General features: G+C 71.1%; 54 protein-coding genes, 1 tRNA gene and 2 pseudogenes (1 of these 57 running past the window's edge). 35 read left to right on the top strand and 22 right to left on the bottom strand.

What is annotated here, in order from left to right; genetic code table 11:
- Together G6038_RS08455 and G6038_RS08450 are read left to right on the top strand one after the other, a co-directional pair.
- On the top strand, positions 1–625 hold the 3' portion of the coding sequence (locus G6038_RS08455; protein WP_165037244.1) for a thiolase family protein. Its footprint begins 554 nt before the window's first position; only the last 625 of its 1,179 coding nucleotides appear in the window; its start codon lies off the left edge, out of view; the stop codon is at positions 623–625.
- 100 nt (positions 626–725) lie between these two features.
- A complete protein-coding gene (locus tag G6038_RS08450; RefSeq protein ID WP_165037243.1) occupies positions 726–1,574 on the top strand; it encodes a 3-hydroxyacyl-CoA dehydrogenase family protein in 849 nt (282 codons plus the stop codon).
- A gap of 76 nt (positions 1,575–1,650) precedes the next feature.
- Here G6038_RS08450 and G6038_RS08445 read toward each other — a convergent pair whose 3' ends face one another.
- Together G6038_RS08445 and G6038_RS08440 are read right to left on the bottom strand one after the other, a co-directional pair.
- Complete coding sequence (locus G6038_RS08445; RefSeq protein WP_165037242.1) at positions 1,651–3,015, bottom strand: aromatic acid/H+ symport family MFS transporter; 1,365 nt, start codon at positions 3,013–3,015, stop codon at positions 1,651–1,653.
- A 320-nt stretch (positions 3,016–3,335) separates the two neighbouring features.
- Positions 3,336–4,487: an acyl-CoA dehydrogenase family protein gene (locus G6038_RS08440; RefSeq protein WP_165037241.1), complete on the bottom strand. Its 1,152-nt coding sequence runs from the start codon at positions 4,485–4,487 to the stop codon at positions 3,336–3,338.
- Between the two features lie 193 nt (positions 4,488–4,680).
- On the opposite strand from G6038_RS08440, the gene G6038_RS08435 reads away from it, so the two are divergent.
- From G6038_RS08435 to G6038_RS08370, 14 genes and pseudogenes are all read left to right on the top strand, one after another.
- Positions 4,681–6,318 (top strand): Na+/H+ antiporter, encoded by a 1,638-nt coding sequence (locus G6038_RS08435; RefSeq protein ID WP_165037240.1) that lies wholly within the window; start codon positions 4,681–4,683, stop codon positions 6,316–6,318.
- Between the two features lie 68 nt (positions 6,319–6,386).
- Positions 6,387–8,714, top strand: a complete 2,328-nt coding sequence (locus G6038_RS08430) for a carbon starvation CstA family protein (RefSeq protein ID WP_165037239.1) — start codon at positions 6,387–6,389, stop codon at positions 8,712–8,714.
- A 1-nt stretch (position 8,715) separates the two neighbouring features.
- Complete coding sequence (locus G6038_RS08425; protein WP_165037291.1) at positions 8,716–8,910, top strand: YbdD/YjiX family protein; 195 nt, start codon at positions 8,716–8,718, stop codon at positions 8,908–8,910.
- A 110-nt stretch (positions 8,911–9,020) separates the two neighbouring features.
- Positions 9,021–9,119, top strand: a pseudogene (locus tag G6038_RS08420) (MmcQ/YjbR family DNA-binding protein); the annotation flags it as partial.
- A gap of 29 nt (positions 9,120–9,148) precedes the next feature.
- Positions 9,149–10,366: a histidine kinase gene (locus tag G6038_RS08415; protein ID WP_165037238.1), complete on the top strand. Its 1,218-nt coding sequence runs from the start codon at positions 9,149–9,151 to the stop codon at positions 10,364–10,366.
- 88 nt (positions 10,367–10,454) lie between these two features.
- Entirely contained in the window at positions 10,455–11,243 is a 789-nt protein-coding gene (locus tag G6038_RS08410) for a LytTR family DNA-binding domain-containing protein (protein WP_165037237.1), read from the top strand.
- 134 nt (positions 11,244–11,377) lie between these two features.
- On the top strand, positions 11,378–11,683 hold the full coding sequence (locus G6038_RS08405; RefSeq protein WP_206024470.1) for a hypothetical protein: 306 nt from the start codon (positions 11,378–11,380) through the stop codon (positions 11,681–11,683).
- 7 nt (positions 11,684–11,690) lie between these two features.
- Complete coding sequence (locus G6038_RS08400; protein ID WP_165037236.1) at positions 11,691–13,502, top strand: cation acetate symporter; 1,812 nt, start codon at positions 11,691–11,693, stop codon at positions 13,500–13,502.
- A gap of 160 nt (positions 13,503–13,662) precedes the next feature.
- A complete protein-coding gene (locus G6038_RS08395; protein ID WP_006930250.1) occupies positions 13,663–14,025 on the top strand; it encodes a DUF485 domain-containing protein in 363 nt (120 codons plus the stop codon).
- Entirely contained in the window at positions 14,022–15,656 is a 1,635-nt protein-coding gene (locus G6038_RS08390; RefSeq protein WP_165037235.1) for a cation acetate symporter, read from the top strand. The genes G6038_RS08395 and G6038_RS08390 overlap by 4 nt, the downstream gene beginning before the upstream one ends.
- Positions 15,657–15,727: 71 nt before the next feature.
- Positions 15,728–16,159, top strand: coding sequence for an SRPBCC family protein (locus G6038_RS08385; RefSeq protein ID WP_165037234.1), 432 nt, complete (start codon positions 15,728–15,730; stop codon positions 16,157–16,159).
- A 192-nt stretch (positions 16,160–16,351) separates the two neighbouring features.
- Positions 16,352–18,613 carry an ATP-dependent DNA ligase gene (locus G6038_RS08380; protein ID WP_165037233.1) on the top strand — a complete coding sequence of 754 codons (2,262 nt, stop codon included), beginning with the start codon at positions 16,352–16,354 and terminating at the stop codon, positions 18,611–18,613.
- A gap of 134 nt (positions 18,614–18,747) precedes the next feature.
- Positions 18,748–19,515: a methanethiol S-methyltransferase gene (gene mddA, locus G6038_RS08375; protein ID WP_165037232.1), complete on the top strand. Its 768-nt coding sequence runs from the start codon at positions 18,748–18,750 to the stop codon at positions 19,513–19,515.
- A 68-nt stretch (positions 19,516–19,583) separates the two neighbouring features.
- On the top strand, positions 19,584–19,913 hold the full coding sequence (locus G6038_RS08370; RefSeq protein WP_165037231.1) for a YnfA family protein: 330 nt from the start codon (positions 19,584–19,586) through the stop codon (positions 19,911–19,913).
- A gap of 12 nt (positions 19,914–19,925) precedes the next feature.
- Here G6038_RS08370 and G6038_RS08365 read toward each other — a convergent pair whose 3' ends face one another.
- From G6038_RS08365 to G6038_RS08355, 3 genes are all read right to left on the bottom strand, one after another.
- On the bottom strand, positions 19,926–20,384 hold the full coding sequence (locus G6038_RS08365) for a hypothetical protein (RefSeq protein WP_165037230.1): 459 nt from the start codon (positions 20,382–20,384) through the stop codon (positions 19,926–19,928).
- 149 nt (positions 20,385–20,533) lie between these two features.
- Positions 20,534–21,280 (bottom strand): amidohydrolase family protein, encoded by a 747-nt coding sequence (locus tag G6038_RS08360; RefSeq protein WP_165037289.1) that lies wholly within the window; start codon positions 21,278–21,280, stop codon positions 20,534–20,536.
- A 17-nt stretch (positions 21,281–21,297) separates the two neighbouring features.
- Positions 21,298–22,593 carry an alpha-hydroxy-acid oxidizing protein gene (locus tag G6038_RS08355; RefSeq protein WP_165037229.1) on the bottom strand — a complete coding sequence of 432 codons (1,296 nt, stop codon included), beginning with the start codon at positions 22,591–22,593 and terminating at the stop codon, positions 21,298–21,300.
- A 201-nt stretch (positions 22,594–22,794) separates the two neighbouring features.
- Between G6038_RS08355 and G6038_RS08350 the strand changes: the two genes are divergently transcribed.
- The 4 genes from G6038_RS08350 to G6038_RS08335 all read left to right on the top strand — a co-directional run bounded on the left by G6038_RS08350 (position 22,795) and on the right by G6038_RS08335 (position 24,289).
- A complete protein-coding gene (locus G6038_RS08350) occupies positions 22,795–23,109 on the top strand; it encodes a rhodanese-like domain-containing protein (protein ID WP_165037228.1) in 315 nt (104 codons plus the stop codon).
- Positions 23,106–23,465, top strand: a complete 360-nt coding sequence (locus G6038_RS08345; protein ID WP_165037227.1) for a rhodanese-like domain-containing protein — start codon at positions 23,106–23,108, stop codon at positions 23,463–23,465. Before G6038_RS08350 ends, G6038_RS08345 begins: the two co-directional genes overlap by 4 nt.
- Before the next feature lie 115 nt (positions 23,466–23,580).
- A complete protein-coding gene (locus G6038_RS08340; RefSeq protein WP_037201469.1) occupies positions 23,581–23,865 on the top strand; it encodes a metal-sensitive transcriptional regulator in 285 nt (94 codons plus the stop codon).
- Between the two features lie 25 nt (positions 23,866–23,890).
- Entirely contained in the window at positions 23,891–24,289 is a 399-nt protein-coding gene (locus G6038_RS08335; protein ID WP_165037226.1) for a DUF302 domain-containing protein, read from the top strand.
- Between the two features lie 105 nt (positions 24,290–24,394).
- Here G6038_RS08335 and rpe read toward each other — a convergent pair whose 3' ends face one another.
- Positions 24,395–25,126 (bottom strand): ribulose-phosphate 3-epimerase, encoded by a 732-nt coding sequence (gene rpe / locus G6038_RS08330; RefSeq protein WP_206024458.1) that lies wholly within the window; start codon positions 25,124–25,126, stop codon positions 24,395–24,397.
- Positions 25,127–25,224: 98 nt separating this feature from the next.
- On the opposite strand from rpe, the gene G6038_RS08325 reads away from it, so the two are divergent.
- The 3 genes from G6038_RS08325 to G6038_RS08315 all read left to right on the top strand — a co-directional run bounded on the left by G6038_RS08325 (position 25,225) and on the right by G6038_RS08315 (position 27,384).
- Positions 25,225–25,968 carry a Clp protease N-terminal domain-containing protein gene (locus G6038_RS08325; protein WP_165037225.1) on the top strand — a complete coding sequence of 248 codons (744 nt, stop codon included), beginning with the start codon at positions 25,225–25,227 and terminating at the stop codon, positions 25,966–25,968.
- A 137-nt stretch (positions 25,969–26,105) separates the two neighbouring features.
- Entirely contained in the window at positions 26,106–26,861 is a 756-nt protein-coding gene (locus tag G6038_RS08320) for a hypothetical protein (protein WP_165037224.1), read from the top strand.
- A gap of 16 nt (positions 26,862–26,877) precedes the next feature.
- Complete coding sequence (locus G6038_RS08315; RefSeq protein ID WP_346772775.1) at positions 26,878–27,384, top strand: nitroreductase family deazaflavin-dependent oxidoreductase; 507 nt, start codon at positions 26,878–26,880, stop codon at positions 27,382–27,384.
- A gap of 103 nt (positions 27,385–27,487) precedes the next feature.
- Here G6038_RS08315 and G6038_RS08310 read toward each other — a convergent pair.
- Positions 27,488–27,560: transfer RNA gene (locus tag G6038_RS08310), tRNA-Arg, on the bottom strand.
- A 324-nt stretch (positions 27,561–27,884) separates the two neighbouring features.
- Between G6038_RS08310 and G6038_RS08305 the strand changes: the two genes are divergently transcribed.
- From G6038_RS08305 to G6038_RS08295, 3 genes are all read left to right on the top strand, one after another.
- Positions 27,885–28,658: a neutral zinc metallopeptidase gene (locus G6038_RS08305; RefSeq protein ID WP_206024457.1), complete on the top strand. Its 774-nt coding sequence runs from the start codon at positions 27,885–27,887 to the stop codon at positions 28,656–28,658.
- A gap of 326 nt (positions 28,659–28,984) precedes the next feature.
- Entirely contained in the window at positions 28,985–29,809 is an 825-nt protein-coding gene (locus tag G6038_RS08300) for a M23 family metallopeptidase (RefSeq protein WP_165037222.1), read from the top strand.
- Between the two features lie 76 nt (positions 29,810–29,885).
- The gene (locus tag G6038_RS08295) at positions 29,886–31,406 is read left to right on the top strand and encodes a glutamate-cysteine ligase family protein (protein WP_165037221.1); all 1,521 of its coding nucleotides are present in this window, start codon (positions 29,886–29,888) and stop codon (positions 31,404–31,406) included.
- Here the strand turns inward: G6038_RS08295 and G6038_RS08290 are convergent, their stop codons facing one another.
- From G6038_RS08290 to G6038_RS08275, 4 genes are all read right to left on the bottom strand, one after another.
- A complete protein-coding gene (locus G6038_RS08290; RefSeq protein WP_165037220.1) occupies positions 31,407–33,692 on the bottom strand; it encodes a M28 family peptidase in 2,286 nt (761 codons plus the stop codon).
- Between the two features lie 75 nt (positions 33,693–33,767).
- Positions 33,768–34,991, bottom strand: a complete 1,224-nt coding sequence (locus tag G6038_RS08285) for a globin domain-containing protein (protein WP_165037219.1) — start codon at positions 34,989–34,991, stop codon at positions 33,768–33,770.
- A gap of 55 nt (positions 34,992–35,046) precedes the next feature.
- Positions 35,047–35,487 carry an Rrf2 family transcriptional regulator gene (locus G6038_RS08280; RefSeq protein ID WP_165037218.1) on the bottom strand — a complete coding sequence of 147 codons (441 nt, stop codon included), beginning with the start codon at positions 35,485–35,487 and terminating at the stop codon, positions 35,047–35,049.
- A 65-nt stretch (positions 35,488–35,552) separates the two neighbouring features.
- Positions 35,553–36,005, bottom strand: a complete 453-nt coding sequence (locus G6038_RS08275) for a CBS domain-containing protein (RefSeq protein ID WP_165037217.1) — start codon at positions 36,003–36,005, stop codon at positions 35,553–35,555.
- Between the two features lie 147 nt (positions 36,006–36,152).
- On the opposite strand from G6038_RS08275, the gene G6038_RS08270 reads away from it, so the two are divergent.
- Together G6038_RS08270 and G6038_RS08265 are read left to right on the top strand one after the other, a co-directional pair.
- The gene (locus G6038_RS08270) at positions 36,153–37,103 is read left to right on the top strand and encodes a universal stress protein (RefSeq protein WP_165037216.1); all 951 of its coding nucleotides are present in this window, start codon (positions 36,153–36,155) and stop codon (positions 37,101–37,103) included.
- Positions 37,104–37,195: 92 nt separating this feature from the next.
- Positions 37,196–38,236 carry an LLM class F420-dependent oxidoreductase gene (locus G6038_RS08265; protein WP_165037215.1) on the top strand — a complete coding sequence of 347 codons (1,041 nt, stop codon included), beginning with the start codon at positions 37,196–37,198 and terminating at the stop codon, positions 38,234–38,236.
- Between the two features lie 91 nt (positions 38,237–38,327).
- Here G6038_RS08265 and G6038_RS08260 read toward each other — a convergent pair whose 3' ends face one another.
- Complete coding sequence (locus tag G6038_RS08260) at positions 38,328–39,491, bottom strand: RNA-guided endonuclease TnpB family protein (protein ID WP_165037214.1); 1,164 nt, start codon at positions 39,489–39,491, stop codon at positions 38,328–38,330.
- 116 nt (positions 39,492–39,607) lie between these two features.
- Between G6038_RS08260 and G6038_RS08255 the strand changes: the two genes are divergently transcribed.
- Positions 39,608–40,525: a universal stress protein gene (locus tag G6038_RS08255; RefSeq protein ID WP_165037213.1), complete on the top strand. Its 918-nt coding sequence runs from the start codon at positions 39,608–39,610 to the stop codon at positions 40,523–40,525.
- Positions 40,526–40,706: 181 nt separating this feature from the next.
- On the opposite strand, the gene G6038_RS08250 is transcribed toward G6038_RS08255, so the two are convergent.
- From G6038_RS08250 to G6038_RS08240, 3 genes are all read right to left on the bottom strand, one after another.
- Complete coding sequence (locus G6038_RS08250) at positions 40,707–40,970, bottom strand: hypothetical protein (protein ID WP_165037212.1); 264 nt, start codon at positions 40,968–40,970, stop codon at positions 40,707–40,709.
- Positions 40,967–41,920 (bottom strand): acyl-ACP desaturase, encoded by a 954-nt coding sequence (locus G6038_RS08245; RefSeq protein WP_165037211.1) that lies wholly within the window; start codon positions 41,918–41,920, stop codon positions 40,967–40,969. The genes G6038_RS08250 and G6038_RS08245 overlap by 4 nt, the downstream gene beginning before the upstream one ends.
- A gap of 69 nt (positions 41,921–41,989) precedes the next feature.
- Positions 41,990–42,910 carry a nitroreductase family protein gene (locus tag G6038_RS08240; protein WP_165037210.1) on the bottom strand — a complete coding sequence of 307 codons (921 nt, stop codon included), beginning with the start codon at positions 42,908–42,910 and terminating at the stop codon, positions 41,990–41,992.
- 193 nt (positions 42,911–43,103) lie between these two features.
- On the opposite strand from G6038_RS08240, the gene G6038_RS08235 reads away from it, so the two are divergent.
- Complete coding sequence (locus G6038_RS08235; RefSeq protein WP_029541947.1) at positions 43,104–43,742, top strand: response regulator transcription factor; 639 nt, start codon at positions 43,104–43,106, stop codon at positions 43,740–43,742.
- 13 nt (positions 43,743–43,755) lie between these two features.
- On the opposite strand, the gene G6038_RS08230 is transcribed toward G6038_RS08235, so the two are convergent.
- Positions 43,756–45,447 (bottom strand): GAF domain-containing protein, encoded by a 1,692-nt coding sequence (locus G6038_RS08230; RefSeq protein WP_165037209.1) that lies wholly within the window; start codon positions 45,445–45,447, stop codon positions 43,756–43,758.
- Positions 45,448–45,597: 150 nt separating this feature from the next.
- Here G6038_RS08230 and G6038_RS08225 point away from each other — a divergent pair, with 150 nt between their 5' ends.
- Positions 45,598–46,944 carry a nicotinate phosphoribosyltransferase gene (locus G6038_RS08225; protein WP_165037286.1) on the top strand — a complete coding sequence of 449 codons (1,347 nt, stop codon included), beginning with the start codon at positions 45,598–45,600 and terminating at the stop codon, positions 46,942–46,944.
- 49 nt (positions 46,945–46,993) lie between these two features.
- Positions 46,994–47,740 carry a 2OG-Fe dioxygenase family protein gene (locus tag G6038_RS08220; protein ID WP_165037208.1) on the top strand — a complete coding sequence of 249 codons (747 nt, stop codon included), beginning with the start codon at positions 46,994–46,996 and terminating at the stop codon, positions 47,738–47,740.
- On the opposite strand, the gene G6038_RS08215 is transcribed toward G6038_RS08220, so the two are convergent.
- The 4 genes from G6038_RS08215 to G6038_RS08200 form a co-directional block, all read right to left on the bottom strand.
- Positions 47,721–49,253 (bottom strand): MFS transporter, encoded by a 1,533-nt coding sequence (locus G6038_RS08215; RefSeq protein ID WP_165037285.1) that lies wholly within the window; start codon positions 49,251–49,253, stop codon positions 47,721–47,723. The genes G6038_RS08220 and G6038_RS08215 overlap by 20 nt on opposite strands.
- 143 nt (positions 49,254–49,396) lie before the next feature.
- The gene (locus G6038_RS08210) at positions 49,397–50,113 is read right to left on the bottom strand and encodes an alpha/beta family hydrolase (RefSeq protein WP_165037207.1); all 717 of its coding nucleotides are present in this window, start codon (positions 50,111–50,113) and stop codon (positions 49,397–49,399) included.
- Positions 50,068–51,123 (bottom strand): tellurite resistance/C4-dicarboxylate transporter family protein, encoded by a 1,056-nt coding sequence (locus G6038_RS08205; protein ID WP_165037206.1) that lies wholly within the window; start codon positions 51,121–51,123, stop codon positions 50,068–50,070. Before G6038_RS08205 ends, G6038_RS08210 begins: the two co-directional genes overlap by 46 nt.
- 59 nt (positions 51,124–51,182) lie before the next feature.
- On the bottom strand, positions 51,183–52,049 hold the full coding sequence (locus tag G6038_RS08200; RefSeq protein WP_165037205.1) for an Fpg/Nei family DNA glycosylase: 867 nt from the start codon (positions 52,047–52,049) through the stop codon (positions 51,183–51,185).
- 85 nt (positions 52,050–52,134) lie between these two features.
- Between G6038_RS08200 and G6038_RS08195 the strand changes: the two genes are divergently transcribed.
- From G6038_RS08195 to G6038_RS08185, 3 genes are read left to right on the top strand one after another with little or no spacing between them, the layout of a single operon-like run.
- A complete protein-coding gene (locus G6038_RS08195; RefSeq protein WP_100058662.1) occupies positions 52,135–52,929 on the top strand; it encodes a thymidylate synthase in 795 nt (264 codons plus the stop codon).
- The gene (locus G6038_RS08190) at positions 52,926–53,423 is read left to right on the top strand and encodes a dihydrofolate reductase (protein ID WP_165037204.1); all 498 of its coding nucleotides are present in this window, start codon (positions 52,926–52,928) and stop codon (positions 53,421–53,423) included. Before G6038_RS08195 ends, G6038_RS08190 begins: the two co-directional genes overlap by 4 nt.
- Before the next feature lie 59 nt (positions 53,424–53,482).
- A complete protein-coding gene (locus tag G6038_RS08185) occupies positions 53,483–53,809 on the top strand; it encodes a cupin domain-containing protein (protein ID WP_100058886.1) in 327 nt (108 codons plus the stop codon).
- Here G6038_RS08185 and G6038_RS08180 read toward each other — a convergent pair.
- Both G6038_RS08180 and G6038_RS08175 read right to left on the bottom strand, forming a co-directional pair.
- On the bottom strand, positions 53,802–55,340 hold the full coding sequence (locus G6038_RS08180; RefSeq protein ID WP_165037203.1) for a carboxylesterase/lipase family protein: 1,539 nt from the start codon (positions 55,338–55,340) through the stop codon (positions 53,802–53,804). The two genes, G6038_RS08185 and G6038_RS08180, sit on opposite strands and share 8 nt — an antisense overlap.
- Positions 55,341–55,379: 39 nt before the next feature.
- Positions 55,380–56,057: pseudogene (locus tag G6038_RS08175) on the bottom strand (hypothetical protein); the annotation flags it as partial.

Raw genomic sequence — 56,057 nt, 5'->3', positions numbered from 1 at the left:
CAGCCACCGGCGCGCCCTCGCCGCCATCGACGCCGGCCGGTTCGGGAAGGAGATCGTCCCGGTGCCGGTGCGCGACGGCGTCGTCGACGTGGACGAGGGGCCGCGGCGCGGGACCGACGAGGAGAAACTCGCCCGCCTGAAGCCGGTGTTCCGGGCCGGCGGCATCGTCACCGCCGGCTCGTCGTCGTCGCTGTCCGACGGCGCGTCCGCGCTGGTGCTCGCCGGCGCCGACGCCGTGCGCCGGCACGGGCTGACGCCGCGCGCCCGGATCGTCGGCAGCGCCTCGGCGGCGCTCGCCCCGCACCTCATGGGCCTCGGCCCGGTCCCGGCCACCCGCAAGCTGCTCGACCGCACCGGCTGGACCCTCGACGGCATCGGCGCGATCGAGCTCAACGAGGCCTTCGCCACCCAGTCGCTCGGCGTCATCCGCGAACTCGGCCTGGACGAGCACCTCGTCAACGCGGACGGCGGCGCCATCGCGCTCGGTCACCCGCTCGGCTCGTCCGGGGCGCGCATCCTGGTCACCCTGCTCGGCCGCATGGAACGCGAGGGTGCGGCGCGGGGCCTGGCCACCCTGTGCGTCGGCGTCGGCCAGGGCGTGTCGCTGGCGGTGGAGGCGCTGTGAGCGACCACCCCACGTCGACGATCCGGCCCGAGCGGAGCGGTACGAGGCCGCGGACAGGTAGAAAACGCATGACCCGATTCCCGGAGAAGAGGACCAGCAGATGACAGGACTTCCCGACCGTGTCGCCGTGATCGGCGGAGGCCGCATGGGCGTCGGCATCGCCCATGCCTTCGCCGCGCTCGGCGCGACCGTAACCGTGTCCGAGACCGGCGACCTGGGCGCCGCGCGAAAGCGGCTGACGGACAGCCTCTCCCGCGCGGCCGAGCGCGGCAAGCTCGTCGATCCGCTCGACGTGGTGGCCGGCCGGGTCGCGTTCGTCGCGTCGGTGGCCGAGCTGCCCGGCGACACCCGGCTGCTCGTCGAGGCGGTGCCCGAGGATCCCGGCCTGAAGAGGCGCGTGCTCGCGGACGCCGAGCGCGTCGTGCCCGACGACGCGGTGATCGCCACCAACACCAGCTCGCTGTCGCCGACGGAGCTGGGCGCCGCCCTGAGGAACCCGTCCCGGTTCCTGGGCATGCACTTCTTCAACCCGGTGCCCGCGTCGGAGCTGGTGGAGATCGTGCGCGCCGAGACGACCTCCGATGCGCTGGTGCGCGACGTCGCGGGCTGGGTGGAGCTGCTCGGCAAGACGCCCGTGGTGGTGCGCGATTCGCCGGGCTTCGCCACCAGCCGTCTCGGCGTGCTGCTCGGGCTGGAGGCGATCCGGATGCTCGAGGAAGGCGTGGCCGACGCCGAGTCGATCGATCGGGCAATGGAATTGGGGTACAAGCATCCGATGGGCCCGCTGCGCTCCACGGATCTCGTGGGCCTGGACATCCGGCTGGCCGTCGCGGACTACCTGCACGGCACCCTGGGGGAGCGGTTCGCGCCGCCGCAGTTGCTGCGCGACAAGGTGGCCCGCGGCGAGCTCGGCCGCAAGTCCGGCCGCGGCTTCTACGACTGGAGCTGAGCGAGTAAGGAACCGACGTCCACGCACGAACGGGGGCGGGTCCGTATCCACGGACCCGCCCCCGTTCCGGGTGCGGTCAGTCGGCGGTCGCCAGGGCGGGCTCGGCCGCCCGGTGCGTCCCGCTCGGACTCGTCGCGAGGGTCTCGTGACGGGTGGGCACCAGCACGGTGAGGCCCGCGCCGAGCAGTGCAATGCCCGCGAAGATGTAGAAGGCGATGTTGCTGCTCAGGCCGGCGCCGAGGATCAGCCCACCGACGAGCGGCCCGAAGATGCCGCCGAGACGGCCGAATCCGGCGCACCACGCGACGCCGGCGGCGCGTGCCGTGGTCGAGTAGTAGTTGGCGACGAAGCCGTAGATGAGGATCTGGGTGCCGATCCCGCCGATGCCGGCCGCCGCGACCGCGCCGAGCAGCACCGCCAGCGGCAGGTCGAGGGTGAGCACGATGAGCGAGAGCACCGCGAGCAGGAACGTGGCGACGATGACCCGCTGCGGGCCGGTGCGATCCGCCGTCCGGGAGGCGAGCACGACGCCGGCGATCGCGCCGCCGTTGAGCACCAGCAGGAACGCCAGCGAGTTCTTCGCGTCGAACCCGGCGTTCTCCATGATCTTCGGCAACCAGGTGTTGAGCCCGTAGGTGAGCATGATGCCGCCGAAGCTCATCAGGCCGAGCAGTGCGGTGCCGAGCGCGTACCGGCGGGTCGCCAGCGCGGCGAATCCGACCTTCTGGGCGCCCGCCCGCTCGACGACGAGCTCTTCGGCGGTCGGGGAGGGGATGCCGGTGCGTGCGGTGATCGCGTGGGCCTCGTCGAGCCGGCCCCGGGCGACGAGCCAGCGGGGCGACTCGGGAAGCCTCAGCAGCACGAGCGGCAGCAGGACCACGAGGGGCAGCGCTCCGATCCAGAACAGGCCGCGCCAGCCGATGGCGTCACGCAGCAGCAGTGCGAGCAGCGAGGCCATGACACCGCCGAGGGGGACGCCGCAGTAGACGATCGCGTTGTACATGTTCTTCTTGCTGGGCGGCGCGAACTCGGCGACCACCGCACCGGTGGTGGCGATGAGCCCACCCACGCCGATGCCCGTGAGCAGTCGCATGGCGCCGAACATCGTGACGGAGTGGGTCATCGCCGCGGCGGCCATGCCCACGGAGAACCACGTGATGCTGATCAGTGTCAGCTTTCGGCGGCCGACCCGGTCGCCGAAGGCGCCGGCGAGCAGGGCGCCGATCAGGACCCCGATCAGGGCGTACGAGCCCAGCACCCCGGCCTGTTCGGCGGAGACGGCACCCAACTGGGTCGGATCCTTCATGAGGATCGGGAGGATGGTTCCGTACACGACCAGGTCGTATCCGTCGAAGACGAGCGCTGCCGTCGCGAGGGCGACGATCCACGTCACCGAGCGTCGATGCTGCGTACTGGTCCAGTCGGCCGAGACAGGGGGCATGAGAACTCCGTGGGTGTCAGGGGGCGAGTGTTCGCCGGGGCGGGTCGGCCCCGTCGGAGCGACAACGATGAGTGAACAAAAATTCGAAGTGGATGAATGCTCATTCATTGTGTTCGACCAGAACGGTAGTGTGGTGCACGTCACTCTGTCAAGGGTGCGCGTCGAGGCTGTGCCCGGGGCCGCTACGGCCGGTCACGCACAACGCTCGACCGGGAGACCCCAGCCGAGCGTTGTGCGTGATCTCCTGCCGCCTGACTACCCGCCGGTGTGGCGACGACCCCCGCGCCGCCGTCGATGCCGGGCCCGCCGTCGTGGACGGTCTACAGGAAGGCGCTGATGCCGGTCTCGGCGCGGCCGATGAGCAGCTTCTGGATCTGGCTGGTGCCCTCGTACAGGGTCATCACGCGGGCGTCGCGCATGTACTTGGCGACGGGGTACTCGTCGACGTAGCCGTAGCCGCCGAAGAGCTGGATCGCGTTGTTGGCGGCTCGCACCGCGGCCTCGCTGCAGAAGTACTTGGCCTTGGACGCGGCGGTGCCGAACGGTTCCCCGCGCTCGATGAGATCCGCTGCCCGCCAGGTCAGCAGCCGGCCGGCGTCGGCGTCGACGGACATGTCCGCGATCATGTCCTGGATCAGCTGGTACGAGGCGATGGGCCGGTCGAACTGCTTGCGGTTCGTCGCGTAGTCGACGGCGGCCTCGAGGCAGCCCTGGATGATGCCGACGCAGCCGGCGCCGACCGAGACCCGGCCCTTGTCCAGCGAGTGCATGGCGATCGAGAAGCCTTGGCCCTCCTCGCCGAGCAGCACGCTCGCGGGCACCTTCATGTCGGTGAAGTACAGCTCGGCGGTGGCCTGGCCGCGCAGGCCGAGCTTGCCGTGGATCTCCCGGGCTTCGAAGCCGGGGGTGTCGGTGGGAACCAGGAAGGCGGACACGCCCTTCGGGCCGGGACCGCCGGTGCGGGCGAAGACCAGGCACAGGTTGGCCCAGGTTCCGTTGGTGATGAAGATCTTCGACCCGTTGATGATGTAGTGGTCGCCGTCGCGCACCGCGCGGGTCTTCAGGTGTCCGGGGTCGGAGCCGTTGTCCGGTTCGGTGAGGCCGAAGCACGCGAGCGCCTCACCCGAGGCGATGCGTGGCAGCCACTCGTGCTTCTGCTCCTCGGTGCCGTGGGACAGAATCACCTTGCCCACCAAGCCCATCGAGACGGACACGATGCCGCGCACGGCGGAGTCGGCGCGACCGAGTTCCTCCATACCGAGGCAGTAGGTGATGTAGTCGCCGCCGAGGCCGCCGTACTCCTCGGGGATGGTCAGCCCGAAGAACCCGATCTCGGCGAGCTTGGGCACGATCGCGATGTCCACCGATTCGGCGCGGTCCCATGCGGCCCGGTGCGGGACCACCTCCTTGTCGAGGAACTCGCGTGCGAGTTGCCGGAAACTCTGCTGCTCCTCCGTCAACGCCAGATCCATGTCGACTCCTTGCTGGGGCACCCCCGGGGGCTACGGGGCGGGGTGCGTCGGATTTCGGAAAGCACACGAGCAAAATGAATGCTCATTCACTTGAGGTGAATATACGTTCGTTTCTTGAGGGGGTCAAGGGTGCCACCCCCGGCGCCCGGATCGTACGGCGGCACCGGCCGCCCGTCCGGGTCACAATCGACGGGTGAACGGGACCTGGATCCTCCTCGTCGTCATCGCGGCCGTCGCCGTCACCGGCCTCGCGAACCGCGGAAATCTCCAGGCCCCCCTGGTCCTCGTCACCATCGGCTCGATCGCCTCGTTCCTGCCCGGCATGCCGCGGCTCGAGCTGCATCCGGACGTCATCCTCGGGGTGGTGCTGCCGCCGCTGCTGTACTCGGCGGCGCTGCGCTTCTCCGTGGCGACCTTCCGTCGGCACCTCGCCCCGATCCTGCGGCTGGGCATCTTCACCGTCCTGGTCACGGCGTTCGCCGTCGCGTTCTCCGCCTCCTGGCTGGTGCCGGATCTGACCCTCGGCGCCGCACTGGTGCTCGGGGCCGTGGTCGCGCCGACCGACGCGGTCAGCGCCGTCGCCGTCGGGCAGCGACTCGGACTGCCCAAACGCGTCATTGCGGTCCTCACCGGTGAGGGTCTGGTCAACGACGCGACCGCGCTGACGCTGTTCACCGTCGCGGTCTCCGCCGTCGCCGGCACCCGGGTGCTGGTGGACTCGCCCGTGGTGTTCTTCGGGTACGAGGTGGCCGGCGGCGTGGCGATCGGACTGGTGCTCGCTGTCGTGGTGCACCGGGTACGCGGCCGCATGTACGACTCGCCGCTGGAAACGGTGCTGGGGCTGGTGCTCCCGTTCACCGCCTACCTGGCCGCCGAGGAGATCGAGGCGTCCGGTGTGCTGGCCGTCGTCGCGGCCGGCCTGTACATGGGGCACCGGGCCACCGATGCGTCCGTGGCGACGCGCATCCAGGAACGGGCGGTGTGGGAGAGCCTCGACGTGCTGCTCGAGATGTTCGTCTTCGCCTACATGGGCCTGCAGCTGAAGTTCGTGATCGACGAGGTCCGCGAGACCGGTCTCGACGTCCACCTCGCGTTCCTCTACGCGTTCGCGGTGCTCGGTGTGGTGATCGCGGTGCGGCCGCTGTGGGTGCTGCTGCACTGGGCGCGTCGCCGCCTCACACGGGAGGTCGGGCTCGCCCGGCTGGGGCGCGACCAGTTCACCGGCCGCGAGTACCTGGTGATCTCCTGGGCCGGGATGCGCGGTGTGGTGACCCTCGCGGCCGCCGGGGGCGTGCCGCTCGTCGTGGCCTCCGGCGAGCCCTTCCCCGGTCGCGAGACCATCCAGGTGATCGCCTTCGTGGTCGCGGTCGGCACCCTGCTGATCCAGGGGGCGACGATGCCGGCGCTCATCCGGGTGCTGAACGTCGCCGACCCCTACGAACAGCTGTATGCCCAGGAGCAGATGGAACGTGCGCGGACCATCTCCGGCACCGCCGCCGAACAGCACCTCGCGCTGCTCGCGACGAACCCGCCCGACGGTGTCGACGCCGAGGCGCTGCAACGCATCCTCGCCCGGGTGAACCGGTCCATGAAGGCCCGCCTCGAAGCGCAGCAGGCCGAGGAGGCCGGCGAGCGCGAACCGGCCGTGCCCGACTCGGGCACCCTGTTCGAAAAGCTCCGGCGCTCCGTGCTGCGCGCCCAGCGGCAGGCTCTGATCGCGGCACGCGACAACGGCGACCTCGACGACGAGACGCTCCGCACGGTGCTCGAGGGACTCGACGTCGAGGAGGCGGCCGCGGAGGAACGGCTCAACCGGCGCACCCGGTACTGACCCGGCGCCGGACTGCCGGCATCCGCGTTTTCCCACCGGGGCGGGAGCAGACGATTCTAGGATTCCTTATGGCCGTCGAATCGGTTCCCGAGTCCCCGCCCCGGATCGAATACCTGCGCACGGATCCCGACCTCCCGCCGGTCGGCATCGTCGACCGTTCCCCGATGCCTGCGTCGACCCGCGTCGTCTTCGTCGTGCTGGCGTTGCTCGGGGGTGTCGCCTGGACGATGATCGCGGTGGTCCGCGGCGAGAACGTCAACGCGGTCTGGTTCGTGATCGCCGCGGTGTGCACGTATCTGATCGCCTATCGCTTCTACGCCAGGCTGGTCGAGAGCAAGATCGTCCAACCGCGCGACGACCGTGCCACCACCGCGGAGATCCTCGAGAACGGAAAGGACTACATCCCGACGGACCGGCGGGTGCTGTTCGGACACCACTTCGCCGCGATCGCCGGCGCCGGTCCTCTCGTCGGTCCGGTGCTGGCCGCGCAGATGGGGTACCTGCCGGGCACCCTGTGGATCATCCTCGGCGTCGTGTTCGCCGGTGCGGTGCAGGATTTCCTGGTGCTGTCGATCTCGTCGCGGCGCCGCGGGCGCAGCCTCGGTCAGATGGCGCGGGAGGAACTGGGCGTCGTCGGCGGAACCGCCGCCATGGTCGCGGTCTTCGTCATCATGATCATCCTCATCGCGGTTCTCGCTCTGGTCGTCGTCAATGCGCTCGCCGAGAGCCCGTGGGGTCTGTTCTCCATCGCGATGACCATCCCCATCGCCCTCTTCATGGGGGTGTATCTGCGATACCTGCGGCCGGGCCGGGTCTCGGAGGTCTCGCTCATCGGCGTCGCACTGCTCCTGCTGGCCATCGTCGCCGGCGGCTGGGTGGCGGAAACGGAGTGGGGAGCCGAGTGGTTCACCCTGTCCAAGGTCACCATCACGTGGCTGATGATCGCTTACGGATTCGCCGCCTCGGTGCTACCGGTGTGGCTGCTGCTGGCGCCGCGAGACTACCTGTCGACGTTCATGAAGGTCGGGACGATCGCGCTGCTCGCCGTGGGTATCCTCATCGCCCGCCCGACCCTGCAGATGCCGGACGTCACCTCCTTCGCCCTCGAGGGCAACGGCCCGGCGTTCGCCGGATCGCTGTTCCCGTTCCTGTTCATCACCATCGCCTGTGGCGCCCTGTCCGGATTCCATGCGCTCATCGCCTCCGGCACGACCCCGAAGCTGCTCGAGAAGGAGAAGCAGACCCGGCTGATCGGGTACGGGGGCATGCTCACCGAATCCTTCGTGGCGATCATGGCGCTGATCACCGCCTGCGTGATCGATCAGCACCTGTACTTCGTGCTCAACGCCCCGGCCGGCGTGACCGGAGGCACTCCCGCCACGGCGGCGGACTACGTCAACGGCCTCGGACTCGGTGCTCCGGACATCACACCGGAGGCCATCTCCCAGGCCGCCGCCGACGTCGGGGAGGACTCGATCATCTCGCGCACCGGCGGCGCCCCGACCCTCGCGTTCGGGATGTCCGGCGTGCTGAGCGACCTGTTCGGGGGCGACGCGCTGAAGTCGTTCTGGTACCACTTCGCGATCATGTTCGAGGCCCTGTTCATCCTCACGACCGTCGACGCCGGCACCCGCGTCGCCCGCTTCATGCTCTCGGATTCGCTCGGCAACTTCGGGGGACCGGCCCGCCGGTTCAAGGACCCGTCGTGGCGTCCGGGCGCGTGGCTGTGCTCGCTGCTGGTCGTGGCCGCGTGGGGTGCGATCCTGCTGATGGGCGTCACCGATCCGCTCGGGGGCATCAACACCCTCTTCCCGCTGTTCGGCATCGCCAACCAGCTGCTCGCCGCGGTCGCCCTGACGGTCGTGCTCACCGTGGTGATGAAGAGGGGCCTGTTCACATGGGCATGGATCCCGGGTGTGCCGCTCGTGTGGGACCTGATCGTGACGATGACCGCCTCGTGGCAGAAGATCTTCTCGGGGGATCCCGCGATCGGGTACTGGACCCAGCACTTCGACTTCCGGGCCGCCAAGGACGCCGGGGAGACCAGTTTCCGGTCCGCGACGAGCCCCGCCGCGATCGACGCGGTGATCCGCAACACCTTCATCCAGGGCACACTGTCGATCGTGTTCGCGAGTCTCGTGCTGATCGTCGCCGTCGCGGGAGCCATCGTGTGCGTCAAGGCGTTCCGGGCCGGAGGGCTGCCCACCACCGAGGCTCCCGACGTTCCGTCGAAGATCTTCGCCCCGGCCGGGTTCGTACCCACCGCCGCCGAGAAACGCATACAGCACCAGTGGGACGTGCTCATCGCGTCCGGACGCGTGCGCGCCCCGGGCGCCGCGCACATCCGCCCCGTTCGCGTCGACCGCGCGGAGCCGACCGGAGCGAACCGTGAGTAGGGTGCTCGCCGCACTCGCCGCAGGGGGACGAACGGTGCGCTGGTGGATCGGAGCGCTGATGGGCGACCACGACTACGCGCGTTACGTCGCCCACCTGGAACGGATGCACCCCGGAACCGAGATCCCCACCGAACGCGAGTACTGGCGCATCCGTTACGCCGACGCGGACGCCAACCCGGGGGCACGTTGCTGCTGAGACCTGTACGGGCACCGGCCGGCGCCGGGCCGATCCGCGTGCACCCGGCCACCGTGCCCCCGCCACGGTGTACCCCGCAACAGTTCGCCGAGGTGGCTTAGCGTGAACCCATGATGAGTCCGCTCGACCGCCTGCGTGCACTGTGCACCGCGCTTCCGGACGTCACCGAACGCGTCAGCCACGGCGAACCGGCCTGGTTCGTCCGCCGGCTCGACGCCGAGCCGGGACCGGACCCGCGGTGAGCGGAACCCTCGCCGCGCTCCTGGCCGTCGCGTTGCTCGTCGTCGCCGGCGTCACCGTGCTGTGGCTGCGCACCCGGCGCGGCCTGACCACACCGGCCGAACGCGCCGTGCACGCCACCCTGCACACCGCGTCGCTGGCCGCGCGGCCGCTGCGCCGGGGCCTCGACGCGACGTCCGCGCAGGAGGCCGCCCCGCACCTGCGCTCGCTCACCGGCACGTCGTCCGTCGCGCTCGTCGATGCGGACGGCACCCGCCTGGCGTGGAGCGGCCCCTTCGAAGGGCTGTCCGCCCAGTTGCTCGCCGCCGCGAAGCGCGCGATCGCCGACGACCGGCGCGTCCTCGTCGGGCACGGCGACCTCCAGCGCGGTCCGGACGAGCAGGCCGCGCGCGCCGTGATCGTGCAGCCGCTCGTCATCGACAACGTCGGGGTCGTCGGTGCGCTCGGCGTCGTGACCACCACCGAACCCGGACCGGCCCTGCTCGGCGTGCTCACCGAGGTCGCCCGCTACGCCTGCAGCCAGATCGAACTCGCCGAACTCGACGCCTCCCGCGCCCGCCTCGACCGGGCCGAGGTGCTGGCGCTGCGCGCTCAGATCAGCCCGCACTTCATCTACAACGCCCTGGGCACCGTCGCGTCCTTCGTGCGCACCGACCCCGAACGCGCCCGCGAACTGCTCCTCGAATTCGCCGACTTCACCCGGTACTCGTTCCGCGCGGCGGGGGAGTACACGCTGCTCGCCGACGAACTGCGCAACATCGACCGGTATCTCACGCTCGAGCGGGCCCGCTTCGGCAACGCCCTCGAGGTGCGGCTGCAGGTCGCGCCGGAGGTGCTCAACGTGGTGCTGCCGTTCCTCGCCCTGCAGCCCCTCGTCGAGAACGCCGTGCGGCACGGCATCGCCGGCAAGAGCACCCGCACCGGCACCATCAGCATCGTCGCCGCGGACGAGGGCACCGACTGCGTCATCAGCGTCGAGGACGACGGCGTCGGAATGGACCCCGAACTCCTGCGCTCCGGCGACCTCGACGCCGTCGCCGAGGGACAGGGGCTCACCAGCGCCAAGGAGGCGGCCCACGTGGGACTGGCCAACGTCGACGACCGCCTGCGTGCGGCGTTCGGCAACGACTACGGCCTCGTCGTCGAGACGGCGCCGGGTGCCGGAACGAAGGTCAGCATGCGGGTGCCGAAGTTCCGGCCCGGGATACGGGCATGACGCGACCCGTCCGCCACCCGGCCCCGCTCCGCGCGAGTGGCCCGGTCCGCTCCGCTCGGACGGTCCGGCATGGCACGATGGACCGGCTGTGAACGACACCACCGACACCCTCACCGTGCTGGCCGTCGACGACGAACCGCCGGCCCTCGACGAGCTCGCGTACCTGCTGCGGCGACGCGAGGAGATCGGCCACGTCCACACCGCGGGTGAGGCGACCACCGCGCTGCGGCTGCTGCGCGACGGCGGGATCGACGCGGTGTTCCTCGACATCAACATGCCCGGCCTCGACGGCCTCGAGCTCGCCGGCATCCTGCGCAACTTCGCGAACCCGCCCGCCGTCGTGTTCGTGACCGCGCACGACGACCGTGCGGTGGCGGCCTTCGACCTCGGCGCGGTCGACTACCTGCTCAAACCCCTGCGCGAGGAGCGTCTCGCCGAGGCGGTGCGCCGTATCGCCGAGCGCCGCCGCACCCGCGAAACCGAATCCGCCGCCGCAGGCGCGGGCGCGTCGGACGAGGTGATCCCCGTCGAACTCGGCGGCGTGACCACACTGGTGCCGCGGTCGTCGGTGCAGTGGGTGGAGGCCGACGGCGACTACGCGCGCCTGCACACCGGCACCGGCTCCCACCTGGTGCGCATCCCCATCTCCACCCTCGAGGGCCGCTGGGCCGACGCCGGGTTCCTGCGCGTGCACCGCTCCTACCTCGTGTCGCTGCCCCTGGTGACCGGCATCCGCAGCGTCGGCTCCGGCCTCGTCGTGTGCCTGCGGGCCGAGGAGGGCAAGCCGCCCGTCGAACTGCCGGTGAGCCGTCGCCACACCCGCGAGCTCAAGGACCGTCTGATCCGCGGACCGATGCAGACCTGGACGACCAGATGAGTCCGTCCGGCACTCCGCCGCCGCGTGGTTCGGGCGGCCCGCCGCCGCGTGGTTCGGGCGGCCCGCCGCCGCGTGGTTCGGGCGGCTCGCCGCCGCGTGAACGGGTGGTGCTCGCCCAGCGCCGCGGCGCCCGCATGGTGCGCACCCGCGTGGAGGTCCAGGAACAGACCGAGGTCGGGGAGGCCATGGTGCGCGGCCTGGTGCGAGCCCAGCTCGGCCTCGCCGCGCGGCTCTCGCTCGTCGCGGTGTGCCTGCTGTGTGCCCTGCCGCTGCTGTTCCACTTCGTGCCGCGCCTGACGGACGTCACGGTGCTCGGCATCCGGTTGCCGTGGCTGCTGCTCGGATTCGTCGGATATCCGCTGCTGCTCGGCATCGGCGGGCTCTACGTCCGCCTGGCCGAACGCAACGAGCAGGACTTCACCGACCTGGTCGACGACTGAGCGGCTCATGGATACCGGTTCGATCCCCGTCGTCACCGTCCTCGGGCTCGTCGCCGCGGCCGCCGCCACCGTCGCGATCGGCATCTACGGAGTCCGGCTGGCCCGCACCACCTCCGACTTCCTCATCGCCTCGCGCAGCGTCGGGCCCCGCTGGAACGCCGCCGCCATCTCCGGCGAATATCTCTCCGCCGCCTCGTTTCTCGGAGTGGCCGGGCTCATCGCCAAGTACGGCGCCGACGCCCTGTGGTATCCGGTGGGCTTCACGGCGGGCTACCTGGGCCTGCTGCTGTTCGTCGCCGCGCCGCTGCGCCGGTCCGGCGCCTACACGGTGCCGGACTTCGCCGAGTTCCGGCTCGGCGCGCGATGGCTGCGCACCCTGGCGATGGTGATCGTCGCGGTCGTCTGCGTGCTCTACCTCGTCCCCCAGTTCCAGGGCGCGGGACTGACCCTGAACATCCTGCTCGGCGTCCCCGAGTGGGTGGGGGTCGTCGCGGTCGGCCTGATCGTCGTCGGCAACGTCGTCGGCGGCGGCATGCGCTCGATCACCTTCGTTCAGGCGTTCCAGTACTGGCTCAAGCTCACCGCCGTCGCGGTGCCGGCCCTCGTGCTCGCCGTCCACTTCCTCGACGACGACCGCGCCGTCGGGCAGCCGGCACCGCCGACGGTCACCGAGCGCACCACCGTCGATGTCACCACCGACGTCGTCGTCCAGGTCGGCGAGCCCCTCGAGGTCGCCGCCACCGGACGGGTCGACGGACGGACCGTGGACGGCACCGTGCTGCTCGTCCCCGGCGAGCACGAGGTGGCCGCCGGAACGGCGCTGGTTCTCGAGCCCGGCGCAGCCGTGCCGGTGGTGGCAGGGGCACCCGCCACCAACGACGAGTGGGCCGCCCCCGGCGGCGGGATCGGCGGCGCCCACCCGATGTTCCAGGTGTATTCGCTGATCCTCGCCACCTTCCTCGGCACCATGGGGCTGCCGCACGTGCTGGTGCGCTTCTACACCAACCCCGACGGGCGCGCGGCCCGCATGACGTCGCTCGCGGTGATCGCCCTGCTCGGGGTGTTCTATCTGTTCCCGACGCTGCTCGGGGTGTTCGCGCGCCTGTACGTGCCGCAACTGCTCATCACCGGCCGCTCCGACGCGGCCGTGCTGCTGCTGCCGGGGTCGGTGCTGTCCGGCTGGGGCGGCCAGTTGCTCGCCGCGCTGGTCGCCGCCGGCGCGATCGCGGCGTTCCTGTCCACGTCCTCGGGGTTGCTGGTCAGCGTCGCCGGCGTGCTGTCCACCGACGTGCTGCGGGGGCGGGTGCGCGACTTCCGGATCGCGGCCGTCCTCGCCGGCCTGGTGCCGCTCGGCCTCTCGCTGGCGGTGACCTCGCTGGACCTGTCGCGGGCGGTGGGTCTGGTATTCGCGGTCGCCGCCTCCACGCTGTGTCCGCTGCTGATGCTCGGCATCTGGTGGCGCGGGCTCACCGCGGTCGGCGCGGCCGCCGGCATGGTGGTCGGTGCGGTGGTGGCCGGCGGCGCGGCCCTGGTGGTCGTGCTCGTGCGCATCGACCCCGAGACGGGCGGAGGGTGGCTCGCCGCCGTCGTCGGCTACCCGGCCGCCGTGAGCGTGCCGCTCGCGTTCGTCACCATGGTCGTCGTCAGCCTCGCCACCCGCGCCCGTGTCCCGGCGGACATCGGTCGCGTCTTCTCCCGCATGCATGTGCCCGAGCGGCTCGGGATGGGCCGGGACCGGGAACTCGGGGCGTTCGAGGACACCGGCGTCCCCGCCGACCCTCGCGGACCCGGAACCTCACCCCGGCCGCGGGGGCACTGAGCCACCATTCGTCGTGCCCGGGCGACCGTTCGCCGCACCGGTCGACAGCTCGGCGTGTGACCGGTGCCACCATCTTCTTATGTGACTCTCGTCTCATTACGGTCTACTGGTAGTACGCCTCACAGGGGCGATCCCTGAAGCCACGACCAAGGAGTCGGCAGTGACCACAGCTCACCTCGGCAAGGGCGGGGCGCTCGAGCGCCGCACGCCCGATGCGCAGGACTTCGTCGACATGCAGGCGAGTCCGGAGTTCCAGGACTTGCGCCGCCGGCTCCGGCGGTTCGTCTTCCCGATGACGGGGCTCTTCCTCACCTGGTACTTCGTGTACGTCCTGCTGGCCACCTACGCCGCCGACTTCATGGCGACCAAGGTGCTCGGCAACATCAACCTCGGCCTGATCCTCGGACTCGCTCAGTTCGTATCGACCTTTGTCATCACCGCGCTCTACGTGCGGTTCGCCAACCGTGACCTGGATCCGCGGTCCGCCGCGATCCGCGAAGAGCTGGAAGGACCGGCCCAGTGACAGTTCTGGCCCAGGGTGCCACCGACGTCGGCAACCCCCTGTTCAACATCGCGATCTTCGTCGCGTTCGTCGTCGTGACGATGAGCCTGGTCATCCGGGCCAGCCGCTCCACCAAGAAGGCCTCCGACTTCTACACCGGCGGCGGGCAGTTCTCGGGCCCGCAGAACGGCTTCGCGATCGCCGGCGACTATCTGTCGGCCGCGTCATTCCTCGGCATCGCCGGCGCCATCGCCGTCTACGGCTACGACGGATTCCTGTACTCCATCGGCTTCCTCGTCGCCTGGCTCGTCGCCCTGCTGCTCGTCGCCGAACTGCTCCGCAACACCGGCCGGTTCACCATGGCCGACGTGCTGAGCTTCCGGCTCAAGCAGCGTCCCGTGCGCATGGCCGCCGCGCTGTCCACCCTCGCGGTATCGCTGTTCTACCTGCTCGCCCAGATGGCCGGTGCGGGTGGCCTCGTCGCGCTGCTGCTCAACATCGACGGCAAGCTCGGCCAGAGCATCGTCGTCGCCGTGGTCGGCGTCCTGATGATCGTGTACGTGCTCATCGGCGGCATGAAGGGCACCACCTACGTGCAGATGGTCAAGGCCGTGCTGCTCGTCGCCGGTGCCGGCATCATGTTCGTGCTCGTCCTGCTCGCGGTCCGCGGCAACTTCTCGCAGCTGCTGGCCGACGCGCAGGCCATGGTGAACAGCTCCACCAACGAGGCCGTCGCCGGCCGCGACGTGCTCGCCCCCGGCGCCAAGTACGGCATCAGCGACATGACCCGCCTCGACTTCGTCTCGCTCGGCATCGCCCTGGTGCTCGGCACCGCCGGCCTGCCGCACGTGCTGATGCGCTTCTACACCGTGCCCACCGCCAAGGAGGCCCGGCGCTCGGTGACCTGGGCCATCGCCCTGATCGGCGGGTTCTACCTGTTCACCCTGGTGCTCGGCTACGGTGCCGCCAAGATGGTCGGACCGGACGTCATCCTCGGCGCCCCCGGCAAGGAGAACTCGGCCGCGCCGCTGCTCGCCTTCGAACTCGGCGGCACCATCTTCCTCGGCATCATCTCCGCCGTCGCGTTCGCTACGATCCTCGCGGTCGTCGCCGGCCTCGCGATCACCGCGTCCGCGTCCTTCGCCCACGACATCTACGCCAGCGTGATCAAGCGCGGCAACGCCTCCGAAGAGGATCAGGTGCGGGTCTCCCGCATCACCGTCGTGGTGATCGGCGTGGTCTCGATCGTGCTCGGCATCCTCGCGATGGGCCAGAACATCGCCTTCCTGGTGGCCCTGGCCTTCGCGGTCGCCGCGTCCGCCAACCTGCCGACGCTGCTGTACTCGCTGTTCTGGAAGAAGTTCAACACCACCGGCGCCCTGTTCAGCATCTACGGCGGCCTGGTCAGCTGCCTGCTGCTCATCGCCTTCTCCCCGGCGGTGTCCGGCAAGCCGTCCTCGATGTTCCCGAACGCGGACTTCGCCCTCTTCCCGCTCGCCAACCCCGGCATCGTGTCGATCCCGCTGGCCTTCGTCCTCGGCATCGTCGGCACCTACATCGGCCGGCGCAAGCTGGAGGACCCGGTCAAGCAGGCCGAGATGGAGGTCCGCTCCCTCACCGGTGTCGGTGTCGAAAAGGCTGTCGCCCACTAGGCAACACCCACGAGGCGCGGACGCAGGGTCGATCACCCTGCGTCCGCGCTTCGGCGTCTACGCTGCGGGGCATGGCCAAACTCGAGGTATCGACCGACCTTCCGCTCGAACCGCACCTGACCTGGGTGCGGGCGTCGGACCTGCACGGATTCGACGAATGGCTGACCATCCACGACGGGTGGCGCAGCGACCTGCCGAGCGAACTCGTCGTCGGCACCACCGCCGAGTCCGTCGTCTCGGTCAAGGGCATGCGCAACCGGGTCGCATGGACCGTCCGGGAGATCGACTCGCCGCACCACCTCGTGCTCCACGGTTCCGGCAAGGGCGGCACCCGGTTCAAGCTGCGGATGACCGTCCGGGCCACCGGGATCGGCTCCGTGCTCAGCCTGAACATCGACCTCGGCGGGGCGCCGCTGTTCGGGCCGATCGGCTCCGGCGTCGCGCGGGCCCTGCACGGCGACATCGAGGCCTCGCTGCGCCGGTTCGCCGAACTCTACAGCTGAGTCGCGGCGCCGAAGGTGCTCATGAGCGCGGCGCCGAAGGTGCCCCTGAGTCGCGGCGCCGAAGGTGCCCCTGAGTCGCGGCGCCGAAGGTGCCCCTGAGTCGCGGCGCCGAAGGTGCCCTCGCGCGGGCGACACGCCGGGGACCGGCGCGAGAAGTGCGCGCCCGCGGGCCGCGCTCGGCAGAATGGGGCGATGACGACCCGCACGTTCGAAGGCCGTCGTCTGAACCTGACGAACCTCGACAAGGTCCTCTACCCGAGCACGGGCACGACGAAGGCCGACGTGGTCGACTACTACGTCGCCGTCGCCCCGGTGATGCTGCCGCACGTCGCGGGCCGGCCCGGCACCCGCAAACGCTGGCCCGAGGGTGTCGGGGGCGAGTCGTTCTTCGAGAAGAACCTCGCCTCCCACGCACCGAAATGGCTCACCCGCAAGACCGTTCATCACAAGCAGCGGTCGGTGACGTATCCGGTCTTCGACTCCGTCGCGTCGCTGGCCTGGCTCGGGCAGCAGGCGGCACTCGAGCTGCACGTGCCGCAGTGGCGGTTCTCGGGTTCCGTCCCGGGTCCCGCGACGCGGATCGTGTTCGACCTCGACCCGGGGGAGGGGGTCACACTGGCGCAGTGCGCCGAGGTCGCCCGCCTGGTGCGCGACATGGTCGGCGGGCTGGGCTGGCCGGCCTACCCGGTCACCAGCGGCAGCAAGGGAATACACCTGTATGTTCCGCTCGACCGCGAGCTCGCGCCGGGCGGGGCGTCGACCGTGGCGAAGCAGGTGGCGATCAACCTCGAGACGCTGCACCCCGACCTGGTCACCGCCACCATGGCCAAGGCCGTGCGCGGCGGCCGGGTGTTCCTCGACTGGAGCCAGAACAACCAGGCCAAGACGACCATCGCACCGTATTCCCTGCGCGGCCGGGAGCAGCCGTGGGTCGCCGCGCCCCGCACCTGGGACGAACTCGACGATCCGGGGTTGCGTCAGTTGCGGTTCGACGAGGTGCTCGCGCGGCTCGAGGCCGGACCCGATCCGCTCGCCGCGCTCGACCCGCCGCTGCCCGAGTCCGACGCCCTGACCGAGTACCGGCACAAGCGCGACCCGTCCCGCACCCCCGAACCCGTCCCCGCCACCGTGGGATCCGGACCGGGCAACTCCTTCGTCATCCAGGAGCACCACGCCCGCCGACTGCACTACGACCTGAGGCTCGAGCGCGACGGGGTGCTCGCGTCGTGGGCGGTGCCGAAGAATCTGCCGGACGATCCCGGCCGCAACAACCTCGCGGTGCGCACCGAGGACCATCCGCTCGAGTACCTCACCTTCCACGGCATCATCCCCAAGGGGGAGTACGGCGCCGGCGGCATGACGATCTGGGACACCGGCACCTACGACACCGAGAAATGGCGCGACGACGAGGTGATCGTGCGCCTGCACGGCGCGCGGGTGCAGGGCCGGTACGCGCTGATCCGCACGGCCGGTAACCAGTGGCTCGCGCACCGCATGAAGGACCAGGGCGCGCCGCCGGGCCCGTCGCCGGCCTTCCCGCGCGACCTCGAGCCGATGCTCGCGACACCGGGTGAGGTGACCGGTCTCGACGCCGGCGAATGGGCGTTCGAGGGCAAGTGGGACGGTTACCGCGCCGTCGCCGAGATCGAGAACGGTCAGCTGCGGCTGCATTCGCGCTCCGGCCGCGACATCACCGGCGACTACCCCGCCCTCGCCGCCCTCACCCGCATCCTCGACGGGCACGACGTGGTGCTCGACGGGGAGGTGGTCGCGTGCGACGCTCTCGGCGTCACGAGCTTCCGGCGGCTGCGGACCGGTGGCACCCCGCAGTACTTCGTGTTCGACCTCCTCTTCCTCGACGGGGTGACCCTGTACCGCAAGCCGTACGCCGACCGGCGGCGCGTGCTCGACGCGCTCGCCGCCGCGGCCGACGGGCTGGTCGTTCCGGACCTGTTGCACGGCAACGGATCCGAAGCGCTGGAGGAGAGCACCCGGCGGGGCTGGGAGGGTGTGGTGGCCAAGCGGCGGAACTCGGTGTACGTGCCGGGTCGGCGCACCCCCGACTGGGTGAAGTCGAAGAACTGGCTCACCCAGGACGTCGTCATCGGTGGCTGGCGCCTCGGCAAGGGGGCCCGCGCCGGCACCTTCGGCTCGCTGCTGGTCGGCGTGCAGGGCGAGGCCGGACTGGAGTACGTCGGCCGCGTCGGCACCGGCTTCGACGAACCCCAGCTCGCCGAACTGTCGGCCGCCATGGCGGGTCTGCGGCGCCGCACCACCCCCTTCGCCGGCGACGTCCCGCGCGAGGACGCGCGGGACGCGGTGTGGGTGAGCCCGAAGCTGGTGGGGGAGGTGCGGTTCCGGGAGTGGACCGACGCCGGCAAGCTCTGGCATCCGAGCTGGCGCGGCCTGCGCGACGACATCGACCCGCAGGACGTGGCCCGCGGCAGCGGATGACCACCCGCCCCGGGTGCCGAAAACCTCACCCCGGGGTGCCTGTCGTCCGCCGGCGCGGCGGCGCACCGTGGTCACACGGCACATCCGCCGACTGTGGCACGGGCCGGCGCGCCCGGAGGAGGGAAGGTTCGACGATGTTGCAGACGACCGACAGGGGCCGCCTCGGCCGCACCCTGATGACCGCGTACGGCGCGGTCGCCTACGCCGTGTTCTTCGCGGTGTTCCTGTACTCGATCGGGTGGGTCGAAGGTCTCGTGGTGCCCCGCACCATCGACGAGGGGCCGCAGACGCCCGTCGTCGTCGCGGTGATGGTGAACCTGGCCCTGCTGTCCGTGTTCGCCGTTCAGCATTCGGTCATGGCCCGGCCCTGGTTCAAGGAGCGATGGACCCGTATCGTCCCGCAGCCGATCGAACGCTCCACGTTCGTGCTGTTCGCCACCGCCGCCCTGGCGCTGGTGATGTGGCAGTGGCGTCCACTGCCGCAGGAGATCTGGGACGTGGACGCGACACCGGTGCGCGTGGTGCTGTATGCGGTGTCCTTCGCCGGATGGGGCCTCGTGCTCGCATCGACGTTCGCGATCGACCACTTCGACCTGTTCGGCCTGCGGCAGGTGCTGCGGAACTTCGCCGGAAAACCCCCGGCCGAAGTCGTGTTCCGCACGCCGATGCTGTACCGGGTGGTGCGTCACCCGCTGTATCTCGGTTTCCTGATCGCGTTCTGGGTGGCGCCGACGATGAGCGTGGGACACCTGCTGTTCGCCGCGGTCACCACCGGATACATCCTCGTCGCGCTGCGGTTCGAGGAACACGATCTGACCGACACGTTCGGCGACCGGTACCGCGACTACAGTGCCCGCGTGCCCCGGCTGGTGCCCCTCCCGCGCGCGGCGAGCCGAACCTGACCTTGTTCCGGCCGGCTCCGGTGCGGGCACTCCGCACCGGAGCCGTGCAGCGCCGTAGGGTACTTCGCGTGAGCATCGCGAAGTCCCTCGTCCTGTTCGTCGTCGCGGCCCTGTTCGAGATCGGCGGTGCCTGGCTCGTGTGGCAGGGAATCCGGGAACAGCGCGGCTGGATCTGGGTGGGCGCCGGTGTGATTGCGCTCGGCGCGTACGGAATGGTGGCAACGCTGCAGCCGGACGCGAATTTCGGTCGCATCCTCGCCGCCTACGGCGGAGTGTTCGTCGCCGGATCCCTCGGGTGGGCGATGATCGTCGACGGCTTCCGCCCCGACCGGTGGGACGTGGCCGGCGCACTGGTGTGCCTGCTCGGCGTGGCGCTGATCATGTACAGCCCGCGCTGAACTCCGGCACCGTCAGCCGACGGTCACCGTCCCCGCAGCCGGTGTCGAATTGCAGATCGGGCCGCTGCTCAGGTTCACCGAACCGAACACGGTGGTGAGCACGGTGCCCGGGCCGGTGTTCACCACCTTCGCGAGGTTCGGGTACGTCCCCTCGAGGTCGACGATGCCCGCCTGGCCGGTGCTCTGATTGAGCCATGCGACCGACACCTGCCCCGCGGCCGGCATGGGGCCCATTCCCGGTGCGGTGGAGAACAGTACGTGACCGGGTGGGATCCCGGGGTTCGCCTCCGGGCCGGCCTGCGCGGTGACCGCCGTGATCGAGGCCAGGCTGCCCTGATTGAGGCACCCGAAGGTCAGTGCCGTGCCGAGGGATTGGGGCGGTGCGGCGCCGGCGCTGCCGGCGAACAGGACGGCGGCCGCGATCGGTGCGGCGGTGGCGAGGATTGCTCGGGTGGTTCGGGCGGCGCTCATGCTGATGCTCCTGGGCTCGGAATGTCACGTCCGGGTGCCGACCGCCGCGCCCCGCCGGCGGCGCGCCCCGCGCACCGAATGACGTCCCCGAGTGTAGATCGCGAACTGCGGAGCAAAGGACGTTTCGGAGATCTTGCTTGCCGGGGATGTCAACGCACGCGGTAGAACTGCGCGGCATTGTCGTGCAGCGCCCGCGCGGCGAGGTCCGGGCCCAGGGCATCGGTGACCACCGCGACGTCCGCGTCGGTGAACGGCCGCGGCGCCCGGGTGGACGGCAGGTCGGTGCCGAACATCAGGGCGTGCGGGTTCCGGTCGGCGACGGCGCGCAGAACGGAGGCGACGTCGAAGTCGGCGCGGCCGAACCCGGTCGCCTTGACCCGTACCCCGCGGTCGACCAGGTCCAACAGGTGCGGCAGTCCGGCCGCGGACAGACCCAGGTGGTCGATGCTGACCGCGGGCAGGGCGGCGACGGTCCCGGTGAGCGCGGGCAGTTCGCGGGCGTCGACGTACAACTCGGTGTGCCAGCCGGCGACGTCGTGGACCCGCCGCGCGAGCGCGTCGAGGTGGGCGGCGGATTCCGAACCGCCGCGGCGCAGGTTGAACCGGATTCCGCGCACGCCGGCCTCGTCGAGCCGGGTGATCTCGGCGTCGGTCACGGCCACCGGCAGTTGGGTGACGCCCACGAAGCCGGGGCCGAGCAGGGCCAGCGCGTCCAGCAGGTAGGCCTGATCGAAGCCGTGGAAGGAGCCGGACACGACGGCCCCACCGGTGACGCCGAGCCCGCGGACCCGCTCGAGATAGTCGGCGACCGTGAAGTCCGGCGGCACGTATCCCTCGTTCGGGGTGACGGGGAACCGGGGGTCGACGATATGGAAGTGGGCGTCGAAGATCGGCATCACCCGTCGCCCGTCGGTCACGTGCGCGCGAGCGCGTCCGCGGTGATCTCCTTCACCGACGTCAGCCCGCTGAGCCCGAGCGTCAGATCGAACTCGGCGATGATGTTCGCGACGGCGTCGCGGGCCCCGTCGCGGCCGCCCACCGCCAGCCCGTACAGGTGCGGGCGGCCGACGGTGACCGCGTCGGCGCCGAGCGCGAGCGCCTTGAACACATCCGATCCGGTTCGGATTCCGCTGTCGAGCAGCACCGGCACCCGGCCGTCGACGGCGGGTGCGATGTCGACCAGGGCGTCGAGCGAGGCGATCGCGCCGTCCACCTGGCGGCCACCGTGGTTGGAGACGATGATGCCGTCGGCCCCGGCGTCGAGGGCGCGCCGGGCGTCGTCCGGATGGAGGATGCCCTTGAGCAGCACGGGAAGATCGGTGCGTTCGCGCAGCGACTCGATCTCCGTCCACGTCAGGGAGGGCCGCGAGTAGATGTCGAGGAAGGTCTCGACGGCGGCCCGGGGCTCGGGGGAGCGGAGGTTGTCGAGGAGGCGGCCGGGGTAGCGCCGGCTCATCGAGAGCAGCGTCCTGATCGCGCCGAGGGTCAGCTCCACCTCGGGTCGTGCGCCGGCGGCGGCCGCGATGCGCTCGCGGACGATGCGCACGAAGGTCGGGTCCGAGGTGTACTGGGCGATGCCCTCGCCGCGAGCGAACGGCAGGGATCCGAGATTGAGATCCTGGGGCCGCCAGCCCAGCAGGGTGGTGTCCAGGGTGACGACCACGGCGTCCGCGCCGATCGCCTTCGCGCGGGCGAGCAGGCTGTCGACGAGGTCGTCGTCGCTGCTCCAGTACAACTGGAACCAGCGCGGGGAGTCCCCCATCGCCGCGGCGCTCTCCTCCATCGGAGCGCAGCCCTGGTTGGAGAGGATGTAGGGCACGCCGAGTTCGGCCGCCGCGCCGGCGATCGCGACGTCGGCGTCGGGGTGCGCGAGCTCGGCGGCGCCGACCGGTGCCAGCAGGACCGGGACGGGCAGGGTGCGGCCGAACAGCTCGACGCTCAGGTCCCGGTGGGACACGTCGCGCAGCACGCGGGGGACGATCTTCCAGCGATCGAAGGCCTCCCGGTTGGCGCGCATCGTCGCGCCCTCGCCGGCGCCCCCGGCGATGTAGGCCCAGCCGCGCCGGCTCGTCTTCCGTCGCGCCAGGCGTTCCAGGCCGGCGAAGTCGGTCGGCACCGTGGGGCTGCGTCCGAGCACTCCGGCCCGGTAGATGACGTTCTGGCGGGCACGGCCCGCGCCGGGCTGCGGCGCCACGGGTCCGTCGCTCATCGGCGATTCCTCACTGGTGCGTCGGGGCGGGATCGTCTCGGACGCTACACGGAAGCGCCCACGCGCCGGGCCGAAGCGCCGGTCGTCCGATCGGCGCGGCTGGACAGATCCTCATATACCCCCTAGGGTATGTAGTACCCCGCGGGGTATGAACCTCGAACGACGGCACGATGCCCACCGGTGTGGGCCGAGGAGTGGACTATGAGGGAAATCGACATCGCTGCATTCGCCGATGCGTGGAAGTCCGGCGCGACCGTCGTGGACGTGCGCGAGGACTACGAATACGAGCAGGCGCACGTGCCCGGCGCCCTGTGGATCCCGCTCGGCGAACTCGGTTCCCGCCTCGCCGAGATCCCGGGAACCGACCTCGTCTACGTCATCTGCGCCTCCGGCAACCGCAGCCTGCGCGGCGCGGACATCGTGTCCGCGTCGGGACGGTCCGCGGTCTCGGTCGCCGGCGGCACCAAGGGCTGGCTGCGCGCCGGTCACCCGGCGGAACAGGGCGGCACCCGATGAGTCTGCTCGAGAAGATCAAGGCGCGCTTCGCCAAGTCCTACGAAACCGTCGACGTCGGCCGGGCGCGCGAGCTGCTGGACGGCGGGGCGGTCCTCGTCGACGTGCGCTCCGCCGCCGAGTACCGGTCCGGACACGCGCCCGTCGCGCAGCACTGCGAACTCTCCCAGGTTCCGACGCGGGCGGCGCGCATCGTGCGCAACCGGCCGGTGGTGTTCGTGTGCCACTCGGGCATGCGCTCCGCGAGCGCCGCGCGGATGTTCGCTCCGGATGCGCCGGCGCCTGTCGCCTCGCTGCGCGGCGGCATGATCGCCTGGGAGCGGGCCGGCGAACGGGTGGTCAGGGGCGGTCGCCGCTGAAGGAATCGCCGGGTCGACCCACCCTCGGTCCGGGAATCGGCGCCGAGCCGGAATGTGGGCACGGGAATACCCCACGGGGTATGATGTGTTCATCTTCAGTATGAAGGGGCCGACCATGACAGTTAACACCGTGAATGCCGCAGAATCCACCACCCAGGTCCTCAACCGGCTGCGCCGCGCCCAGGGCCAGCTCGCCGGCGTGATCTCCATGATCGAGAACGGGCGCGAATGCCGCGAGGTGGTCACCCAGCTCGCCGCGGTCTCGCGTGCCCTGGACCGGGCCGGATTCAAGATCGTCGCCACCCGGTTGCGGCAGTGCGTCCTCGACGAGCAGGACGACACCTGCGTCGACAAGCTGACCGAGGAGGAACTCGAGAAGCTCTTCCTCGCGCTCGCCTGACAACAGCGAACCACGAAGGAGCAGCATGACACTCGCTCTCGCCACCACGCTGCGCGCCCCGCTCGGCGACGCCGTCGAGCGCACCCGCGAGGCACTGAAGGAGCAGGGCTTCGGGGTGCTCACCGAGATCGACATGCAGGCCACCCTGAAGACGAAGATCGACGTCGACATGGAGCCGTACGTCATCCTCGGGGCGTGCAACCCGCCGCTCGCACACCAGGCCGTCTCGGCCAACCGGCAGATCGGGCTGCTGCTGCCGTGCAACGTCGTCGTCCGGCGCGATCCGGAGGACTCCGGCCTGGTGCACGTCGAGGCCATGAACCCGCAACTGATGGTGCAGGTGGCCGAGGATCCCGGGCTGCAGCCCGTCGCCGACGAGGCCGCCCGGCGGCTGCAGGCAGCGATCGACGCGCTGGGGAGCTGAGCCGTCACCCGAGAACGGGCGCCGAGATGTCTCTCGGCGCCCGTTTCGTGTTCGTCGCTGCCTCCCGTTCGTCGCCGTCTGCCGTTTGTCCCGGTCTCCCGTTTGTCACGGTCTCCCGTACGCCGCCCGGGCCTTCTCGCGCAGCAGGCGCACGGCGCGGGCCGGGTCGTCCGTGCCGTAGACGGCCGTGCCGGCCACGAAGCAGTCGGCGCCGGCCGCCGCGGCAGCTCCGATGGTGTCGAGGTTCACCCCGCCGTCGACCTCGATGAGCACGTCGAGTTCCCCTGCGTCGACCAGGCGTCGCGCCACGCGCACCTTGTCGAGCATCTCCGGGATGAACCGTTGGCCGTTGAACCCCGGAGGCACGCTCATCACCAGGAGCGTGTCGAAGTGCGCGAGCGTACCGATGTGCGGCTCGAGGGGGATCTGCGGCGCGAACGCGAGACCGGCGCGGGCGCCGGCGGCCCGTAGGCGGCCGGCGAGAGCGACCGGGTCTCGGACCGCCTCGACGTGCACGGAGACGTTGTGCGCGCCCGCCTCCGCGTAGTCGACTGCCCACCGGTCGGGATCCTCGATCATCAGGTGGCAGTCGAGCGGCAGCGGGGTGTGCCGGGCGAGAGACCGCACGACCGGCACCCCGAAGGTGATGTTGGGGACGAAGTGTCCGTCCATCACGTCGACGTGCAGCCAGTCCGCGCCCCGGTCGGATCCACCGGCTACGGCCCGCGCCTCGTCGGCCAGGCGCGCAAGGTCGCCCGAGGCCAGGCTGGGCGCGATCATCGGCTCACGCCGCGAGCGGTGATCGGCCGGGTGGCCAGCGCGGACGTCGAGGTCCATGCGACGACAGTACCCGCCTCGCGGTGCCGGGGAGGCGCGCCGGATCCATCGTCAACCGGGCATTGACGACGCCCAATTCGTCAACCTATGGTTGACGAATGACGAACCCGGTGCCCATGAGCAATCCTGTCCGGCTCGACGACCTCATCGATGCCATCAAGAAGGTGCATACCGACGCCCTGGAACAACTGACCGACGCGGTCCTCGCCGCCGAGCATCTCGGGGAGGTCGCCGACCATCTGATCGGCCACTTCGTCGACCAGGCCCGCCGCTCCGGCGCGTCCTGGACCGACATCGGCCGCAGCATGGGCGTCTCCAAGCAGGCGGCCCAGAAGCGCTTCGTGCCCAAGGGTTCCGCCGATCTCGATCCCGAACAAGGATTCAGCCGATTCACCGAACGCGCCCGCAACGTCGTCATGGCATCACAGAACGAGGCCCGGGCGGCCGGCAACGCCGAGATCACCCCCGAGCATCTGGTCCTCGGTCTGCTGAGCGAGCCCGACGCCCTCGCGGTCCGCGCGCTCGTCGCGCAGGACGTGTCGCCGGACGCGGTCCGTCGCGCCGTGGTGGAGAAGCTTCCGCCGGCGGCCGGGGACGTGCCCGACCTGATCCCCTACGACGCGCGTGCGCGCAAGGCCCTGGAGCTGACGTTCCGGCAGGCACTTCGACTCGGGCACAACTACATCGGCACCGAGCACATCCTCCTCGCCGTCCTCGAACACGAGGACGGAAACGGTGTCCTCACCGGTCTCGGCGTGGACAGGGCGGCCGCCGACGCGCACGTCGCCGCGGCAGTGGCGGCGGAGCAGACCGCACACGAGGCGCGTGGACACGCGGAATGAGCAGGTAGCGATCCGCTGTCCGACCGACACGTGCGGTGCGCCCTCGTCGCTGGTAGTCCCCATCCCACAGGGCGAAACCGCCTCCCCGGCCCGCTCTTCGATCTACCGTGGAGTCGAGGCAGCCGAGAGGGGGAACGATGACGTACCCGCTCGTCGAGAAGACCCGGGAACGTGCGGAAACCGGGCGGCATTTCGTGATCGAGGACTACACGAAGACGCCGTCGCTCTGTCGTCACGGGGTCTGGGTGGGGCGGCAGGTCGATTATTCCGAAACCGTGCTGATGTCCTACGAGCACGGCCACGAGGACCTGTCCGTCGGCTGGATCGTCAACGGCGCGGCGATATCGCCGGCAGGTTACTACGCGCCGTGCCAAGGAGCGCCGACGATCCGGTACCGATGCCCCGGAGACGGCAGGAACCTGCACACGATTTCGCTGATGAGCACGCCCGGCAGCGATCGGGACTGTGTGGACCTGCAGGTGGTGTTCACACGTCCGCCGCAGTGGAATCCGCTCGAGTACGGCCCCTCGAAGAGGGTGTGCCTCCAGGGCCGGATCGTCGAATGGCCGTGGTTCCTTCTGCAGCAGGAACGGGAATGCTGGGAGCGGTTCCGGACCGTATTCGAGAAGTACGTGGTGGTACCCCGCCCGGCTCCCGCACCACCCGGCCCGGTGGAACGGTGGATCGCGAGCCTTCGGGGCGACGACGCCGCGACGGTACGGGCCGTATTGGACACGGTCGAGCAGTTGGATCCCGCCCGGGACGGCGATTTTCTCGCCGAGATTCGTGCGGACCTCGCGGCGAGGTTCCTCCGGTGGGCGAACTCCGAGGACGGGCCGGGCGCCGGGGAGCGCTCGACGCCACGCGGCGAGCCGGGTCGAGATTCCCCATGAGCGAAGGGACGGGCCCGTGACCGACCAGGTCGTGCTCCGGCGACTGGCGGAGCGGGTGTTCGGCGGCGTCGTGCTCGTCGTCGATACGGTCTTCACGGTGATCCGTGTCGTCGTGTGGCGCTCGCACTGGCGGCCGGCATTGACTGCCCTGCGCCGGTACAACAAAGTCGTCCTCAACCCGGTGATCTTGAAGAGGGGAGGGAGGACGGTCACTGCGGTGCATCACGTGGGTCGCACGTCGGGAAGGGCATACGTCACCCCGGTGTGGGCGGAACGATCCGGACAGTCGTTCTTCATCCATCTGCCCTACGGCACCGACGTCGACTGGTGCCGCAACGTTCTGGCAGGCGGTGGCTGCATCCTCGAGCACGACGGCGTGCGCTACGACGCCGTCGCGCCCGTGATCGTGCCGGCGGCGGAAGCGGAACCGCATCTGTCATCGGCCTCGAGGAGGATGCACCGACTGTTCGGCGTCGAGTCGTATCTACGGCTGGACATCGCCCCTGGCGGGGAGGACGACTGATCGAGCGGCCGGGGCAGGGGCGGGGGCATCGCGCCGGTTCGCCCGCTCCTCGCGAGCTGGGCCCGGAGAGCGGCAGCGGGTGAGCTCGACCGGCGGCCTTGTGTGCCCCCGGCAGGATTCGAACCTGCGACACCGGCTTTAGGAGAGCCGTGCTCTATCCCCTGAGCTACGAGGGCGGCGCGCGGTGGACCGGTGGTGCCGATTCGATGCGCTGTGTGAGTGTAGCCGGGATCGCGGTGCGAGGCAGCCGCCCCCCTGACCGAATGTCACACGCCGTCGATCCAACCGAACTCATGTGACATTCGGCCGGTGGCATTCGGCCGGTGGCATTCGGCCGGGAGGTGCGGCTGGTGACGTTCGGCCGCGGGTGCGGCCAGTGACCCCGGGGTGGGGAACCGTCCCCCTCGGGGGTGGGGTGTGCAGCCCGAAGAGCCCTGGAGTGCGGCGGCCGCACGGCGGAGGGTGGATCCGCAAGCCGAATCCTCGTCCCGGGAGTGCTCATGCCTCGTTCGATCTCGCGCACGATCCGCTTCGCCGCCGTGGCCGTCGCCGCCGTGGTGCCCGCTTTGGGTGCCGTCGCTCCGGCCGCCGCGGAGGACGAGGCTGCCCTGCAACAGCTTTCGCCCACAGCGGAGTGTCCGTTCGCCGCCGGGACCACCGGGCAGTACACGACGGACTCGATGGGACCGTATGTGCAGTGCTTCCTTCCGTCGATCGAGTCGTGGATCGATGCCACGTACCAGGACATGCCGCATCCCACCGCCTACTACTCGGTGGCGGCGGGGAAGTCGGGGGAGGCGGCGTCCGGCTGCGCCTACGACGAGAACTCGCTGATGTACTGCGCGGCCGACCGCAGCCTCTACATCGGGGAGAAGGCGGCGATGGACCTCGTGAACGGCTACGGGGAGATCGCCATCGCTGCGGTGCTGAGCCACGAGGTGACGCACCACTTCCAGGCGATGCTGGCGCTGCCGGAGCCCGACCCGGCCGAACCCAACAGTGCCATCCCGTACGAGAACCAGGCCGACTGTGGATCGGGCGCCTTCGTCGCATACTCCGAACGCGATCTCGGCGTCACTGTCGAGCAGGCCGACCTGGCGTCGCTGGGCCGGGCGTTCGCCGCGGTGGGGGAGGGCAAGGGACCGGAGCGCACCCACGGCACCGCCGAGCAGCGCATCCAGGCATTCGACACCGGTTACCTGAGCCCGTCGCCCACCCCGTTGCTCTCGTGTGTCGACTACGTCCCCGAGGCGCCCATTGCGTACGTCGGCTGACGCCCCGGCGATCTGCTGTGATCACAATCACATAACCGCCGTCGCCTCCTCGCGGTTCCGTACGCGCGCGAGGCGGCGCCGTGGCCGCCCGGCCCCGGCCGATGTCCCGGCCCGCCCGCGCGCGCCCGGAGAAGGGGTTTCCGCAGTTCACGCGGGTACGGCAGGGTTGCATCCGACCCGGCTGCCGCCGGGGTCGCCGTCGGTACCCACCGCAGAGGTGTCCGAAACGTAACGCTGGCGCTGCCCTATATCGTTTTGTTACTTTGAGTCGCCAGAAACGGCCGGGCACACCCGGCGCGCAACGGACGACGGATGAGGTAGCAACTGTGGGACGGCACCAGCGGGCAGGCGACGAGGCGACCACCTTCGAGATGGATCTGTCCGGTGCATCCTCCGGCCGCGGCCGGCACCGCGTCGAGCCCACCGGCCCGTCGGCACCCGTGAAGGCCGCCACCGTGGCCGCCGCCACCGGCGCCTTCTTCGCCGTGGGTGCCCAGCTCACCGCCGGCACGGCCAGTGCCGCGCCCGCCCCCGCCCAGACCGGCACCCTGCCGTTCGAGGTACCGCAGGGCCTGCTGCCCGAGGGCTTCGAGCTCCCGCAGCTGCCCGGCGCGCCCGCCCCGGCCGACGAGCACGGCCACGAGCAGGCCGCCGCGCCCGCCCTGCCGCCGGAGCTCGACACCCTGGTCGACCAGTTCGCCGCGGGCCAGGGCTGGCTGAACAACCTCAATCCCGCCAAGCCCTCCACCGTGCAGCCCGTCTCGGGCACGCTCACCTCGGACTTCGGCCCCCGCTGGGGCAGCCACCACGGCGGCATCGACATCGCCGCCCCGATCGGCACCCCGATCAAGTCCGCCGCCGACGGCACCGTCCTCGACGCGGGCGCCGCCTCCGGCTACGGCCAGTGGGTGCGCGTCCTCAACGACGACGGCACCACCGCCGTCTACGGTCACGTCGACACCTACCAGGTCAGCGCCGGTCAGCGGGTGACCGCCGGTCAGCAGATCGCCACCGTCGGCAACCGCGGCTGGTCCACCGGCCCGCACCTGCACTTCGAGGTGTGGGACCAAGCCGGCGGCAAGACCGACCCCAACGCCTGGCTCAGCACCCGCGGCGTCGTCGCCGACTGGGGCAGCTACCGCGCCGTCTGACGCTCGCCCCCAACTGCGGTCGCTCGGCCGCTAGGCTGACGAATCATCACCTAGCGGGGGAGAGGGACACGGCTCCATGGGCACGCAGATCAAGGCTCGCTCCTTCACCCGCGCCGACCGGCGCGTGTTCCGCACCAAGGTGCAGGCCTGCCTCGCCGCCCTGGACCGGATGCTGCGCGAAGGCGCCTTCACCGACGCGCGCGAACGACCGGAGCCGCTGCTCGGCATGGAGATCGAGTTCAACCTGGTCCAGGACGACATGGAACCGGCCATGTGCAACCTCGAGGTCCTGCAGGCCATCGACGATCACGCCGTGTTCCAGACCGAGCTGGGCCAGTTCAACGTCGAGATGAACGTCGACCCGGCGCCGTTCGCCGGTGACGCCACCCTCGACATCGAGAACACCCTGCGCGAATCGCTGCGTCGCGCCGACACGCGGATGCACCGGCAGGACGCCCAGCTCGTCATGATCGGCATGCTGCCGACGCTCGAGCTCGCCCACCTCGACCGAGAGCGCATCACCGCCAACCCGCGCTACGAGGCCCTCAACGAGCAGATCTTCGCCGCACGCGGGGAGGACATCGAGCTCGATCTCGACGGTGTTCCCCTCCCCGGCCGCGACGACGCCGAACAGCTGCGGGCCGACGCCAACTCGGTCGTGCCGGAGGCGGCCTGCACGTCGCTGCAACTGCATCTGCGGGTGGCCCCGGAGGACTTCGCCGACCACTGGAACGCCGCTCAGTGCCTGGCCGGGGTGCAGGTGGCGCTCGCCGCGAACTCCCCGTTCCTCGCCGGCAAGGCGCTGTGGCACGAGAGCCGGATCCCGCTGTTCGCGCAGGCCACCGACACCCGTACCCAGGAGCTGAAGAATCAGGGGGTACGGCCACGGGTGTGGTTCGGCGAGCGCTGGATCGACTCGGTGACGGATCTGTTCGAGGAGAACTCGCGGTATTTCCCCGCGCTGCTGCCCGAGGTGTCCGACGTCGATCCGATCGCCGAGTTCGACGCGGGCCGGACTCCGCGGCTGCGCGAGCTGCAGATGCACAACGGCACCATCTACCGCTGGAACCGGCCCGTCTACGACGTCGCCGACGACCACCCACACCTGCGGCTCGAGAACCGGGTGCTGCCGGCGGGCCCGACGGTGCTCGACATCATGGCCAACGCCGCGTTCTACTACGGGACGCTGCGCGCCCTCGTCGACGCCGACGTGCCGCTGTGCCGGTTCATGAGCTTCGACGCCGCCCGCGAGAACCTCGGGATCGGGGCCAAGTACGGCCTCGACGCGCGGCTGTACTGGCCCGGCCTGGGCTGGGTCGGCGCCGACGAACTCGTGCTGCGCCGGCTGCTGCCGATGGCGGACGCGGGCCTGACCGCCTTCGGGCTGTCGCAGCAGGCGCGGGACCGGTACCTGGGCATCATCGAGGGCCGGTGCCTGAACCGCCAGACCGGGGCGGCGTGGCAGCGGGCGCAGGTCGTCGAACGGGAGGACGCGGGCGCCGACCGGCGCACCGCCCTCCACGGAATGATGCGCGACTACATCCGGAACATGCTGGACGGCAAGCCCGTTCACGAGTGGCCGCTCGGCACGGCGTGATCACAACCGGACTGTGCGGGTCACCGCGACCGCGGGGGTGACCACCGCCCGATCGTCCGGCGCGGTGTATCCCGGGACCACGGTGAGGTCGTCGGTGACGTCGGCGACGTGCAGTACCACCGCGCCGTCGCGCGGGGCGACGGTCAGCCGCACCTCGATGCCCTCGGCCGGGGTCCCGGAGAACAGGAACCCGAACGGCGCGGCCGGCGCGGCGCTCCGCCCGGCCACCACCGCCTCCCGCACCGCCGCGGTCGTCTCGTCCACCCACAGCCCGATCGTCGGCGCCCCGCGCGGCGACGTCAGTCGCAGGGTCAGTGTCCGCTCGTCGCCGTCGGTGACGTCCGCGACGACGGCGAGCCCGGGCGCGGGCAGCGGCGCGACCGGCGCGGGCCCGTGGGCGAGCCTGGTCTCGCTGCGCCACGGGAACGCGTCCGGCAGCGTGGCCGGCTCCTCGGTCAGCAGGGCGCGGCTCCAGTCCGACGCGGGTGCGCGCGGCGAGGCCCACACGGCGGCACCGGTCTCCGCGTTCAGCGCGTAGAGCAGCTGTTCCTGCCGCGGCGGGGTGGCGCCGTCGCGGTTGACCCAGCCGCCGACCGGCGCGGCCACGAGCACGACCGCCGCGGCGGCGATCGCGGCGAGCCGCAGCTGCGACGGCGCGCCGGCGGCGTCGACGAGCGGCAGCGCCAGCGCGAACAGCACCGCGACGAACACCCCCGCGAGCGGCGCTCCGGTGAGCAGACCGGCGTCGAACGCCGCCACCGCGCCGGGCACGAGCACCACGACCGCCGGAACGGTCCCGGCCAGCGTCACCGGCGTCCGCCACCCGCGCCGATCGGTGGGCAGCAGGTCCACGACGAGCGCGGCGAGCGCCGCCGGCAGCGCCGGCAGCACCAGGACGGTCGCGACGCCGAGGAAGGGCAGCGCGGCCAGGGCGGTGACCGTCACGGCGAGCAGCGCACCCGTCGCGAACCCGGCCGGGCCGACACGGCGGCGCACCGGCGGATACGCCGCGAGCAGGACGGCGACGGCCGCGGCCGCCGCGGCGACCTGGTAGGGCACCGGCCGGTACGGCTCGCGCAGGACCGCCGAGGCCTGACCGGGAGCGAACCGCAGCGCGAGCCACCACGGCACGAACGCCGCGCCCGCCGCTGCGGCCGCCACGGCGATCGAGATCCCGCCCGACGCCGCGAGACGGCCCGCGGAGACGGTACCGTCCCGGATCCGCCGGGCCGCGAGGGCGCCGGTGCCGGCGGCGAGCAGCGCGGCCAGGACGATCTCGAGCCAGCGCGGGTAGTGCACCGGTCCCCAGGGCAGGGTGACGATCACGTCGTCGCCCCCCGCGTCGAGCTCTGCCAGGTCGGTGGACGAGAACCGCTGCGCCGCAGCAAGGGTGGTTTCTCCCATGCGCTGCAGCGACGCGGTGTCGAGCCGGTCCGGGGTGTCGAGGGGACTGTGGTAGTAGGCGCCGCCGGCGGCGATCGCGGTGTCCGCGGCGTGCATGCCGGCCTCGGTGAGACGGCGGAAGTCGGTGTCGTTGGGCAGCAACTCGAACGCCGTCTGGGTGAACGAGTCCGCGGTCGTGCCGGGCACGCCGGACAGCACCCCCACGAGACCCGCATTGGGAGAGGAGATCCGGAAGGTGACGGGGACGCCGCCGTTGCCGCGGGCCTCGTGGTTGAGCACCACCGTCGGCCTCGTGTCGGCCGGTTGCCGCCGCGTGTACTCCTCGGCGCCGAGCAGGCCGCGTTCCTCGCCGTCGGTCACGAGCACCGTGACGTCGTTCCGGGGACGGGGGCCGGCGGTCAGGGCGCGGGCCGCCTCGAGCACCGTGGCGATCCCGATCCCGTCGTCGCCCGCGCCGGGGGAGCCGGCGACGGTGTCGTAGTGCGCGGCGAGCACGACGGTGCCGGTGGGGTCGGTGCCGGGCAGGGTGGCGACGACGTTCGCGACCCGGCCACCGCGCTGGGTGCCCTGCACGGCGGTGGCCGACCAGCCGACGCCGTCGTCGACGCGGACGGACCAGCCGAGGCCGTCGAGGATGCGGACCAGGTACTCCCGGGTCTCGGCATGGCCGGCCGAGCCCGGCGCGCGCGGCTGCGCGGCCACCGCCTCGACGTGGGTCGTCGCGCGGACGGCGCTGAACACGGTCGGGGAAGCGTCGGCCGGTGCGGGTGCCGCCGGGGTCCGCAGCGTGGCCGCGAGTCCGACGAGGAGCAGCACGAGCAATCCGATCCGGCCGGCCCGGCGGGCGCGGCCCGCGCCGGCAGGGGCCGGAGCATCGTCCATGTGAGCGAGCCTAGCGCCCGATCGTGGAGACGACCGTGCCCCGGCCACGGGGGCCGGGGCACGGTCGGACGCGACTCAGGCGCTCGGGGCCCAGCTGTCGGGACCGAACACCTCGTAGTGGATGTTCTCGGCGGGCACGTTGCGCTCGATGAGGGCCTCGCGCAGCGAGAGCATGAACGGCAGCGGACCGCACAGGTACGCCTTGGTGTTCGGGTCGAGCGGCAGGTCCGACACGTCGGCTCGGCCCACGCGCACGGTCTCGAGCGGCTCGCGGGCGCCGAGGTCCTCGTACCACCGGTGCACCTCGGCGGAGGGGATGCGCTCGACGAGGGTGGCCAGCTCGTGCCGGTGTGCGTGGTTGGCGACGGAGCGGTCGGCGTGCAGCACCGAAACCTTGCGCTCGTCCCCGGTTTCCGCGAGGTGCGCGAGCATACCGATCATCGGGGTGCAGCCGATGCCGGCGGAGGCCAGCAGCAGCGGCGCGCCGTCGTCGGGCAGCACCAGGTCGCCGAACGGGGTGGTGACCTGCAGCTCGTCGCCCTCGAAGACGTTGTCGTACAGGAAGTTCGACACCTCACCGGCCGGCGCGACGGTGCCGTCGGGGGTGGTGGTCGCCACGATCCGCTTGACGGTGATGCGCCAGTCGCCCTGGGCCGGCGCGTTGGTCAGGCTGTACTGGCGGATCTGGCGGGCCCCGTCGGGCAGCTTCACACCCACCGAAAGGTACTGTCCCGGACGGAAAGCGGGCAGCGGGGCGCCGTCGAGCGAGGTCAGGACGAACGAGACGGTGTCGGCGGACTGGTGCCGGCGTTCGGCGACCCGGACGGTGCGCCACACGTCGCCCGGCGCGACGCCCGCGGCCTTGTACAGGTCGTCCTCGAGCTTGATGAGCGTGTTGGCCATCAGCCAGTACAGCTCGTCCCAGGCCGCCGCGACCTCGGGGGTGACGGCCTCGCCGAGGACCTCCACGATCGCCTCGAACAGGTGCTTGTGGACGATCCAGTACTCGTCGGGCTTGATGCCGAGGGAGGCGTGCTTGTGCGCGATGCGCGACAGGATCGCCTCGACCCGGGCCGGGTCGGGATCGAGCTGCAGGGTCGCGAAGGCGGCGATGGAGCCGGCCAGGGCCTTCTGCTGCTCGCCCTGCTTCTGGTTCCCGCGATTGAACAGGTCGCGCTCGAGTTCGGGGTGCGCGGCGAACATCTTCTTGTAGAACAGCGGGGTGATGTCGCCGATGGCGGCACCCACGGCGGGGAGGGTGGCGCGGACAACTTCCTTGGACTCGGCTGAGAGCGGCATCGTGAACTCCGTTTCGGGTAGGGCTGGGCCGGTTCCGGGCTGTGGAACCGTGCGGTCAGACGGCGGGGCGGGTGAGGTCGAGCAGGACGGTGCGGGTGGGTGCCCGGGTGAGATCGGCGACGGTGACGGCGTCGAGCGCCGCGTAGAAGGACTCCTGGGCTCGGCGCAGTGCGCCGCGGAGGCTGCATCCTTCCCGCAGTGGGCACGGTTTGTCGCCCTCGCAGGCGACGACCTCGCTGTCGCCTTCGAGTTGCCGGGTGAGCCATCCGACGGACGCGCCCCGGCCGAGCTCGGTGATGGTCAGTCCGCCGCCGCGGCCGCGGCGGGTCGTGACGACGCCGAGTTCACTCAATCGTGCGACCACCTTGGTGGTGTGTGCGTACGACAGTTGCAGCTGCTCGGCGACGCGCTTGGTGCTGGGGGAGCTGTCGGGTGCGGCAGCTGCCAGGTACATGACAACTCTCAGTCCGAGATCGGTGAACTGGGTGAGTTGCATGACCTGAGACTAGATAATTGGTATCTGAAATGACAATTTAATGTGACGCAGATCGCTTCTGTGCGTCAGCGCTCGAGCTCGGGAAGGATATTGCGCCAGCTGACGATTCCGATCGGCCTGCCGTCGCGCACCACCGGCACGGACCGCAGCCGCATCTGCAGCATGGCCCGCGCGATGTCGAACAGCTCGGCGTCGGCGTCGAGGGCCACGGGCGGCAACGCCACCGCTCGGACCGTCAGCGGCCGGCGGATCGCGGTCACGAGCGGCTCGGGCAGGTCGGCGTACACCGACAGGCGCGCCAGATGCGCCCCCGCCAGAGCCTCCTCGGTGATCAGGCCGCACAGCCGGCCGTGCTCGTCGACCACCGGGAGGGTGGTGAAGCCGTTGCGGGCCAGCACCTCCCCGGCCCGCTCCAGGGTGGCGTCGACCGTCACGGCCAGCACCGGCGTGCTCATCACGTCCGCCGCGCGGACCTTGTGGGCCGCGGCCCCCGCCACGCCGATCGGTCCACCGGACATGATGCGCCTCCTCTCCCTACGATTGTGGCCGCATCCCCGGCACCGGGCCAGTGGCTCCGGACTTCCCGGAGAGGGACCAAAGACCATTCCTGCCCCGAGGGGAGCGGATTAACCTCGACCCCGAGGACGATCCCTGCGACGAGAGCGGTGACCGACGTGAAGTTCCCAGGCAGCAAGGCGCACCACGAGCCCACGCACGACGAGGCGGTGCGCTCGAACACCGTGGTGGTCGGGATCGACGGATCCCCGGCCTCCGACGACGCCGTCCGGTGGGCCGCCGCGACGGCCGCCGACCGCGGGCTGCCGCTGCACATCGTGCACGCTCTCGACTTCGCCCCCAGCGGCTACAGCGGGGCGCCGTTCATCCAGACCGCACAGGTCTTCGAATGGGTCGAGGACGAGGGCAAGACGCTGCTGCAGCGCGCCGAGGAGGTCGCCCGCACCGTCGCGCCGGCACTCGAGATCACCACCCGGCTCGCTGCCACCGGCAGCGCCCGCTGGCTCATCGACCTGTCCGCCCACGCCCGCATGCTCGTGCTCGGCTCCTCCGGCACCGGCCGGGTGGGCGAAGCACTGCTCGGCTCCACCCCGGTGTCCGTCGCCAGCCACGGTCGCTGCCCGGTCGTCGTCGTCCGCGGCAAGGCTCCGGAGTCCCTGCCCGACACCCGGCCCGTCGTCGTCGGGGTCGACGGCAGCCCCCTCAGCGAGAAAGCCGTCCGCGCGGCGTTCGAGGAGGCCGGCCTGCGCGGCGTCGACCTCGTCGCGGTGCACGTGTGGAGCGACATGCGGCGGGGCACCTTCGACGAGGCCGTGGAGGTCTCGATCGATCCGGACGCGTTCGCGGAATCCGAGCAGGCCCTGCTCGCCGAGCGCCTCGCCGGGTTCCACGACCGCTACCCCGACGTGAACGTGCGTCGCGAGGTGTACGTCGACGGGCCGCGCGCCCACCTGCTGGCCTGGTCGGAGAAGGCGCAGCTGCTGGTACTCGGCAGCCGCGGCCGCGGCGGCTTCGCCGGCATGCTGCTCGGCTCCACCAGCAACTCGCTGATCCGCGACGCGCAGTGCCCCGTGATGGTGGTACGCCCCGACGAGTCCTGAAGGTCGCGCCGCGCCCCGGCGGTAGGGTACCTGGCGAACGGGTACGAGCGTGCCCGGCAGGACCACGCACCAACGAATCACGGGGTATGCGGATGCGCATCGGGATGGCATTGAACTACAGCGGCGGATTCGCCGAGACGGCGGCGGAGGTGGCCGATCTCGAACGCGCCGGCCTCGACATCGTCTTCGTACCGGAGGCGTACTCGTTCGATGCGGTCAGTCAGCTCGGCTACCTCGCGGCCAAGACCGAACGACTCGAGCTGGCCTCGGGCATCTTCCAGATCTACACCCGCACGCCGAGCCTGACCGCGATGACCGCCGCAGGACTCGACTACGTCTCCGACGGCCGCTTCGTCCTGGGTATCGGTGCGTCCGGTCCGCAGGTCATCGAGGGATTCCACGGCGTCAAGTACGACGCGCCGCTCGGCCGGACCCGTGAACTCGTCGACATCTGCCGCCAGGTGTGGCGCCGGGAGAAGGTCGAGTACCAGGGCAAGTACTACCAGATCCCGCTGCCGCCGGAGAAGGGCACCGGACTCGGCAAGCCGCTCAAGCTCATCAACCACCCGGTGCGCGAACGCATCCCCGTCCTGATCGCCGCGATCGGCCCCAAGAACGTCGAGATGACCGCCGAGATCGCCGAGGGCTGGGAACCGATCTTCTTCCATCCCGAGAAGGCCGCCGACGTGTGGGGCGAGTCCCTCGCGCGCGGCAAGGCCAAGCGCGATCCCGCGCTCGGGGACCTGCAGGTCTACGTCGGCGCGGCGCTCGCGATCGGCGACGACGTGGACTTCCTGCTCGACTTCGTACGCCCGCACCTCGCGCTGTACATCGGCGGCATGGGGGCGAAGGGCAAGAACTTCTACAACGACCTCGCCGTCCGCTACGGGTACGCCAAGGAAGCGGAGACCATCCAGGACCTGTACCTCGCAGGCCGGAAGGAGGAGGCCGCCGCCGCGGTGCCCGACGACCTGGTGCGGGCGGTCTCGCTCATCGGGCCCGAGAGTTACGTCCGCGAACGCGTCGCCGCGTTCGCCGAAGCCGGCGTCACCACCCTCAGCGTCACCCCGATCGCGGAGAACACCGCCGGCCGGGTCCGACTGATCGAACAGCTGCGGGAGATCTGCAACTGACACCCGTGCCGATGTGAGAACCCGGGCCCACCGGCCCGCCGACAGAGGGGATTTTCTTAACGCCTCTCCCTGAAGGCAGGAGATTCCCGACTCAGACCGCAACCGCACCACCACCCGGAGGGAGGTGATCCGTTTGACTCACGTCGTCGACACCGGTGTGGCCACGCTCCGCCACAGCCAGAACCACTCTGGCAGCGTTCCGGTCCCGGCACGCGGTGTGCCCGCACGCCCGGCACCGGAATGTTCGTTCCTCGAGTCCGAGGGGTTGCTTGGCTCTCGCGAAACACCTCGAACACGTCATGGTTGTGTACGCGGGCCGCACCGACACCACCTTCCGGCCGGCCCGCCTGCCCTGCTCGATCAACTCTCGTTTCACCGTCGCGACCGCGGCATCGGCGGCCGTGCGCGCCATCGTCGACTTCGACAGGAACCTGGGTTTGAAATCCTCCACCGCGACGAGATGATGCGCCTCGACCACGGTCCTGGCCCGGATCCGGCCGTCGTGCCGGTTCTGCCGGGCCGCCTTCTTCTGTACCTTCGCGGCCTGGGCGCGGGCCCGCCGATAGCCCCTCGAGGGTGGGTGCCCCTTCCCCCGGCGGCGCCGCGCCATCGTCCGCTGCGCTCTCGCCAACTCCGCCGCACACCGTTTCCGGTGCCCGTGATGCGGCAGATCGAACCGCTCCTCGGTGGCCGTCGCGGTCCGGGCCACTCCCCAGTCGATCCCGACCGCGCTGCCCGGGTCGGCGACCGGGATCGGCCCGGCCTCGCGGGTCACCACGAACGAGGCATACCAGTGACCGAGGCAATCGCGGGTGATCCGCACACTCGACGGCTCCGACGGCAGTGCCCGCGACCACACCACCGGAACACGCACGCCTTTGGGCAACACCAACCGGCCGTCCCGGATCCGGAACCCGCGGCGGGTGTACTCGAGCGACGGCAGGGTCTTCTTCCGCGCCTTGAACCGCGGTCGGCCCCGGCCCTTGACCGTGCACGACGCGTCCAACGCCTGCGCGTAGGTGCGCAGCATCTGCTGCTGGGCGACCTGGGAGCCGTCCCGCAACCACGACGAGCGTGCCCGGGCGTCGGTCAGCTGCTTGCCGAGTGTCCCGAAACTCGGCTTGCGGCCCGTGGTGAACTGGTGGACGGCTTCGTTCCACAGGAACCGGCAGCGATGCCACTCCTCGATCAGGGCAGCGGCGGCGGTGGCGCCCGGCCGCAACCGGTAGTTGTAGCGCACCACCTCGACCCCCATGCCCGGCACGCTAACCGACCCCACCGACAGATTTTCCCGACACCACCACTCCCCCCGAAAGGAGGACGGCGCTTCCTCTCCCTCGTGAACGAGGGAGTATCGGCGCCGAACATCAGATGACCGAAACCCAACCGATCGTCGTTGCGGTCGACGGATCCGACGCGGCGGCGACCGCGGTGATCTGGGCGGCCCGCGCTGCCGCGGCCCGCGCTGCCGCGGCCCGCGCGCTGCCGCTGCACATCGTCACCGTCGTGCACATCCCCGCGTTCTACTACTCCGAGCCCTACCTCGCGGAGAGCTTCCACGAGGAGATGAAGGAGACGGCGCGGGCGCGGCTCGACAGTGCCAAGGTGCTCGCCAAGCGCATCGCCGACGAGCAGGGCCCGGTCGAGATCACCACGGAGCAGATCGAGGGCAAGGTCGTCCCCACCCTCGTCGACCTCTCGAACCGTGCCGACACCATCGTGCTCGGCTCGCGCGGGCTCGGGGAGGTGAAGGGGCTGCTCGTCGGCTCCGTCACCCTCGGCCTCGCCTCGCACGCCCACTGCCCGGTCGCGATCGTGCGCGGCCGCACCCTCGACGGGGCACCGCCCTCCGACGGCCCGGTCGTGGTCGGCGTCGACGGTTCCGAGGCCTCCGTGCGCGCCGTCGAGGTGGCGTTCGCCGAGGCGTCCGCCCGCAAGGCGACGCTCGTCGCGGTGAACGTGTGGAGCGACGTGAGCGTGCAGCCGTCCCTGGGCGCGGTGCCCGAGGATCCGCAGTGGAGCAGGATCCAGACGGGGGAGGAGGTCGTGCTCGCCGAGAACCTCGCCGGGTTCCAGGAGCGTTACCCGGACGTCGTCGTCGAGCGCGTCGTCGCGCGGGACCGGCCGGTGCGGGTGCTGAGCGAGTACGCCGAACGCGCCCAGCTGATCGTCGTGGGCTCCCGCGGCCGCGGCGGCTTCAAGGGCCTGCTGCTCGGATCGACCAGCAACGCGCTGATGCAGACGGCCGACTGCCCCGTGCTGATCGTCCGGCCGGACGGCGAGAAGTAGCCGTCCCGTCCCGGGCCTGCACCGCATGTGGTTGCGCGGCAGGGTGCTTCCCGCGCGCGTCCGTACGCGCGCGGGACGCACCGCAGCGCGCGACCGCCGGGAACGTACCCGGACGCTCGATGCCCGGCACCCTGAGCGGGTGCCGGGCATCGTCGCCGGGTGGTTCCGGGTAGCCGGCCGGTCAGCCGAAGTCGTCGAGACCGCGCCGGCGCAGCTCGCTCCACACGTCGGCGGGATGGATGCCGCGGCGGACCGCGTCGTTCTCGATGAGTACCCCCAGCAACACCGAACTCAGGTAGGCGACGTCCTCCGGGCGGTGGGTGCTGCTCTTGGCGGTCAGCCAGCCGGACACGTCGCCGCGCTTCGCGGCGCGCGCCATGTCGAGCACCGAGCCGAACAACGTGCTGTCCGCGGTTCCGGTCCCCGGCTCGCGCACACTGGTCATGCGCTCGCCCCTGCGTGTTCGTCGCGCCGGGCCTGACGGGCCAGCGCCCGGTCCCGGGCCTCCTCGAACCGCTCGGCCTTCGTCTGCAGATCGGTGAGGAAGGCGTCGAGGTCCTCGCGTAGCTGCTCGCCGCGGCCGCCGAAGTCGGTGCGGTCGAAGACGCGCCACTTGCGGAGCACCGGCAGCACCACGTCGTCGAGATGCTGCCGCAGGTCGTAGATGCCGCCCTTGGCGATCAGCACGGCGTTGCGCCGGAAGTTCGCCATCGACGAGCCCGGCATCCGGAACCGGGTCAGCACGCTCATGATCGCGGCGAGCGCCTGGTCGGGGGCGATGTCGAGGGCGCCTTCGACGATGTTGCGATAGAACATCATGTGCAGGTTCTCGTCCGCGGCGACGCGGGCGAGCATGCGGTCCGCGATCGGATCGCCGCAGGCCCTGCCGGTGTTGCGGTGCGAGACCCGGGTCGCCAGTTCCTGGAAGGTCACGTACGACACGGACTCGAGCATCGACGTCGATCCCGGGTCGAATCCGGTGGTCATGTGCGCCATGCGCGCGTTCTCGAGCGCGACGGGGTCCACACCGCGAGTGACCACCAGGTAGTCCCGCATGACGACGGAGTGCTTGTTCTCTTCGGCCGTCCAGCGGCCCACCCACGTGCCCCAGGCGCCGTCGAGGCTGAAGTGCTCGGCGATCTCGCGGTGGTAGGAGGGCAGGTTGTCCTCGGTGAGCAGATTGGTGATCATCGCTGCCTGCGCGGTTTCGGACAGCGCGGACTGTTCGGGGTCCCAGTCGATGCCGCCGAGGGCGGCGAAGTTGCGGCCCGCGTCCCACGGAACATAGTCGTGCGGATGCCAGTCCTTCGCCATCGCCAGGTGGCGGTGGACGTTGTCCTCGGCGATCGGCTCGAGCTCTCGGAGCAGTTCGAGATCCGTGAGTTCCCTTGTCACAGTGATGTGTTCCCTCTCTGGTGGGACCCCGGCGCCCCCCTGCGGCGCCCGGCGGTCGGTGCGGTCGGGTCAGAACCCGATGCGCATGATCAGTTGCGGCAGGCCGTCGAGGTCCATCCGTTCGGCGAGCCGGTCGGCCGAATCCTCCACTCGCAGTGGATAGGTGAGTACGGACGCCGACAACCGGGCGTCGACCGCCGCCAGCCACGCCCGCTCGGATGCGATGCCCACCCGGACCAGGTCGATCGGATCGGTGGAGTGCACCGAGAAGACCAGGACGGTCTCCCGGTCGATGGCCGCCGCGAGCTCGGCGGTGTCCGGCACGCCGGTGGTGATCAGCGCACGCCCGGCGGGTCCGCCGGCGTCGAGATCGGCGCCCCAGTCGGTCACCACCTCGGCGTTGCCTTCCGGGTGCCAGTGCGACGTCCACCGGAACATCTCGCGCTGGTAGTGCGGATTGCGGCGCATCGCGTCGGCCGAGTAGGTGAGCATGTCGGCGAGCGCCGGCGCCTCGTCCGACGCCAGCAGGCGAACCTGGACGCCGGGGATGTCCGCGGCGGCCATCACGTCGGCGATGGTGGTCGCCGGCACCGGGATCCGGGCGAACGACTCGCGGTGGCTGCGCCGGTGCGAGATGGCGGCGAAGAACCCCAGGTCGGTGCTCGAAGGAGTGGCCGGCGCCGCTGCCTCGATCCGGGCGATCAGCTCGGGCCGCTCCGGCTCGGGCAGCAGCAGGGTCCGGGTGCTCCAGCCGAGCACCCGGATGCCGAGTTCGAGGTTGGCGACGGCGGCTCCGCACGAGATGAGCCGATCCGGGCGCAGGGGGTCCTGGCCGGGGGCGGCGAACTCGACCCGCTCCTCGAGTTCGGCCGTGCGGGCCGGAAGGCGCAGGTTCCACGGCTGGGTGTCGTGGATGGAGGGGGCCTCGATCACGGCACGCGCAATGACCTCGGTGTCGCTCGTGGACCAGGTGTCGGGCACCGTGGACATCGCAGCCTCCTAGTCCTGGTCGGTCACCTCGCACGGTTCATCGGGGATGACTGTCCGAGCATCGCCCGCGGGCCGCACCGGGCGCATGTGCCGAAGGTCCCGAAACTGCCGTCGAACGGCCCGGGGTCGGCGCCGCGCGAGCGAGCTGAGACGATGGTCACCGCAATGCCGGTGTCAGGAAAGGTGAGGGACGATGCCTCGGGTATTTCTCGTCGACGACCATGAGATCGTGCGGCGCGGGTTGGTCGATCTGCTCGACAGCGTGCCCGACTTCACGGTTGTCGGGGAGGCCGCGTCGGTCGGTGAGGCGCTGGCCCGCATCCCGGGCAGCGGAGCCGAAGTCGCGGTGCTCGACGTGCGCCTGCCCGACGGCAACGGCGTCGAACTGTGCCGCGAGCTGCGGGCCCGCATGCCGGAGCTGCGGGCTCTCATGCTCACCTCCTACGCCGACGACGAGGCCCTGTTCGACGCGATCATGGCGGGCGCCTCCGGGTTCGTCCTCAAGCAGATCCTCGGCACCGACCTGGTCTCGGCGATCCGGACCGTCGCGGCCGGGGGCTCGCTGCTCGACAGCCGGGCGACGGCCGCGCTCATGGAACGCATCCGCGCGTCCCGCACGGCGGACCCGCTCGCCGAGCTGTCGGAGCAGGAACGGGCCGTGTTCGAGCTGATCGGGGAGGGCCTGACCAACCGCGAGATCGCCGAGCGGCTGTTCCTGGCGGAGAAGACGATCAAGAACTACGTCTCACGGCTGCTGGCCAAGCTCGGGATGCAGCGCCGCACGCAGGCCGCGGTGCTCGCCACCGAGCTGCGCAAGCAGCGCGAGGTCTGACGGGGACCCCGGGTCACAGGGGGACCTGCCACAGCACGCGCGTCCCGCCCCTCTCGCCGGGTCCGGTGCTGCAGCGGCCGCCGCACTGCTGGGCGCGCCGCTCGAGATTCGCGAGGCCGCTGCGGCGCGGTGTGTCCGGCAGTCCGATGCCGTCGTCGACGATCTCGATGGTGAACTCGTCGCCCGCGGTGACGGATACGGAGATCTTCTCCGACTGCGAGTGGCGCAGCGCGTTGCTCAGTCCCTCCCGCAGCACCGCCTCGGCGTGCGGATGGATGCGGACGGGAACGAGAGTGTCGATGGCGCCGGCGAATTGGACGTTCGGCGCCACGGGGGACTGGGTGGTCAGGTCGCCGACCACGTCCAGCAGCCGTCGCCGCAGGCTGGTCGACGCCGCGGCGCCGGTGGTGTGCAGATCGAAGATGGTGGTGCGGATCTCGCGGACCGTGCGGTCGAGCTGCTCGACGGCGTGCTGGACGATGTCCGCGACCCGGTCGGGATCGGTGCCCGGCACCAGGGTGCTCTGCAGGCTCATCCCGGTGGCGAAGAGGCGCTGGATCACGTTGTCGTGCAGGTCCTGTGCGATCCGGTCCCGGTCGGCGAGAACGTCGAGCAGCCGCTTCTTGCGTTGCTGCGCGGCGAATTCGAGTGCCACCGTGACCAGGTCGGCCATGGACTCGAGTCGCGTCACCTCCGCGTCGTCCCACGCATCGGAACGGGCCGACCGGGTGGCGATCAGCACGCCGGTGACCCCCGACGTGGCGGACAGCGGCAGGATCGCGGCTCGGCCGGCGCGGCCCGCGCCGGCCGCCGGAAGCCCGTCGAGGTTGTCGGTGATCAGGGTGCGCCGGGTCCGGATAGACTGCAGCACAGGAGAATCGGTGAGATCGAGACGCGAGCCCGTCGCCGGCGGGCCGGGCGCCGCGGCGGCCCGGACGGTCCCCTGGGTGCCGTCGACCAGCAGGACGTAGGTGCCCACGGCGTGCGCGAGGTCCCGGACCCGGTCGACCAGGAGCGCGAGGGTCTCGTCGACGGAACCGCCCACCAGCAACCGTGAGTTGATCGCGGCCACCGCCTCGAGCCAGCGTTCGCGGGTGAGGGACCCCTCGAACAGGCGGGCGTTGTCGATGGCGACGCCCGCGGAGCTGGCGAGGACCTTCAGGATCACCTCGTCCTCTTCGGTGAAGGCGGGACCGTCGATCTTCTCGGTGAGGTAGATGCTTCCGAAAACCCTGCCGCGCACCATGATCGGTGTACCGAGGAAGCTCTTCATCGGTGGATGGCCGGGTGGGAAGCCGATCGAGGCGGGATGCTCCGACAGGTCCGCGATCCGCACCGGCCGCGGGTCGTTGACGAGCAGGCCGAGCAGGCCACGGCCCTCGGGCAGGTGCCCCATGCGGCTGCGCTCGGCGGGGTCGATGCCGACGTACACGAACTCCGACAGTCCGCCGTCGGGCGCCCGCACGCCGAGCGCACCGTAGCGGGCGCCGAGCAGCGCGACGGCCGCGGAGACGATGCGCTGCAGCATGGAGTCGAGTTCGAGCCCCGACCCGACGACGAGCACCGCCTCGAGCAGGCTCTGCATGCTCGCCGGGGTGGTTACGGTGTCGGTGAGGCGTTCGCGGATCTCGGCGATCAGTCCGTCGATGTCGGCGGTGTCGTCGATCGTGCCGTTGTCACCGGGAGTGCTCACACCCGTCAGCATAGGTGCACGCCTCGCGCGTCCCCGAGTGCCGGCCCGTGCGCCGCGGCAAAAGGGGCAACACGGCCGCAGCCCGTCGCCGGCGTGTGAGAATCCGGATATGGAGAACGAATCCGGACGGGCCGGGTTCGACGGAGACGGGTGACGGCCGCCATGGGAGTTCCGCCGCGCGGTGCCGCGTTGTTCACCGACCTGTACGAGGTCACGATGGCGCAGGCCTATCTGGTCCTGGGAATGTCGGACACGGCCGTGTTCGAAACGTTCTTCCGCAAGCTTCCGCCGGGGCGGTCCTATGTGCTGGCCGCCGGCCTGCCCGACGTGCTCGACTTCCTCGAGGCGTTCCGGTTCGAGGAGGACGACCTGCAGTACCTGCGCGGACTCGGTCTGTTCTCCGACGAGTTCCTCGAGCGGCTCGCCGGGGTGCGTTTCACCGGCGACGTGTGGGCCGTGCCGGAGGGCACCGTCGTCTTTCCGAACGAGCCGATCGTCCAGGTCGTCGCGCCGATCCTGGAGGCGCAGCTCGTCGAGACCTTCGTCCTGAACCGCATCCACCTGCAGTGTGTCCTCGCGAGCAAGGCCGCGCGGGTGGTCGAGGCCGCCCGCGGGCGGCTGGTGGTGGATTTCGGGGCGCGCCGGGCCCACGGCACCGACGCCGCCCTCGAGGTCGCCCGGACCAGCTACCTCGCGGGTGCCGCGGGAACCTCCAACCTGCGCGCGGCCGAGGAATACGGAATCCCCGCGTTCGGCACGATGGCCCACAGCTTCGTCCAGGCGTTCGACGACGAGTTCGACGCCTTCGAGGCGTTCGCCCGGCTCTATCCCGGCACGACGTTGCTCGTCGACACCTACGACACGCTCCGCGGCGTCGACCTGGTCGTCGAACTGGCCGAGCGACTGGGCGACCGGTTCGACGTGCGGGCGGTCCGGCTGGATTCCGGGGACCTCGGCGCGCTGTCGAAGGCGGCGCGTGCCCGGCTCGACGCGGCGGGTCTGCACGGCGTCCGGATCTTTGCCTCGTCGGGCCTCGACGAGTACAGCGTGGCGGCACTGCTGGACGACGGCTGTCCCATCGACGGCTTCGGGGTGGGCACCCAGCTCTCCGTCGCCCAGGACGCGCCCACGCTCGACATGGCGTACAAGCTCGTCGAGTACGCCGGCGTCGGGCGGACGAAGCTGTCGAGCGGCAAGGTCCTCTCTCCCGGGCGCAAGCAGGTGTACCGCCGGGTCGACGACGGTGTCTTCGCAGGCGACATCATCGGCCGGCCCGACGAGAACCTCCCGGGTGAGCCGCTGCTGGTGCCCGTGATGCGTGGCGGCCGGCGGCTGTCGCAGTACGACGCCGGACTCGACGCGGCGCGACGGCGTGCACGGCAGCAGATCGACGCTCTTCCGCCGGCGCTTCGTTCCCTCCACGAGGCGGGGTCGCCGTATCCCGTGGCGGTGAGCGCACGGGTGCAGGACGATCTCGATCGGTTGAGCCGGGCGCGGCAGGCTCCCTGACCACCGGCGAAGGTTGCGCGACGGGACCGTCCTCGCTGACTCTGAGTAGATGAGGGAAGACGTCGCGGGAGGTACGGAGGCCGACACGGATCCGGTCGACGCCGCCCGGCGAGCACTCGCCTCCGTGGGCACGTTCCTGATGCCGGCGGCAGACCTGTGGCGATCCATCGGTGCCGACGCCGATGGGTGGGTTCGGTTCTCCGCGCATTGGGAGGAGCTTGCGCCCGACCCGTACGCGGCAGAACAGGGCGTTCACCGGCTGCGGCGCTACGGCCGGTTCCGGTACCGGGCGGCCGACGGCGCGCTGGAGCCGATGGCGCACCGTGAATTCGTACAGCCTGACGACTCCAACGCCCTCTACCTCGCCCGAGACCGCCATTTCGAACAGCTGACAGCCGCGTTCCTCGCGGATCCGCTGTTCGAGCGCACGGTGAAGCTGGTGGGCCGGATCGCGCCGGTCCTCGACGAAGCTCCCGAATGGACGGTCTGGGTGCATCCGTTCCGTGTGGTCGCAACGGCAGATGACGAGGGCCGGCCCACGCCCGAGGGCTTGCACCGCGACGGTGTCACGCTTGTCGGTTCCCTGTTGATCAGCGTCGACAATGCCGTCGGGGGCGAAAGCTCGGTGTTCGGCCCGGAGGGCGATCGACTCGTGACGACGACCCTGTGCGAACCCGGCACCTTCCTCCTGGGCGACGACCGTTGCACCTGGCACGGTGTTTCGCCGATCCGACCCGTCGACCGGGGGAAGCCGGCACGTAGGGACGTGCTGGTAGTCACCCTCGCACCGTCCTGATCGGCTTCTTGCGGCGGGACATGAGCACAAAGGCCGCCACCGCCACAGTGATGGGCAGGGCGCTGACAGTCAGCATGGTGAGTCGCACCGCGTCGGCCAAGTCCGCTCCGAGATCGAGACCGCCCACCTGCCGAAGCAGGTTCGGGTCGTACCCGGCGCCCCCGGGGCTCTGCGCCACCGCGCTACGCGCGGCATCCACGGCCTGCTCGCCCTGGGTCGCCGTCAGCCCGCGTGCCTCGGTGTCGGCCAGCCATTCTCGCTGGAAGAACACGTTGAGAAGCAGCAGGTACACGGTGGGCCCGAACGCATAGCCGGTCATCCCGAAGGCCAACTGCACGGAAGCCACCGTTCCGGACTGCCCGCTCGGCGCCTGGGAGAGCACCGTCTCGGACACCGATGTGGAGGTCACCATCGAGCCCAGGTTGTACAGCCACACGGCCGCCACGAGCAACCACAGCGCCATTGTCGGATCGACCGTGCCCGCCATCAGCAGTCCGCCGGCTGCCATGAGCAGGAGGCCGACGACCATCACCGGTCTCGGCGAGAACTTGCCCACCAGGCTCCCGGACAAGACCACGAAACCGGCGATCAGCAGCGTGCCGGGGAGGAACAACAGGCCGATGGTCTCCGGCGACAGCGCGAGCACCACACTGCCGAACTGCCCCAGGACGATGCCGAGCCCTGCCATGAGGAAATTCAGCGTGAAGGTCGCCGCCAGAGCCACGCTGAAGGGCCGGCTTCCGAACAGAGCCAGGTTCAGTGCCGGTTCGGGGGTGCGGCGTTCGTGGCGAACGAAAAGCACGGCGGCGACCACGCTGACAGCCAGCGGCAGCCATGTCTCGGGCCGGAACATGCCGTTCTGCGCGGCTGCCAGTCCGATGACGAGTGCCAAGAGGGCCGTACCGACCAGGACGATGCCGGCCACGTCCAGCCGAGCGCGATGCTGAACGGGCGTCTCCGGGACGTACTTCGCCGTCAGCAGAAGCGAGATCACGGCAAGCAGCGGTGCGACCAGGAACACGACTCGCCACCCGACGGCCGCCACCGCCCAGCCCGTCAACGCCGGGAGTACCCCACAGAGAACCATCTCGATGGCCACGAAAACGCCGATGGCCGTCGGCCGCTGCTTGTCCGTCACGGACGTCTTGAGCAGGGCCAGCGGCACTCCGAGCAGCGCCGTCATTCCCAATCCGGCCAAGACCCGCATCGCAAGCAGAAAAGCGTAGTTGGGCGAAAGCATGGAGAGCAGATCGGCGACCATGACGACGACCAGTCCCGACCTCAGCAAGCGTCGAAGCCCGAACGCGTCGCCGAGGTTGCCCGCGGCGAGGACGGCTGCGGCCATCACCAGTGTCGCCATACCGCCCAGCAATCCGACGGCCTGCGGTGGCACGTCGAGGGCCCGGCTCACCTGCGGCAGATTCAGGCTCAGCACCAGTGGGTCGACGACCGTGATCGTGAAGGCGAGGGACAGGGCCAGGATGATCGGCAGGGTCCTCGCGTTGGTCCGCAACCGAGACGTAGGCACCGCCCACCTCCCCTGCTCCCACGTCCGACGTGATCGACTCTAGCCCCGGCTTCCGCGTCCCGTCGGAGGTTGGAGAGCCGAACCGACTGGCTGACACCGGCTGCAACGGCGGCCACACCACCGACGCGTTACGCGCGCGGCCGTGGGTGCCACGGCCGGGACGCCGTGTCCGAGAGCAGACCGGACACGGCGTGCACGATCGGCGGTGCCGGATCGGTCTTCGCCTTGCCGAGGTCGTGGGCCGCGCCCGTCACCGGGACCAGCACGACGGGCGCTGGGATCAGCGGCACCGCGTTGCGCATCTCGTCCAGGGTGCCGAACGGATCCCGGTCGCCGTGCGCGAACACCGTCGGCACGGCGAGCGCGGGCAGATGCTCGGTGCGGGCCTTCTCGGGCTTGCCCGGCGGGTGCAGCGGGTAGGACAGCAGGACGAGCGCATCCGCGACGTCGGTCTGCTCGGCCGCGAGCATCGACGTCTGCCGGCCGCCGTAGGAGACCCCGCCCAGTATCAGCGGGCCGCCCGCGCGGTCCCGCATCGCCTCGGCGGCCGCCGCGATCCCGGCCCGGTCCTCCGCCGCCCGCGACGGCTGCGGCGGCCCCTTCGGCCGTCGGCGCCGGAACGGCAGGTCGAAGCGCAACGCGAGGAACCCCGCGTCGGCGAACGCGCCGCACAGCTGCCGCAGGATCGCCGCGTCGCAGTTGCCGCCCGCCCCGTGGGTCAGGGCCACCGCACCGCGCGGAACGCCGCCGGGGTGATGCAGCACGCCGTGCACCGAATCGTCGTCGAGGGCCTCGGTCGTCACCGGCCCACGGTAGCCGGACGCGGACGCAGCACCGTGCGCCACAGGTGCACGAGCATCGCGGCGAACACCGCCGCCCACACCGTCACGGCCACCCACAGTTCCGTCCTGCCGACGACCCCGACCCACGGCAGCTCGTCGGCCTCGGCGAGGTAGACCCCGGCGACGCCGTACATCCCGAGCGGGAAGACGACCGACCACAGGCCCGGCTCGTAACGCAGCCGGATGCGGTGGGTGCGGTGCCGCCACCACCCCGCGGCGACGAGGGCGGGCAGCAGCCACGTCGCGAACGCCCAGAACACCACCACCAGCCCGGCGACGAGTCCGCGGGTGGCGTCGACCATCGGGGCCGACTCCATCGCCACGATGCGGGAGCCGGCCACCACGGTGATCGCCGCGGCGCCCATCGACACCCAGTACGACGGCGTGAGGTCCACCGGCCGGAGCGGATACTGCATCATTCGTGCCGCGACGAACACCCCCGCCGCGGCGTAGAGGAACAGGCCGACCGACCACGCGAACACGGCCACCAGCGACAGGGCCCGCCGAAGGTCGTCGTAGATCGGCTCGAGGGTGGCCGCGGCGAGCGCGACCGACTGGGCCGCGACCACCCACACGAACCAGCTGCCGTTGGCCTTGGCGATCACCGGGCGTCTGCGAGTGCCGAGCACCGCCGTCCAGGGAATCACGTAGCCGAGCACGAGCCACGTCGCGGCCGCGCCGACGAGCAGGACCGCAGCCGTCGAGTGCCACCCGTCCATGGTCAGGCGGATCCCCAGCACGTTGCTGCCCGCGACGAACGTGAAGAACCCGAACGCGCGGCTCGCGTCGGTGAGGTCGGCGCGGACCTCGTCGCGGAACCGCATGAGCCGCCACCCGGTCAGCGCCAGCAGGACGGCGTAGGCGACGACGGACACCAGCAGTAACGCGGCCGACACCGTCACCAGACCCTGCAGGTGCATGCCGATCGACACGATGCCGGTCGCCATCACGAGCGCGAAGTAGCCGGGGTCGAGCGTGCGCGCACCCCCACGGAGGCCGTCGAGAACCGTCACAGCCGCACGCTACCGCCGGGGTGCCCTTCCGGAGCTGCGCGGGTCCCGAACGACACCGCTCACTTGACCAGCCGCGACAGCCGCCGGTCCGCGAGGATCTTCCCGCCGGTCTGGCACGTGGGGCAGTACTGGAAGGAACGCTCGGCGTAGGCGACTTCGCGGACGGTGTCGCCGCACTCCGGGCACGGCAGGCCCGTGCGGGCGTGTACCCGCATCCCGGACCGCTTCTCGCCCTTGAGCCGCGCGGCATCCTGGCCCACGGAACGGCTCACGGCGTCGAGGAGCACCGTGCGCATCGCGTCGTACAGCGCCTGCCGTTGCTCGTCGGTGAGCCGGCCCGCCGGCGCGAACGGCGACAGCCGGGCGACGTGCAGGATCTCGTCGGAGTAGGCGTTGCCGATCCCGGCGAGCACCTGCTGGTCGGTGAGGGCGGTCTTCAGGCGTGCGGTGCTGCCCACCAGTCGCGCGGCCAGCTCGTCGGCGGTGACGGCCAGGGCGTCGGGACCGAGCCGGGCGATGCCGGGCACCTGCTGCGGACGGTCGACGATCCACACGGCGAGGCGCTTGCGGGTGCCGGCCTCGGTGAGGTCGAAGGCGGGGGTGGCGGCGTCGGGGGTGAACAGGTGCACCCGCAGCGCGAGCGGACCCCGGCCCAGCTTCGGCGGTGCCGGCGACGGGTTGTCCTGCCAGCGCAGCCACCCCGCCCGCGACAGGTGCGTGACGAGCCACAGACCCGCGCAGTCGACGGCCAGGAACTTCCCGAAGCGGGACACGCCGGTGACGTCGCGGCCCTGCAGCACGGTGACCGGCGGGTCGGCGGTCTGCAGGACGCTGAGCGCCGCCACGTCGATCCGGCCGACGACGGCACCGACGGCGTGCTCGCGCAGGAACACCGCCAGGGCTTCCACCTCGGGCAGCTCGGGCATGGAGTCAGGCTATCGCCCGTGCGTGCTTCGGGCTGCCCCAACGACCACAACCACGCACGGGCGATAGCCTGTCGTGGTGACTGCCGTGCCGACCCCGTACGAAGACCTCCTCCGCCTGGTGCTCGAGACCGGCACGCCGAAGGCGGACCGCACGGGCACCGGGACGCGCAGCCTGTTCGGGCACCAGATGCGCTTCGACCTGTCGCAGGGCTTTCCGCTGATCACCACGAAGAAGGTGCATCTGAAGTCGATCGTGTACGAGCTGCTGTGGTTCCTGCGCGGCGACTCCAACGTCAAGTGGCTGCAGGAGCACGGCGTCACGATCTGGGACGAGTGGGCCGACGCCGACGGCGAGCTCGGTCCCGTCTACGGGGTGCAGTGGCGGTCCTGGCCGGCCCCCGACGGCGGGCACATCGATCAGATCACCAAGGCGATCGACACGATCCGCACCGACCCCGACTCGCGGCGCATCGTGGTCTCCGCGTGGAACGTCGGTGAGATCGACCGGATGGCCCTCGCGCCGTGCCACGCGTTCTTCCAGTTTCACGTCGCCGACGGCAAGCTCAGCTGCCAGCTGTACCAGCGCAGCGCCGACCTGTTCCTCGGCGTGCCGTTCAACATCGCCAGCTATGCGCTGCTGACCCACATGGTGGCCCAGCAGACCGACCTCGAGCCGGGCGAGTTCGTGTGGACGGGCGGGGACTGCCACATCTACGACAACCACGTCGAGCAGGTCACCGAGCAGCTCACCCGCGCGCCCTACCCGTACCCCACCCTGGAGCTGAACCGGCGCGGGTCGATCTTCGACTACGAGTACGAGGACGTGCAGATCACCGGGTACCGGCACCACCCGCCGATCAAGGCGCCGGTCGCGGTATGACGGAGACGGGCGACATCGTCCTGATCTGGGCGCAGGACCGCGACGGCGGCATCGGCCGTGACGGCGCGATCCCGTGGCGCATCCCCGAGGACATGGCGCACTTCCGGGCCGTGACGACGGGTAAGCCGGTGATCATGGGCCGGCTGACGTGGGAGTCGCTGCCCCCGCGGTTCCGCCCGCTGCCCGGCCGGCGCAACATCGTCGTCACCCGCGACCCGGCCTGGTCGGACGCGGGCGCCGAGGTGGCCCACGGCGTGCCGGAGGCCCTGGCGCTCGCCGGCGGCGGCGACGTCTGCGTCATCGGCGGCGGCCAGATCTACGCGCAGGCCATGCCGCACGCGACGCGGCTGCTCGTCACGGAGGTGGACCTCGAGGTCGGCGCGGACGCCTTCGCCCCGCGGATCGGTCCCGGGTGGACGGCCGTGGACGTCGGCGCGCGGCAGGAATCCGGCGACGGAATCGGGTTCCGCTTCGTCCGGTACGCGCGAACCTGACCGGTGGCGCCCCCGGTGGGCCATACTGCGAGGGCGTACCCCGACCAGGAAGGGCTGCCATGGACAAGCTTTCCCTCACGGCTCTGGCGCGACAGCAACTGAAGCTGGCGGCGGCATCGAGCAGCGGCCGCAGCTCGCAGACGATCTTGGGCGGGCACGCCAAGCATCTGCGGCAGACGATGGTGGCACTGCTGGCCGGCCACGAACTCGCCGAGCACGACGGCCCCGGCGAGGGATCGCTGCAGGTGCTCGGCGGGCGGCTGTCCCTGATCGCCGGCGACGACTCCTGGAAGGGCTCGGCCGGCGACTACCTGGTGCTGCCCACCGTCCGGCACAGCGTCACCGCGCTCGAGGACGTCGTGTTCCTGCTGACCGTGGTCAAGTGACCGCTCCCGCCTGCGGCAGCGCGAGACCGCGGTAGCCGCGGTACCCGGCCCAGGCCAGCCGCCGCTCCCGCCACGGGTCGTACTCCACGCGCGTCGGGTCGTCGAAGACGACGGTGGCGCGGTCGCGCTCGTCGTAGCGCGGCCACGACGGCAGCGGCTCACCCTCCTGCGCGAAGTGCAGCCACTGACGCTGCACCGAGTCGCTTACCGTGCGCAGCGCGCGCCGGCCTCCGGCGACCGTGACCACCCGGCCGAGCGCGGTGTCGGCCTGGCCGAACACGGCGAGCAGCTCGAACGCGTGGGTGGCGTGGAAGCCGGTCCAGCGCAGCAGCGGCGGCGCGTAGTCGAACCGGTAGCTGTAGGTGGGGGCGTGGCGGGCGTGGGCCTGGGCGATCTCGATCGAGGGATGCCAGAACGTGAGATCGCCGCCGAGATCGACGGCCGCGCGGGCCTCCGGGTAGCCGGGATAGGCCGCGACGACGCGCTCCTGGGCCGTGGGATCGGTGAGCCCGAACATCTGCTCGATGCGGAGCTGATTGGTGGGCAGCGCGTCGAGGACCCGCGGGAACAGCGTGCCCTCTCGGGCGTTGGTGCCGATGATCAGCGGAACCCGATGTGCGGCACCGGTTTCGTAGGCCTCGATCGGGGCGGTGGGAAGGTAGTCGCCGTCGATGACGGGACCGAACGCGTGCAGGCCGGGAGTCTCGTGCAGGATGCGCCCGCTGAGCCGCTGGGCGGCGCGGCCGAGCTCCGCCGGGGTCGCGGACCCGAGCGCCGCGACCGCGGAATCCCGTTCTGCGCCGAGCAGTTCGACGAAACGTCGTGCCCACTCGGCCGCGTGGTCGGCGTCGACGACGAGGTTCGGTGCCGAACTCTGGGCGACGGCGCGGGCGAACAGTCCCGCGGCGGCGGGTGTGGCGAGCAGGGTGGTGACGGCGTTGCCGCCGGCGGATTCGCCGAAGATCGTGATGTTGTCGGGGTCGCCGCCGAAGGCGGCGATGTTGCGGCGCACCCACGCCAGCGCGGCGACCTGGTCGCGCAGCCCCAGGTTCGAGTCGAAAGGCCTTTCCGCCGTGGAGAACTGGGTGAAGTCGAGATAGCCGAGGCTGCCGAGCCGGTAGTTGATCGACACGTAGATCACGTCACCGCGGCGCACCAGCGATTCCCCGCCGTAGAGCGGCATCGCCGTGGTGCCCAGCGTGTAGGCACCGCCGTGGATGAACACCAGCACCGGCCGCGGCGTCGCCGCGGGCGCCGCGGGCGCCAGCACGTTGAGCGTCAGGCAGTCCTCGCTCGCGGGCTGCTGCTTCCGGAAACCGATCGTCAGGCCGCGCGGGTGCTGGCTCGCCGCGGCGCCGAAGCGGGTGGCATCGCGTTCGCCGGTCCACGGTTGCACCGGCTGCGGAGCGCGCAGCCGCAGCGGCCCCACCGGGGGTGCCGCGTAGGGGACGCCGCGCCAGGCGAGGAGGTCGCCGATGCGGGTGCCGCGCAGGGCGCCGTCGGGAACAGTGACAAGGGTCTCAGCCGCCATGCTCGAACTGTACGTGACGCCGAGTCATAGGTGCCGCGGTTACCAGTGCCGGCCGTGCAGCCCGTGGGCGGCGAGCCCGGCGTCGGTGTCTGCGCGCAGGGCGGCCCGGGTGGGGAAGTGCTCGTCGTCGAGCGCGACCAGGGCGAGGGTGTAGCGGTCGCCCTGCCGGCACAGGTACGCGGCGAGCCGGGTGGACGTCGAGGCCCGGGCGGTCGCGAGGCCCGGATGGACGACGCGGGTGGCGACGCCGGTGGTGCGGTGCGGGCCGAATCCGTCCAGCACCGGGGGCAGCGGCCCGATGTTGGAGCACAGCAGGTCCCGCTCGCCGGCCCCCGCGGCGAGGCGCGCGGCGAGCCGGTCGGGCAGCAGTTGCAGCACCTCGTCCGGCAGGCCGTGCGGCGCCCCCTCCCGGCGGCGGATGTACGCATCACGGGCGCGGTGGCGGAGCGAGGCCGGGGTGTCGGACGCGTCGACCACCACCTCGGTCATCGTCACGTCGTTGCCGGCGCCGTCGTCGGGGAGGCCGGGCGCGGCGGTGCGGCCGTCGACGGGCACCGCGATCCGCAGCGGCCAATCGAGCCCGGCGCGGTGGGCGATGCCCGCGGCGAGCGCGAGGAAGAGGGAATTGGGGGTACCGCCGGCCGCGTCCGCCGCGGCGTCCCACGCGGTCGCGTCGACGTCGAGCAGTGCCGTGCGCGCCGGGGAGCGGATCGGGCG

Origin of the sequence: Rhodococcus sp. 14C212, assembly GCF_011058195.1 — a bacterium.
GTDB lineage: Bacteria > Actinomycetota > Actinomycetes > Mycobacteriales > Mycobacteriaceae > Rhodococcus > Rhodococcus aetherivorans.
This window is presented reverse-complemented; position numbering and strand designations above follow the sequence as displayed.

Excerpts from the sequence above, each read along its gene's own strand:
- G6038_RS08450 (WP_165037243.1), top strand. The coding sequence starts at position 726 with ATGACAGGACTTCCCGACCGTGTCGCCGTGATCGGCGGAGGCCGCATG.
- G6038_RS08445 (WP_165037242.1), bottom strand. The coding sequence starts at position 3,015 with ATGCCCCCTGTCTCGGCCGACTGGACCAGTACGCAGCATCGACGCTCG.
- G6038_RS08440 (WP_165037241.1), bottom strand. The coding sequence starts at position 4,487 with ATGGATCTGGCGTTGACGGAGGAGCAGCAGAGTTTCCGGCAACTCGCA.
- G6038_RS08430 (WP_165037239.1), top strand. The coding sequence starts at position 6,387 with ATGGCCGTCGAATCGGTTCCCGAGTCCCCGCCCCGGATCGAATACCTG.
- G6038_RS08405 (WP_206024470.1), top strand. The coding sequence starts at position 11,378 with ATGGTGCGCACCCGCGTGGAGGTCCAGGAACAGACCGAGGTCGGGGAG.
- G6038_RS08400 (WP_165037236.1), top strand. The coding sequence starts at position 11,691 with ATGGATACCGGTTCGATCCCCGTCGTCACCGTCCTCGGGCTCGTCGCC.
- G6038_RS08385 (WP_165037234.1), top strand. The coding sequence starts at position 15,728 with ATGGCCAAACTCGAGGTATCGACCGACCTTCCGCTCGAACCGCACCTG.
- G6038_RS08380 (WP_165037233.1), top strand. The coding sequence starts at position 16,352 with ATGACGACCCGCACGTTCGAAGGCCGTCGTCTGAACCTGACGAACCTC.
- mddA (WP_165037232.1), top strand. The coding sequence starts at position 18,748 with ATGTTGCAGACGACCGACAGGGGCCGCCTCGGCCGCACCCTGATGACC.
- G6038_RS08365 (WP_165037230.1), bottom strand. The coding sequence starts at position 20,384 with ATGAGCGCCGCCCGAACCACCCGAGCAATCCTCGCCACCGCCGCACCG.
- G6038_RS08360 (WP_165037289.1), bottom strand. The coding sequence starts at position 21,280 with ATGCCGATCTTCGACGCCCACTTCCATATCGTCGACCCCCGGTTCCCC.
- G6038_RS08355 (WP_165037229.1), bottom strand. The coding sequence starts at position 22,593 with ATGAGCGACGGACCCGTGGCGCCGCAGCCCGGCGCGGGCCGTGCCCGC.
- G6038_RS08350 (WP_165037228.1), top strand. The coding sequence starts at position 22,795 with ATGAGGGAAATCGACATCGCTGCATTCGCCGATGCGTGGAAGTCCGGC.
- G6038_RS08345 (WP_165037227.1), top strand. The coding sequence starts at position 23,106 with ATGAGTCTGCTCGAGAAGATCAAGGCGCGCTTCGCCAAGTCCTACGAA.
- G6038_RS08340 (WP_037201469.1), top strand. The coding sequence starts at position 23,581 with ATGACAGTTAACACCGTGAATGCCGCAGAATCCACCACCCAGGTCCTC.
- G6038_RS08335 (WP_165037226.1), top strand. The coding sequence starts at position 23,891 with ATGACACTCGCTCTCGCCACCACGCTGCGCGCCCCGCTCGGCGACGCC.
- rpe (WP_206024458.1), bottom strand. The coding sequence starts at position 25,126 with ATGGACCTCGACGTCCGCGCTGGCCACCCGGCCGATCACCGCTCGCGG.
- G6038_RS08325 (WP_165037225.1), top strand. The coding sequence starts at position 25,225 with ATGACGAACCCGGTGCCCATGAGCAATCCTGTCCGGCTCGACGACCTC.
- G6038_RS08320 (WP_165037224.1), top strand. The coding sequence starts at position 26,106 with ATGACGTACCCGCTCGTCGAGAAGACCCGGGAACGTGCGGAAACCGGG.
- G6038_RS08305 (WP_206024457.1), top strand. The coding sequence starts at position 27,885 with ATGCCTCGTTCGATCTCGCGCACGATCCGCTTCGCCGCCGTGGCCGTC.
- G6038_RS08295 (WP_165037221.1), top strand. The coding sequence starts at position 29,886 with ATGGGCACGCAGATCAAGGCTCGCTCCTTCACCCGCGCCGACCGGCGC.
- G6038_RS08290 (WP_165037220.1), bottom strand. The coding sequence starts at position 33,692 with ATGGACGATGCTCCGGCCCCTGCCGGCGCGGGCCGCGCCCGCCGGGCC.
- G6038_RS08285 (WP_165037219.1), bottom strand. The coding sequence starts at position 34,991 with ATGCCGCTCTCAGCCGAGTCCAAGGAAGTTGTCCGCGCCACCCTCCCC.
- G6038_RS08280 (WP_165037218.1), bottom strand. The coding sequence starts at position 35,487 with ATGCAACTCACCCAGTTCACCGATCTCGGACTGAGAGTTGTCATGTAC.
- G6038_RS08275 (WP_165037217.1), bottom strand. The coding sequence starts at position 36,005 with ATGTCCGGTGGACCGATCGGCGTGGCGGGGGCCGCGGCCCACAAGGTC.
- G6038_RS08265 (WP_165037215.1), top strand. The coding sequence starts at position 37,196 with ATGCGCATCGGGATGGCATTGAACTACAGCGGCGGATTCGCCGAGACG.
- G6038_RS08260 (WP_165037214.1), bottom strand. The coding sequence starts at position 39,491 with ATGGGGGTCGAGGTGGTGCGCTACAACTACCGGTTGCGGCCGGGCGCC.
- G6038_RS08255 (WP_165037213.1), top strand. The coding sequence starts at position 39,608 with ATGACCGAAACCCAACCGATCGTCGTTGCGGTCGACGGATCCGACGCG.
- G6038_RS08250 (WP_165037212.1), bottom strand. The coding sequence starts at position 40,970 with ATGACCAGTGTGCGCGAGCCGGGGACCGGAACCGCGGACAGCACGTTG.
- G6038_RS08240 (WP_165037210.1), bottom strand. The coding sequence starts at position 42,910 with ATGTCCACGGTGCCCGACACCTGGTCCACGAGCGACACCGAGGTCATT.
- G6038_RS08235 (WP_029541947.1), top strand. The coding sequence starts at position 43,104 with ATGCCTCGGGTATTTCTCGTCGACGACCATGAGATCGTGCGGCGCGGG.
- G6038_RS08230 (WP_165037209.1), bottom strand. The coding sequence starts at position 45,447 with ATGCTGACGGGTGTGAGCACTCCCGGTGACAACGGCACGATCGACGAC.
- G6038_RS08225 (WP_165037286.1), top strand. The coding sequence starts at position 45,598 with ATGGGAGTTCCGCCGCGCGGTGCCGCGTTGTTCACCGACCTGTACGAG.
- G6038_RS08220 (WP_165037208.1), top strand. The coding sequence starts at position 46,994 with ATGAGGGAAGACGTCGCGGGAGGTACGGAGGCCGACACGGATCCGGTC.
- G6038_RS08200 (WP_165037205.1), bottom strand. The coding sequence starts at position 52,049 with ATGCCCGAGCTGCCCGAGGTGGAAGCCCTGGCGGTGTTCCTGCGCGAG.
- G6038_RS08190 (WP_165037204.1), top strand. The coding sequence starts at position 52,926 with ATGACGGAGACGGGCGACATCGTCCTGATCTGGGCGCAGGACCGCGAC.
- G6038_RS08185 (WP_100058886.1), top strand. The coding sequence starts at position 53,483 with ATGGACAAGCTTTCCCTCACGGCTCTGGCGCGACAGCAACTGAAGCTG.
- G6038_RS08180 (WP_165037203.1), bottom strand. The coding sequence starts at position 55,340 with ATGGCGGCTGAGACCCTTGTCACTGTTCCCGACGGCGCCCTGCGCGGC.